General features: G+C 63.5%; 54 protein-coding genes (2 of these 54 only partly in view). 32 read left to right on the top strand and 22 right to left on the bottom strand.

Annotation, left to right across the window (positions count from 1 at the left end; translation table 11 throughout):
- Together prlC and AC1RCO_RS16420 are read left to right on the top strand one after the other, a co-directional pair.
- On the top strand, positions 1–675 hold the end of the coding sequence (gene prlC / locus AC1RCO_RS16415; protein ID WP_019095604.1) for an oligopeptidase A. Its footprint begins 1,404 nt before the window's first position; the window shows 675 of its 2,079 coding nt (coding positions 1,405–2,079); its start codon lies beyond the left edge, outside the window; the stop codon is at positions 673–675.
- Positions 672–950, top strand: a complete 279-nt coding sequence (locus tag AC1RCO_RS16420) for a YheV family putative zinc ribbon protein (protein WP_011058440.1) — start codon at positions 672–674, stop codon at positions 948–950. The genes prlC and AC1RCO_RS16420 overlap by 4 nt, the downstream gene beginning before the upstream one ends.
- A gap of 119 nt (positions 951–1,069) precedes the next feature.
- On the opposite strand, the gene AC1RCO_RS16425 is transcribed toward AC1RCO_RS16420, so the two are convergent.
- Positions 1,070–1,729, bottom strand: a complete 660-nt coding sequence (locus AC1RCO_RS16425; protein ID WP_019095605.1) for a phosphatase domain-containing protein — start codon at positions 1,727–1,729, stop codon at positions 1,070–1,072.
- Between the two features lie 292 nt (positions 1,730–2,021).
- Between AC1RCO_RS16425 and AC1RCO_RS16430 the strand changes: the two genes are divergently transcribed.
- From AC1RCO_RS16430 to AC1RCO_RS16440, 3 genes are read left to right on the top strand one after another with little or no spacing between them, the layout of a single operon-like run.
- Entirely contained in the window at positions 2,022–2,777 is a 756-nt protein-coding gene (locus AC1RCO_RS16430) for a gluconate 2-dehydrogenase subunit 3 family protein (protein WP_041114967.1), read from the top strand.
- A gap of 2 nt (positions 2,778–2,779) precedes the next feature.
- Positions 2,780–4,564: a GMC family oxidoreductase gene (locus AC1RCO_RS16435; protein WP_015633637.1), complete on the top strand. Its 1,785-nt coding sequence runs from the start codon at positions 2,780–2,782 to the stop codon at positions 4,562–4,564.
- A 12-nt stretch (positions 4,565–4,576) separates the two neighbouring features.
- Positions 4,577–5,881, top strand: a complete 1,305-nt coding sequence (locus AC1RCO_RS16440; protein WP_015633638.1) for a cytochrome c — start codon at positions 4,577–4,579, stop codon at positions 5,879–5,881.
- A 45-nt stretch (positions 5,882–5,926) separates the two neighbouring features.
- Here the strand turns inward: AC1RCO_RS16440 and AC1RCO_RS16445 are convergent, their stop codons facing one another.
- Entirely contained in the window at positions 5,927–6,283 is a 357-nt protein-coding gene (locus tag AC1RCO_RS16445; protein ID WP_492617873.1) for a hypothetical protein, read from the bottom strand.
- A gap of 199 nt (positions 6,284–6,482) precedes the next feature.
- Here AC1RCO_RS16445 and AC1RCO_RS16450 point away from each other — a divergent pair, with 199 nt between their 5' ends.
- The 3 genes from AC1RCO_RS16450 (at position 6,483) to AC1RCO_RS16460 (ending at position 10,146) form a co-directional block, all read left to right on the top strand.
- Positions 6,483–7,541 carry a PA0069 family radical SAM protein gene (locus tag AC1RCO_RS16450; RefSeq protein ID WP_011058445.1) on the top strand — a complete coding sequence of 353 codons (1,059 nt, stop codon included), beginning with the start codon at positions 6,483–6,485 and terminating at the stop codon, positions 7,539–7,541.
- 243 nt (positions 7,542–7,784) lie between these two features.
- Entirely contained in the window at positions 7,785–8,519 is a 735-nt protein-coding gene (locus tag AC1RCO_RS16455; RefSeq protein ID WP_011058446.1) for a carbonic anhydrase, read from the top strand.
- Between the two features lie 91 nt (positions 8,520–8,610).
- Positions 8,611–10,146 (top strand): SulP family inorganic anion transporter, encoded by a 1,536-nt coding sequence (locus AC1RCO_RS16460; protein WP_492617874.1) that lies wholly within the window; start codon positions 8,611–8,613, stop codon positions 10,144–10,146.
- Between the two features lie 83 nt (positions 10,147–10,229).
- Here the strand turns inward: AC1RCO_RS16460 and AC1RCO_RS16465 are convergent, their stop codons facing one another.
- Positions 10,230–10,880 (bottom strand): hypothetical protein, encoded by a 651-nt coding sequence (locus tag AC1RCO_RS16465; protein WP_015633641.1) that lies wholly within the window; start codon positions 10,878–10,880, stop codon positions 10,230–10,232.
- A 373-nt stretch (positions 10,881–11,253) separates the two neighbouring features.
- On the opposite strand from AC1RCO_RS16465, the gene coxB reads away from it, so the two are divergent.
- The 4 genes from coxB (at position 11,254) to AC1RCO_RS16485 (ending at position 15,637) form a co-directional block, all read left to right on the top strand.
- The gene (coxB, locus tag AC1RCO_RS16470) at positions 11,254–12,381 is read left to right on the top strand and encodes a cytochrome c oxidase subunit II (RefSeq protein ID WP_011058449.1); all 1,128 of its coding nucleotides are present in this window, start codon (positions 11,254–11,256) and stop codon (positions 12,379–12,381) included.
- 82 nt (positions 12,382–12,463) lie between these two features.
- Positions 12,464–14,059 (top strand): cytochrome c oxidase subunit I, encoded by a 1,596-nt coding sequence (gene ctaD / locus AC1RCO_RS16475; protein WP_011058450.1) that lies wholly within the window; start codon positions 12,464–12,466, stop codon positions 14,057–14,059.
- A 99-nt stretch (positions 14,060–14,158) separates the two neighbouring features.
- A complete protein-coding gene (locus AC1RCO_RS16480) occupies positions 14,159–14,716 on the top strand; it encodes a cytochrome c oxidase assembly protein (protein ID WP_011058451.1) in 558 nt (185 codons plus the stop codon).
- 33 nt (positions 14,717–14,749) lie between these two features.
- Positions 14,750–15,637, top strand: a complete 888-nt coding sequence (locus AC1RCO_RS16485; RefSeq protein WP_019095612.1) for a cytochrome c oxidase subunit 3 — start codon at positions 14,750–14,752, stop codon at positions 15,635–15,637.
- 6 nt (positions 15,638–15,643) lie between these two features.
- On the opposite strand, the gene AC1RCO_RS16490 is transcribed toward AC1RCO_RS16485, so the two are convergent.
- Positions 15,644–15,847, bottom strand: coding sequence for a twin transmembrane helix small protein (locus AC1RCO_RS16490; RefSeq protein WP_011058453.1), 204 nt, complete (start codon positions 15,845–15,847; stop codon positions 15,644–15,646).
- Between the two features lie 70 nt (positions 15,848–15,917).
- On the opposite strand from AC1RCO_RS16490, the gene AC1RCO_RS16495 reads away from it, so the two are divergent.
- The 5 genes from AC1RCO_RS16495 to AC1RCO_RS16515 are packed head-to-tail and all read left to right on the top strand — an operon-like array spanning position 15,918 to position 19,826.
- Entirely contained in the window at positions 15,918–16,658 is a 741-nt protein-coding gene (locus tag AC1RCO_RS16495; RefSeq protein ID WP_492617875.1) for an SURF1 family protein, read from the top strand.
- Positions 16,624–17,214, top strand: coding sequence for a PA_0111/PP_0108 family redox-active disulfide protein (locus AC1RCO_RS16500; protein ID WP_015633644.1), 591 nt, complete (start codon positions 16,624–16,626; stop codon positions 17,212–17,214). Before AC1RCO_RS16495 ends, AC1RCO_RS16500 begins: the two co-directional genes overlap by 35 nt.
- Positions 17,215–17,224: 10 nt before the next feature.
- Positions 17,225–18,304, top strand: a complete 1,080-nt coding sequence (locus AC1RCO_RS16505; protein WP_053154819.1) for a COX15/CtaA family protein — start codon at positions 17,225–17,227, stop codon at positions 18,302–18,304.
- Positions 18,292–19,194, top strand: a complete 903-nt coding sequence (cyoE, locus tag AC1RCO_RS16510) for a heme o synthase (RefSeq protein ID WP_011058457.1) — start codon at positions 18,292–18,294, stop codon at positions 19,192–19,194. The genes AC1RCO_RS16505 and cyoE overlap by 13 nt, the downstream gene beginning before the upstream one ends.
- Positions 19,191–19,826, top strand: a complete 636-nt coding sequence (locus tag AC1RCO_RS16515) for an SCO family protein (RefSeq protein ID WP_015633647.1) — start codon at positions 19,191–19,193, stop codon at positions 19,824–19,826. The genes cyoE and AC1RCO_RS16515 overlap by 4 nt, the downstream gene beginning before the upstream one ends.
- Positions 19,827–19,993: 167 nt before the next feature.
- Here the strand turns inward: AC1RCO_RS16515 and AC1RCO_RS16520 are convergent, their stop codons facing one another.
- Genes AC1RCO_RS16520 through AC1RCO_RS16530 form a run of 3 tightly spaced genes read right to left on the bottom strand, consistent with a single transcriptional unit; the run spans position 19,994 to position 22,499 of the window.
- Positions 19,994–20,767, bottom strand: coding sequence for a MetQ/NlpA family ABC transporter substrate-binding protein (locus tag AC1RCO_RS16520; RefSeq protein WP_015633648.1), 774 nt, complete (start codon positions 20,765–20,767; stop codon positions 19,994–19,996).
- Positions 20,768–20,826: 59 nt separating this feature from the next.
- Complete coding sequence (locus AC1RCO_RS16525) at positions 20,827–21,492, bottom strand: methionine ABC transporter permease (protein WP_011058460.1); 666 nt, start codon at positions 21,490–21,492, stop codon at positions 20,827–20,829.
- Positions 21,492–22,499, bottom strand: coding sequence for a methionine ABC transporter ATP-binding protein (locus AC1RCO_RS16530; RefSeq protein WP_019095617.1), 1,008 nt, complete (start codon positions 22,497–22,499; stop codon positions 21,492–21,494). The genes AC1RCO_RS16525 and AC1RCO_RS16530 overlap by 1 nt, the downstream gene beginning before the upstream one ends.
- Before the next feature lie 215 nt (positions 22,500–22,714).
- Between AC1RCO_RS16530 and katE the strand changes: the two genes are divergently transcribed.
- Positions 22,715–24,907, top strand: a complete 2,193-nt coding sequence (gene katE / locus AC1RCO_RS16535; protein WP_492617876.1) for a catalase HPII — start codon at positions 22,715–22,717, stop codon at positions 24,905–24,907.
- Positions 24,908–24,963: 56 nt separating this feature from the next.
- Here katE and AC1RCO_RS16540 read toward each other — a convergent pair whose 3' ends face one another.
- The 4 genes from AC1RCO_RS16540 to zur are packed head-to-tail and all read right to left on the bottom strand — an operon-like array spanning position 24,964 to position 27,769.
- Positions 24,964–25,683, bottom strand: coding sequence for a PA5502 family lipoprotein (locus tag AC1RCO_RS16540; RefSeq protein ID WP_019095618.1), 720 nt, complete (start codon positions 25,681–25,683; stop codon positions 24,964–24,966).
- A gap of 37 nt (positions 25,684–25,720) precedes the next feature.
- Positions 25,721–26,509 carry a zinc ABC transporter permease subunit ZnuB gene (znuB, locus tag AC1RCO_RS16545; RefSeq protein WP_011058464.1) on the bottom strand — a complete coding sequence of 263 codons (789 nt, stop codon included), beginning with the start codon at positions 26,507–26,509 and terminating at the stop codon, positions 25,721–25,723.
- Entirely contained in the window at positions 26,502–27,287 is a 786-nt protein-coding gene (gene znuC / locus AC1RCO_RS16550) for a zinc ABC transporter ATP-binding protein ZnuC (RefSeq protein WP_492617877.1), read from the bottom strand. The genes znuB and znuC overlap by 8 nt, the downstream gene beginning before the upstream one ends.
- Positions 27,287–27,769 (bottom strand): zinc uptake transcriptional repressor Zur, encoded by a 483-nt coding sequence (zur, locus tag AC1RCO_RS16555; RefSeq protein ID WP_011058466.1) that lies wholly within the window; start codon positions 27,767–27,769, stop codon positions 27,287–27,289. Before zur ends, znuC begins: the two co-directional genes overlap by 1 nt.
- A 66-nt stretch (positions 27,770–27,835) precedes the next feature.
- Here zur and AC1RCO_RS16560 point away from each other — a divergent pair, with 66 nt between their 5' ends.
- A complete protein-coding gene (locus tag AC1RCO_RS16560) occupies positions 27,836–28,756 on the top strand; it encodes a zinc ABC transporter substrate-binding protein (RefSeq protein WP_492617878.1) in 921 nt (306 codons plus the stop codon).
- A 90-nt stretch (positions 28,757–28,846) separates the two neighbouring features.
- Here the strand turns inward: AC1RCO_RS16560 and AC1RCO_RS16565 are convergent, their stop codons facing one another.
- On the bottom strand, positions 28,847–29,797 hold the full coding sequence (locus tag AC1RCO_RS16565) for a homoserine kinase (RefSeq protein WP_011058468.1): 951 nt from the start codon (positions 29,795–29,797) through the stop codon (positions 28,847–28,849).
- A gap of 65 nt (positions 29,798–29,862) precedes the next feature.
- Entirely contained in the window at positions 29,863–30,150 is a 288-nt protein-coding gene (locus AC1RCO_RS16570) for a DUF2782 domain-containing protein (RefSeq protein WP_011058469.1), read from the bottom strand.
- Positions 30,151–30,224: 74 nt separating this feature from the next.
- Here AC1RCO_RS16570 and polA point away from each other — a divergent pair, with 74 nt between their 5' ends.
- Complete coding sequence (gene polA, locus AC1RCO_RS16575) at positions 30,225–33,017, top strand: DNA polymerase I (RefSeq protein ID WP_492617879.1); 2,793 nt, start codon at positions 30,225–30,227, stop codon at positions 33,015–33,017.
- Positions 33,018–33,432: 415 nt separating this feature from the next.
- Here polA and yihA read toward each other — a convergent pair whose 3' ends face one another.
- A complete protein-coding gene (gene yihA / locus AC1RCO_RS16580; protein ID WP_011058471.1) occupies positions 33,433–34,074 on the bottom strand; it encodes a ribosome biogenesis GTP-binding protein YihA/YsxC in 642 nt (213 codons plus the stop codon).
- A gap of 191 nt (positions 34,075–34,265) precedes the next feature.
- On the opposite strand from yihA, the gene AC1RCO_RS16585 reads away from it, so the two are divergent.
- The 7 genes from AC1RCO_RS16585 to AC1RCO_RS16615 all read left to right on the top strand — a co-directional run bounded on the left by AC1RCO_RS16585 (position 34,266) and on the right by AC1RCO_RS16615 (position 41,682).
- A complete protein-coding gene (locus tag AC1RCO_RS16585; protein WP_015633654.1) occupies positions 34,266–34,556 on the top strand; it encodes a c-type cytochrome in 291 nt (96 codons plus the stop codon).
- 45 nt (positions 34,557–34,601) lie between these two features.
- Entirely contained in the window at positions 34,602–35,207 is a 606-nt protein-coding gene (locus tag AC1RCO_RS16590) for a c-type cytochrome (protein WP_011058472.1), read from the top strand.
- 197 nt (positions 35,208–35,404) lie between these two features.
- Entirely contained in the window at positions 35,405–36,034 is a 630-nt protein-coding gene (locus AC1RCO_RS16595) for a thiol:disulfide interchange protein DsbA/DsbL (protein WP_011058473.1), read from the top strand.
- 12 nt (positions 36,035–36,046) lie between these two features.
- Complete coding sequence (locus AC1RCO_RS16600; protein WP_011058474.1) at positions 36,047–36,925, top strand: endonuclease/exonuclease/phosphatase family protein; 879 nt, start codon at positions 36,047–36,049, stop codon at positions 36,923–36,925.
- The gene (locus AC1RCO_RS16605; protein ID WP_492617880.1) at positions 36,922–39,105 is read left to right on the top strand and encodes a GGDEF domain-containing protein; all 2,184 of its coding nucleotides are present in this window, start codon (positions 36,922–36,924) and stop codon (positions 39,103–39,105) included. The genes AC1RCO_RS16600 and AC1RCO_RS16605 overlap by 4 nt, the downstream gene beginning before the upstream one ends.
- 101 nt (positions 39,106–39,206) lie before the next feature.
- Entirely contained in the window at positions 39,207–39,986 is a 780-nt protein-coding gene (locus AC1RCO_RS16610) for an N-acetylmuramoyl-L-alanine amidase (protein ID WP_011058476.1), read from the top strand.
- A gap of 76 nt (positions 39,987–40,062) precedes the next feature.
- The gene (locus AC1RCO_RS16615) at positions 40,063–41,682 is read left to right on the top strand and encodes an EAL domain-containing protein (RefSeq protein WP_404673574.1); all 1,620 of its coding nucleotides are present in this window, start codon (positions 40,063–40,065) and stop codon (positions 41,680–41,682) included.
- Positions 41,683–41,686: 4 nt separating this feature from the next.
- On the opposite strand, the gene AC1RCO_RS16620 is transcribed toward AC1RCO_RS16615, so the two are convergent.
- Both AC1RCO_RS16620 and algB read right to left on the bottom strand, forming a co-directional pair.
- Positions 41,687–43,471 carry a KinB sensor domain-containing domain gene (locus tag AC1RCO_RS16620; protein ID WP_011058478.1) on the bottom strand — a complete coding sequence of 595 codons (1,785 nt, stop codon included), beginning with the start codon at positions 43,469–43,471 and terminating at the stop codon, positions 41,687–41,689.
- A 10-nt stretch (positions 43,472–43,481) separates the two neighbouring features.
- Positions 43,482–44,828, bottom strand: coding sequence for a sigma-54-dependent response regulator transcription factor AlgB (gene algB / locus AC1RCO_RS16625; protein WP_011058479.1), 1,347 nt, complete (start codon positions 44,826–44,828; stop codon positions 43,482–43,484).
- Between the two features lie 441 nt (positions 44,829–45,269).
- Between algB and AC1RCO_RS16630 the strand changes: the two genes are divergently transcribed.
- The 5 genes from AC1RCO_RS16630 to AC1RCO_RS16650 all read left to right on the top strand — a co-directional run bounded on the left by AC1RCO_RS16630 (position 45,270) and on the right by AC1RCO_RS16650 (position 49,732).
- Positions 45,270–45,554, top strand: coding sequence for a hypothetical protein (locus AC1RCO_RS16630; RefSeq protein ID WP_015633659.1), 285 nt, complete (start codon positions 45,270–45,272; stop codon positions 45,552–45,554).
- A gap of 81 nt (positions 45,555–45,635) precedes the next feature.
- Positions 45,636–45,800 (top strand): DUF1328 domain-containing protein, encoded by a 165-nt coding sequence (locus AC1RCO_RS16635; protein ID WP_003170804.1) that lies wholly within the window; start codon positions 45,636–45,638, stop codon positions 45,798–45,800.
- A gap of 2 nt (positions 45,801–45,802) precedes the next feature.
- Positions 45,803–46,270: an inhibitor of vertebrate lysozyme family protein gene (locus AC1RCO_RS16640; RefSeq protein ID WP_015633660.1), complete on the top strand. Its 468-nt coding sequence runs from the start codon at positions 45,803–45,805 to the stop codon at positions 46,268–46,270.
- A gap of 745 nt (positions 46,271–47,015) precedes the next feature.
- Positions 47,016–48,347: a glutamate/aspartate:proton symporter GltP gene (gene gltP / locus AC1RCO_RS16645; RefSeq protein WP_011058482.1), complete on the top strand. Its 1,332-nt coding sequence runs from the start codon at positions 47,016–47,018 to the stop codon at positions 48,345–48,347.
- A 155-nt stretch (positions 48,348–48,502) separates the two neighbouring features.
- On the top strand, positions 48,503–49,732 hold the full coding sequence (locus AC1RCO_RS16650; protein ID WP_019095624.1) for a nucleoside recognition domain-containing protein: 1,230 nt from the start codon (positions 48,503–48,505) through the stop codon (positions 49,730–49,732).
- Positions 49,733–49,804: 72 nt separating this feature from the next.
- On the opposite strand, the gene AC1RCO_RS16655 is transcribed toward AC1RCO_RS16650, so the two are convergent.
- The 6 genes from AC1RCO_RS16655 to AC1RCO_RS16680 all read right to left on the bottom strand — a co-directional run.
- Positions 49,805–50,434 (bottom strand): ABC-type transport auxiliary lipoprotein family protein, encoded by a 630-nt coding sequence (locus AC1RCO_RS16655; protein ID WP_011058484.1) that lies wholly within the window; start codon positions 50,432–50,434, stop codon positions 49,805–49,807.
- Positions 50,431–51,369, bottom strand: coding sequence for an MlaD family protein (locus tag AC1RCO_RS16660; protein ID WP_011058485.1), 939 nt, complete (start codon positions 51,367–51,369; stop codon positions 50,431–50,433). Before AC1RCO_RS16660 ends, AC1RCO_RS16655 begins: the two co-directional genes overlap by 4 nt.
- Position 51,370: 1 nt before the next feature.
- On the bottom strand, positions 51,371–52,174 hold the full coding sequence (locus AC1RCO_RS16665) for an ABC transporter ATP-binding protein (protein ID WP_011058486.1): 804 nt from the start codon (positions 52,172–52,174) through the stop codon (positions 51,371–51,373).
- Positions 52,171–53,319, bottom strand: coding sequence for an ABC transporter permease (locus AC1RCO_RS16670; protein WP_011058487.1), 1,149 nt, complete (start codon positions 53,317–53,319; stop codon positions 52,171–52,173). Before AC1RCO_RS16670 ends, AC1RCO_RS16665 begins: the two co-directional genes overlap by 4 nt.
- A 54-nt stretch (positions 53,320–53,373) precedes the next feature.
- Complete coding sequence (locus AC1RCO_RS16675) at positions 53,374–54,417, bottom strand: DUF5924 family protein (RefSeq protein ID WP_492617881.1); 1,044 nt, start codon at positions 54,415–54,417, stop codon at positions 53,374–53,376.
- 179 nt (positions 54,418–54,596) lie between these two features.
- Positions 54,597–55,253: the 3' end of a M16 family metallopeptidase gene (locus AC1RCO_RS16680; protein WP_015633663.1), read on the bottom strand. It continues 726 nt past the right edge of the window; only the last 657 of its 1,383 coding nucleotides appear in the window; the start codon falls outside the window, past its right edge; the stop codon is at positions 54,597–54,599.

Genomic DNA, 55,253 nt, shown 5'->3' on the forward strand with positions numbered 1-55,253 from the left:
CTGACCCACGATGAAGTCACCACCCTGTTCCACGAATTCGGCCACGGCCTGCACCACCTGCTGACCCGGGTCGAGCACGCCGGAGTGTCCGGGATCAACGGCGTGGCCTGGGACGCCGTCGAGCTGCCGAGCCAGTTCATGGAAAACTGGTGCTGGGAGCCGGAAGGCCTGGCACTGATCTCCGGCCACTATGAAAGCGGCGAACCGCTGCCCCAGGACCTGCTGCAGAAGATGCTGGCGGCGAAGAACTTCCAGTCCGGGCTGATGATGGTGCGCCAGCTGGAATTTTCCCTGTTCGACTTCGAACTGCACGCCACCCACGGCGACGGCCGCAGCGTGCTGCAAGTGCTGGAAACCGTGCGCGACGAAGTCTCGGTGATGCGCCCGCCGGCCTACAACCGCTTCCCCAACAGCTTCGCGCATATCTTCGCCGGCGGTTATGCCGCGGGGTACTACAGCTACAAGTGGGCGGAAGTGCTGTCGGCCGACGCCTTCTCCAGGTTCGAGGAAGAGGGTGTGCTCAATTCGGCCACCGGGCGTGCGTTCCGCGAGGCGATCCTGGCCCGTGGCGGCTCCCAGGAACCTATGGTGCTGTTCGTCGATTTCCGCGGACGCGCGCCGTCGATTGACGCACTCTTGCGCCACAGCGGCCTCAGCGAGGACGCGGCAGCATGAGTGACGCACCCGTGAAGACCAAGAAACGCTTTATCGCCGGGGCGGTATGCCCGGCGTGCAGTGAGCAGGACAAGCTGATGATGTGGAGTGAGGACGATGTGCCTCATCGCGAGTGTGTGGCCTGTGGCTACTCCGACACCCTCAACGAACAGGGGCTGTCGGTGCCCAAGGAACTCGGGACCCGGGTCAACAGCGCGACGCCCAAGGTGGCGGACATCAAGGTGCAATCGGTGCAGTTTTTCCCCAACCCCAAGTTGAAGAAAAAGACTGACTGACCCCGCAGTAAAAAGCCGGCTCCCCTCCAGGAGCCGGCTTGCCGGCGAAGCGATTCGCCCCCCTTCTTTCGATCCCTGGGTTTTCGCAAGCAGGCTCGCTCCTACACAGGGTGTGGCGCTCAGTTGCTCAGCGGCTTGGTCGCGCTCACCGTCTCGAACCAGCTCTTCACCGAACAGGTGGCGAATACGCTGGTGCTGCAATCGCCATTGGCCAGGGCGGTGCGCAGTTTGTCGACATCGGCCTGCATCATGTAGCGAATGCCATCCTTGAAGTGGGAACTGTCGCCGTACCCACCCTGGGTCATTTCATTCAGCGCTTCTTCTTTGCTCCAACCCTGGATCACCACCCGGTACATGGCCGACATCAGGCCGGTGCGGTCCGAACCATGCTTGCAGTGCATCAGCACCGGGCCTTGGGCTTCGGCGCTCTGGATCGCGCGCAGGGCCTTGAGCACATCGGCGTCGTCCACATGGTTGGTGCGATAAGGCAACTGCACCTGGTTGATGCCCGGTGCCGACAGCCAGCTGGCGTCGGATTCCGGCAGGAAGTTGATCACCGTTGCCACCTTGAGCTGCTGCAGCAGCGGCACCGCGCCTTTGTCCGGCAGGGCGCTGCGATACAGGGTCGGGGACATCTGGTACAGGTTGTACTGCTTTTCCACTGGCTGCGCCCATTGGTCCGGGCGGCTGGAGGGGGCCTCTGCGGCTTGTACCTGGGGCCCGGCCAGCAGCGCCAGCAACGACAGGCAAAGGGCCGGGATGAAACGAATGCTCGACATGCGCGGGATCACCGATGAGGGGATTCAATGCCGCGCAGTATCGATTTGCCGGGGTCAAAGCCCCGTGAGCCCCCTGTCAAAGAATCGTGAAGCTGATCCGCTTTTTCCGACGGTTTCTGATCTTTTTTCCGCCTGAAACGATTCATCTGGATGCTTAGCCTGCTACCATTTGTAACTAAAGTTTGCTGATGTGTTCATAAAACCGGGTCTTCCCGGCCTTTTGCGTTGCCAAAACACAAAGTCGCGCCATGACGCGGCTGACCAATCCATCAATGCCTGATGAGGTGCACCCATGTCTGATCAAGATCGAGACAACCCGCGGCGTGAGTTCTTGCGTAAATCCCTGACCTTGATCCCTGTGGTCACCGTCGCCAGCACCGGCCTGGGCGGCTCCCTGCTGGCGGCTGCACCTGAAACGGCCGCCGCTGCCACACCAGCCACGCCGGGCAAGCAGCCCGCCGGCAGCGGCCAGGGCTATGAGCCGGGCTATTTCACCGCCGAGGAGTGGGCCTTCATCAAGGCCGCGGTGGAACGCCTGATCCCTGCCGATGAAATGGGCCCGGGCGCCCTGGAAGCCGGCGTGCCGGAATACATCGACCGGCAGATGAATACCCCCTACGCCGCTGGCGCCCTGTGGTACATGCAAGGCCCGTTCAAGGCCGATGCCGCACCGGAGATGGGCTGGCAGAGCAAACTGGTGCCCAAGGACATCTATCGCCTGGGCATTGCCGCCACGGATGCGTGGTGCAAAGAGCTCAAGGGGCAAACATTTGCTGCGCAAGACAGCGCTACCCGAGACGACTTGCTCAAGCAACTGGAGGCCGGAACCCCGCAGTTCGACGCGGTCCCGGCCAAGCTTTTCTTCAATCTGCTGTTGCAGAACACCAAGGAAGGCTTCTTCAGCGATCCGATCCACGGTGGCAATAAAGGCCTGGTGGGCTGGACCCTGATCGGCTTTCCCGGCGCTCGCGCCGATTTCATGGATTGGGTGGAACGCAACGAGCAATACCCCTTCCCGGCTGTATCGATTCGCGGCGAGAGGGCTTGAGCATGGCAACAGTGATGAAGAAGGTCGACGCAGTGATCGTCGGTTTCGGCTGGACCGGCGCGATCATGGCCAAGGAACTGACCGAGGCCGGGCTCAATGTGCTGGCGCTGGAACGCGGGCCGATGCAGGACACCTACCCGGATGGCAACTATCCCCAGGTGATCGACGAACTCACCTACAGCGTGCGCAAGAAACTCTTCCAGGACATTTCCAAAGAGACGGTGACCATCCGCCACAGCGTCAACGACGTGGCCCTGCCCAACCGGCAACTGGGGGCCTTCCTGCCGGGCAATGGCGTGGGCGGCGCCGGCCTGCACTGGTCCGGGGTGCACTTTCGGGTCGACCCCATCGAGCTGCGCATGCGCAGCCACTACGAAGAACGCTACGGTAAGAACTTCATCCCCAAGGACATGACCATCCAGGACTTCGGCGTCAGCTATGAAGAGCTGGAGCCGTTCTTCGACTACGCGGAAAAGGTCTTCGGCACCTCGGGCCAGGCCTGGACCGTGAAGGGCCAACTGGTGGGCGACGGCAAGGGCGGCAACCCTTATGCGCCGGATCGCTCGGACCACTTCCCGCTGGAATCGCAGAAGAACACCTATTCCGCACAGCTGTTTCAGAAAGCGGCCAATGAGGTGGGCTACAAGCCCTACAACCTGCCGTCGGCCAATACCTCGGGGCCTTACACCAACCCCTATGGCGCACAGATGGGGCCGTGCAACTTTTGCGGCTTCTGCAGCGGCTACGTCTGCTACATGTACTCCAAGGCCTCGCCCAACGTGAACATCCTGCCGGCCCTCAAGCCGCTGCCGAACTTCGAGCTGCGGCCCAATTCCCACGTGCTCAGGGTCAACCTCGACAGCAGCAAGACCCGCGCCACCGGCGTCACCTACGTCGATGGCCAGGGCCGCGAGATCGAGCAGCCGGCGGACCTGGTGATCCTCGGCGCCTTCCAGTTCCACAACGTGCGCCTGATGTTGCTGTCGGGCATCGGCAAGCCCTACGACCCGATCACCGGCGAAGGCGTGGTGGGCAAGAATTTCGCCTACCAGAACATGGCCACCATCAAGGCCTACTTCGACAAGGACGTGCACACCAACAACTTCATCGGCGCCGGCGGCAACGGCGTGGCGGTGGACGACTTCAACGCCGACAACTTCGACCACGGCCCCCACGGCTTTGTCGGCGGCTCGCCGATGTGGGTCAACCAGGCCGGCAGCCGGCCCATCGCCGGCACCTCCAACCCGCCGGGTACCCCGGCCTGGGGCAGTGCCTGGAAGAAAGCCACCGCCGACTACTACACCCATCAGGTCTCCATGGACGCCCACGGAGCGCATCAGTCCTACCGTGGCAACTACCTGGATCTGGACCCGGTGTACCGCGATGCCTACGGCTTGCCTCTGCTGCGGATGACCTTCGACTGGCAGGAAAACGACATCAAGATGAACCGCTTCATGGTGGAGAAAATGGGCAAGATCGCCGAGGCGATGAACCCCAAGGCCATTGCCTTGCTGGGCAAGAAGGTCGGTGAGCACTTCAACACTGCGTCCTACCAGACCACCCACTTGAACGGCGGCGCGATCATGGGCACCGACCCCAAGACCAGCGCCCTGAACCGCTACCTGCAAAGCTGGGACGTGCACAACGTCTTCGTGCCCGGGGCTTCGGCCTTCCCTCAAGGCCTGGGCTACAACCCTACCGGCCTGGTGGCAGCGTTGACCTACTGGTCGGCCCGGGCGATCCGCGAGCAGTACCTGAAAAACCCCGGCCCGCTGGTTCAGGCATAAGGAGCGATGACCATGAAAGCACTCGTTATCGCCACCCTGGCGCTGCTGGGCAGCGCAGCCGCCAATGCTGCCGAAGCGGATCAGCAAGCCCTGGTGCAACAGGGCGAATACCTGGCCCGCGCCGGTGACTGCGTGGCCTGCCATACCGCCAAGGACGGCAAGCCGTTCGCCGGCGGGCTGCCGATGGAGACCCCCATCGGCGTGATCTATTCCACCAACATCACCCCGGACAAGACCGGCATCGGCGACTACAGCTTCGAGGACTTCGACAAAGCCGTGCGCCATGGCGTGGCCAAGGGCGGCAGCACCCTGTACCCGGCCATGCCATTTCCCTCCTACGCCCGAGTCAGCGACGCCGACATGCAGGCGCTGTATGCCTACTTCATGAAGGGCGTGGCACCGGTGGCCCGGGACAACCAGGACAGTGACATTCCCTGGCCCCTGAGCATGCGCTGGCCGTTGTCCATCTGGCGCTGGATGTTCGCCCCGAGCGTGGAGACCCCGGCACCTGCGGCTGGCAGCGATCCGGTGATCAGCCGCGGTGCCTACCTGGTGGAAGGCCTGGGCCACTGCGGCGCCTGCCACACGCCACGGGCCCTGACCATGCAGGAGAAGGCCCTGAGCGCCAGCGATGGCAGCGACTTCCTGTCTGGCAGCGCGCCGCTGGAGGGCTGGATCGCCAAGAGCCTGCGTGGCGATCACAAGGATGGCCTGGGCAGCTGGAGCGAAGAGCAACTGGTGCAGTTCCTCAAGACCGGTCGCAGTGATCGCAGCGCGGTGTTCGGCGGCATGAGCGATGTGGTGGTCCACAGCATGCAGTACATGACCGACGCCGACCTGACGGCGATTGCCCGCTATCTCAAGTCCCTGCCGGCCAATGACCCCAAGGACCAGCCGCACCAGTACGACAAGCAAGTGGCCCAGGCCCTGTGGAACGGTGACGACAGCAAGCCGGGCGCGGCGGTGTACATCGACAACTGCGCGGCCTGCCACCGCACCGACGGCCACGGCTACACCCGGGTGTTCCCGGCGCTGGCGGGCAATCCTGTGCTGCAATCGGCGGATGCCACCTCGCTGATCCATATCGTGCTCAAGGGCGGCACCTTGCCAGCGACCCACAGCGCGCCTTCGACCTTCACCATGCCGGCCTTCGCCTGGCGTCTGTCGGACCAGGAGGTGGCCGATGTGGTCAACTTCATCCGCAGCAGCTGGGGCAACCAGGCCTCGGCGGTGAAGCCCGGGGATGTGGCGGCGCTGCGCAACGGCGACTTGCAGAGCACCTCCAACGACGACCTGGGGCAGGTCACCAGCCACTAGCCCCAAGGCCGGCGCTCGCTGCGGGCGCCGGCCCGGGATGGTCGTTCAGCCCTGGGTGAAGCGCTGGATGCCCAGGCGGCTTTCCAGTTGATAGCCGGCGATGCAGTCCGCCAGCCCGGCGGTCATCAGGTCTTGCCAGCTTGCGGGGAGCAGGCCGATGCCTTCGTGGCAGGGGCTCCAGCGCACCTCGGCGAACTTCGGGTCCGCTTCATCGAAGGGTTGCTGGCCGCTCAGGGTGGCCTTTTCGATGTCCTGGGTGCACAGCTCGAACTCGCAGGCCACTCCCCACAACTGCCCGTCGGGCGCCCTGACGATGATCAGGTCGGCACCTTGTTCGTAGCTGGGGAGGTAGGCCTCTGCGGCGTAGAAAATCTTTTCCAGCGTGCCGGGTGTCCTGGGCATGCTTGTGCTCCTGTTCTTTGAGCCTGCCTTATACCCTAACGCCACACGCCCGCAGTAGCCGGCTTGTCGGCCAAGGATGCGGGACGCCTTGTGTCGCACTGGGGAACGTCCGCTGGCAGGGGTGGGTTTCGGTCCGAAGGTGCTGGTCAGGTAAATCCGGCTCCATTACTGTATGTGCATACAGTTATGGAGTGCTTCCATGTTCAACCCCCTGCCTCCCCGTGGTCGCGGTACCGCGAGCAATCCGCACAACCGTTTTGCGCCCAATCGTTCGGTGGCCGAGGATGATGGCTGGTACCAGGAAGTGCCGTTGACCCAGGGCACCGAGGTGCGCTTTGAAACGGCCAAGTCGATCATCACCCGCAACAGTTCGCCGGACCTGCCCTTCGACCGCTCCATCAACCCCTATCGCGGTTGCGAGCACGGTTGCATCTATTGCTACGCGCGGCCCAGCCACGCCTATTGGGACCTGTCCCCGGGGCTGGATTTCGAAACCAAGCTGATCGCCAAGAGCAACACCGCGGCCTTGCTGGAGCAGCAACTGTCCAAGCCCGGCTATCGCTGCGCACCGATCAACCTGGGGTCCAATACCGATCCCTACCAGCCCATCGAGCGCGAACAGCAGCTGACCCGGCGCACCCTGGAGGTGCTGCTGCGTTATCGACACCCGGTGACCATCGTCACCAAGGGCTCGTTGATCCTCCGGGACCTGGACCTGCTGAGCGAGCTGGCGCGCCAGCGCCTGGTGGCGGTGATGATCAGCCTGACCACTTTGGACGATGAGTTGAAGCGCATTCTCGAGCCCCGGGCGGCGGCGCCCAAGGCGCGCTTGCGGGCCATCCGGGTGATGCGCGGGGCGGGCATCCCGGTGGGCGTGCTGTGTTCGCCGATGATTCCGATGATCAACGACAGCGAGCTGGAAAGCCTGCTCAGCGAGGCCCATGCCGCGGGGGCGCAGAGCGCGGCCTACATGATGCTGCGCCTGCCCCTGGAAGTGGCGCCGCTGTTCGAGGAGTGGCTGGCGGCGCATTACCCGCAAAGGGCGGCCCATGTGCTCAGCCTGATCCGCCAGAGCCGTGGCGGTGAGCTCTACGACAGCCGTTTTGGCGCCCGCATGCGCGGTGAAGGGCCCTTCGCCGATCTGCTGGCCCAGCGTTTTGCCAAGGCGCTCAAGCGTCTGGGGCTCAACCGTCGCGAGGGTTTCGATCTCGACTGTTCAGCCTTCTGTCCGCCGGGCGGGCAGATGTCGTTGTTGTGAGCGGCATTGGCCTATCGTTGAGTAGTGGGCGCAGCGTTCCCGAGGTACTCTGGTCGCCTTTTGCCATCGCTCATAGTGGCGTTCTAGAGCCTTCCGTTCAGTTTGAGTTAAGTATTCATGGCTACCTTGTTCATCGAGTGACCTACGGGTCGCCGCCAGCGGGTCGGTGGTTTTTTTATCGATGGCTGGCGTCGTGCCGGATATTTCTGGAAAATTCACCAAATCCGACAGAGAGGATGAATCATGAGTGACAAGGATAAACAGCCGTTGGCTGCGTCGGCTCCGGCACCCACAGAAGTCGCCGAGACCGCCGATGCAGCGCTGCAGCACATCGTTGACGGCTTTTTGCATTTTCATCATGAAGTCTTCCCGCAGCAGGAAGAGCTGTTCAAGAAACTCGCCACCGCTCAGCGGCCGCGGGCGATGTTCATTGCCTGCGCCGACTCGCGCATCGTTCCCGAGCTGATCACCCAAAGCTCCCCGGGCGATCTGTTCGTGACCCGCAACGTGGGCAACGTGGTGCCGCCCTACGGGCAGATGAACGGTGGTGTTTCCACGGCGATCGAGTACGCGGTGCTGGCCCTGGGGGTGCATCACATCATCGTCTGCGGGCACTCGGATTGCGGCGCCATGCGCGCGGTACTCAACCCGCAGAGCCTGGAGAAAATGCCCACGGTCAAGGCCTGGCTGCGCCACGCCGAAGTGGCGCGGACCATGGTCCACGAGAACTGCGATTGCGCCGACGAATCCTCCAGCATGCATGTGCTGACCGAAGAGAACGTCATTGCTCAACTGCAGCACCTGCGCACCCATCCTTCCGTGGCCTCGCGCATGGCCAACGGCCAGTTGTTCATCCATGGCTGGGTCTATGACATCGAGACCAGCTCGATCAAGGCCTACGACGCCGACAAGGGTTGTTTCCTGCCTCTGGATGGCAGCCACCCGATCCCGGTAGCGACGCCCAAAGCGCGTTTCTGATCCCACCTCAATCCCCCTGAGTGGTTGTAGCCAGGGCTGCCATCTGGCGGCCCGGCTTTGCCACGCCTGAAGAAAAGTCGGGAGAACTGTCATGCGTGCAGCACAGTTGAAAAGTGTCCTGCCACGGGAGCTGCTGGCTTCGGTGGTGGTGTTTCTGGTGGCCCTGCCCCTGTGCATGGGGATCGCCATTGCCTCGGGCCTGCCGCCGGCCAAGGGCCTGATCACCGGGATCATCGGTGGCCTGGTGGTGGGCTGGCTGGCGGGCTCGCCCTTGCAGGTCAGCGGGCCGGCGGCCGGGCTGGCGGTGCTGGTGTTCGAGCTGGTGCGCCAGCATGGGCTGGCCATGCTCGGGCCGATCCTGCTGCTGGCCGGGCTGCTGCAATTGCTGGCCGGGCGCCTGCGCCTGGGTTGCTGGTTCCGGGTCACGGCGCCAGCGGTGGTCTACGGCATGCTGGCGGGCATCGGCGTGCTGATCGTGCTGTCCCAGGTGCATGTGATGCTCGATGCCGCGCCCCAGGCCTCGGGCCTGGATAACCTTGTGGGCTTTCCCCAGGCTCTGGCGCAGGCCTTGCCGAGCCTGGGGTGGCAGGCTGGCTTGCTGGGGTTGGCGACCATCGCGGTGATGTGGGGCTGGGACAAGTGGCGGCCCCAGGCGCTGCGGTTCATCCCCGGTGCCCTGCTCGGTGTCGGGCTGGCGACCCTGGCCAGCCTGCTGCTGGCGCTGCCGGTGAAGCGCGTCGAGGTGCCGGCCAACCTGGCCGAGGCCATCGACTGGCTGCGCCCCGCCGACCTGCTCAACCTGGCGGACCCCAACCTGCTGATCGCCGCCTTCGCCGTGGCCTTTATCGCCAGTGCCGAAACCCTGCTGTCCGCAGCCGCGGTGGATCGCATGCACAGCGGCCAGCGCTCGGACTTCGATCGTGAACTGTCGGCCCAGGGCGTGGGCAACATGCTCTGCGGTCTGCTGGGTGCCCTGCCCATGACCGGGGTCATCGTGCGCAGCTCGGCCAATGTCCAGGCCGGGGCCCAGACCCGTTATTCGACGATTTTCCATGGCCTGTGGCTGCTGGGTTTCGTGCTGGTGCTGTCCAGCGTGCTGCAGAGCATTCCGGTGGCGAGCCTGGCGGGGGTGCTGGTCTACACCGGCTTCAAGCTGGTGGACCTCAAGGTCTTTCGCGGCCTGGGGCGCTACGGGCGCATGCCGATGCTGACTTACGCGGTGACGGCCCTGGCGATTGTCTTCAGCGATCTGCTGACCGGGGTACTGATCGGCTTTGCCCTGACCCTGGCCAAGCTGGCGTTCAAGGCATCGCGCTTGAAGATCAGCCTGATCGACCTGGCAGAGGAAGGCGAGATGGAGTTGCGTCTGGTCGGCGCTGCGACCTTTCTCAAGGTGCCGGCCCTGACTCGGGTACTGGCGACGATTCCCCCGGCCACCACTGTGCATGTGCCCCTCAGCAACCTCAGTTATATCGACCATGCGTGCCTGGAGTTGCTGGAAGACTGGAATCGGGCCAACAGTGCCAAGGGCTCGCGGCTGGTGATCGAAACGCGGGGCTTGAAGCGGCGCCTGGAGGGCCGGTTGACCACCACCAGCGGCGTGGGGGCGGCTGCGGCGAGAGGTTGAATCGCCGGGTGGGCGAGAGGGGCTTGGGCGAGCCAGGCCCTTCGCCACAAGGCTCGCTGCGAGCCTTGCTGGCGAGGAGTGGGTCAGGCGGCGGGCTGGTCGAGTTCCAGTTCCACGCCCAGTTGGCGTGACAGGCAAGGCCAGCGTTTCCAGGCGGCCTCGGTGTCCGGGCTGCTGAGTTTCTCGCGGTAGGCTTCCACCGACTCCAGGGCGAAGCTTTCTTCGTCGAGCATGGCGTCGACGGCGTGGTGCACCGCTTCGTCCAGCTGGTTGGCGAAGGTTTCGCCGATCAGTTGGTGGGCGATGAGGTTGGCGACAGTCATGTCCAGGGGGATCAGCGGACGGCCGAAATGCTTGATGTACAGGTCGTTGACCTCTTCCACCAGACGGTGGGCCAGATAGGCTTCATCCAGCAGGCCGTCGAGGCCGACGTGGCCGTCCATGATGGCCGGCGGCTGGAGGAAGAATTGCTCGGCGATCTTCAGCACCGGCTTGATCTGCGACTCGATGCCGGCTTCCCGGGCTACAGAGTTGGCGGCGTCCAGAAGGTCTGGAACCTGGTCGATATAGGCGCTGACAAAACGGGTCATGACGCCCTTGGCGTCGACTTCGGGCAGCTGGATGGCGGGGTGCAGGTGAGGCAATTGGCTCTCCAACTGACGGGTCAGGAGGCCGGTACTGGCTTCGTGCTGCTGGGCCAGTTTGATCTGCTCGCGCAATGCGGCGGTGTTCATGAAAACTCCAGGGAACAAGGGCAATTGAATAGGGAGAACATAAGTTAGCCTGCTTACAAAAGCGCTTAAGACGCATTTGTCATAATTATTTCATGCTTAGTCACCACGGTTATATCGTTTCGCCATCCAGGGCACTCGATCCCTTTCCCGCCGTGGCCTGCAAACCTCCTTATTAGTGTTTCAGCTGATTTACGCCCTCGCGTTGCGAGGTGGGAGTCGCTGTCTATACTCGCCCTTGTATGAAGTTAGCTGATGACGCCCGACTGCAAATGCAGCGAAGGCTCGGCCGGTTTAAGTTCGTAGTCTAGGCAGCCGCTCCCTTGCCGCAGGTGTTAAGCCGGCGGGATAACAAGAACGATAAGGGGAACCCGCAATGATGCGACATCCACATGTCTGGATGGGCCTCCTGTTGTGGTCGGTATTCAGCCAGGCGCAAGCCGCCTGGACCGTGAATATGACGCCTGGGGCGACCGAGATAAGCCACGCGGTATTCGACCTGCACATGACCATCTTCTGGATCTGTGTGGTGATCGGCGTCATCGTCTTCGGTGCGATGTTCTGGTCGATGATCGTTCACCGCCGTTCCGTCGGCCAGGTCCCGGCCAAATTCCACGAAAGCACCACGGTGGAAATCCTCTGGACCATCATTCCCTTCCTGATCCTGGTGGCCATGGCCGTGCCTGCCACGGCGACGCTGATCAAGATGTACGACACCAGCGAGCCGGACGTGGATATCCAGATCACCGGCTACCAGTGGAAGTGGCACTACAAATACCTTGGCCAGGACGTGGAGTTCTTCAGCAACCTGGCCACCCCCGCCGACCAGATCCACAACCAGAGCACCAAGGGCGAGCACTACCTGCTGGAGGTCGACCAGCCGCTGGTACTTCCGGTGGGCGCCAAGGTGCGCTTTCTGGTGACCGCCGCCGACGTCATCCACTCCTGGTGGGTGCCGGCCTTTGCGGTCAAGCGTGATGCTATCCCGGGTTTCGTCAATGAGGCCTGGACCCGGGTCGACAAGCCCGGCATCTACCGTGGCCAGTGCGCCGAGCTGTGCGGCAAGGACCACGGCTTCATGCCGATCGTGGTGGAGGTCAAGAGCCAGGCCGACTACGACACCTGGATGGGCGAGCGCAAGGCCGAGGCGGCCAAGCTCAAGGAGCTGACCAGCAAGGAATGGACCCTCGACGAGCTGGTGGCCCGCGGTGACAAGATCTACCACACCACCTGCGTTGCCTGTCACCAGGCGGAAGGCCAGGGCCTGCCGCCGATGTTCCCGGCCCTCAAGGGCTCGAAGATCGCTACCGGTCCCAAGGAGGCTCACCTGAGCCTGGTGTTCCACGGCAAGCCGGGCACCGCCATGGCGGCCTTCGGCAAGCAGCTGTCGGAAGTCGACATCGCCGCCGTCGTCACCTACGAACGCAACGCCTGGGGCAACAACAAGGGCGACATGGTGACGCCCAAGGAAGTCCTGGCGCTGAAGCAGGCGGAAAGCAAATGAGCCGGCTCATGGGGTATGTGCGCAACCGGTCGCGGCGTCTCGCCGCCGATCATCCAGTCCATTCGCTCGCAGGAGACAGGACATGAGTGCTGTGATCGATGACCACGGCCACGCCGGCCATGATGACCACGCCCATGGCCCGGCCAAGGGCCTGATGCGCTGGGTACTGACCACCAACCACAAGGACATCGGCACCCTGTACCTGTGGTTCAGCTTCTGCATGTTCCTGCTGGGCGGCTCGTTCGCCATGGTGATCCGTGCCGAACTGTTCCAGCCCGGGCTGCAGATCGTCGAGCCGGCGTTCTTCAACCAGATGACCACCATGCATGGCCTGGTGATGGTCTTCGGTGCGGTGATGCCGGCCTTCGTCGGCCTGGCCAACTGGATGATCCCGTTGATGATCGGCGCGCCGGACATGGCCCTGCCGCGGATGAACAACTTCAGCTTCTGGCTGCTGCCGGCGGCCTTCCTGTTGCTGATCTCGACCCTGTTCATGCCCGGCGGCGGGCCGAACTTCGGCTGGACCTTCTATGCCCCCCTGTCCACCACCTACGCCCCGGAAAGCGTGACCTTCTTCATCTTCGCCATCCACCTGATGGGCGTCAGCTCGATCATGGGCGCGATCAACGTGATCGCCACCATCCTCAACCTGCGAGCCCCGGGCATGACCCTGATGAAGATGCCCCTGTTCGTCTGGACCTGGCTGATCACCGCCTTCCTGCTGATTGCGGTGATGCCGGTACTGGCCGGGGTGGTGACCATGATGCTGATGGACATCCATTTCGGCACCAGCTTCTTCAGTGCAGCCGGCGGCGGTGACCCGGTGTTGTTCCAGCACGTGTTCTGGTTCTTCGGCCACCCCGAGGTGTACATCATGATCCTGCCGGCCTTCGGCGCGGTCAGCTCGATCATTCCCACCTTCAGCCGCAAGCCACTGTTCGGCTACACCTCGATGGTCTATGCCACCGGGGCGATCGCCTTCCTGTCGTTCATCGTCTGGGCGCACCACATGTTCGTGGTGGGCATCCCGCTGGTGGGCGAGCTGTTCTTCATGTACGCCACCCTGCTGATCGCCGTGCCCACTGGAGTCAAGGTGTTCAACTGGGTGAGTACCATGTGGCAGGGCTCGCTGACCTTCGAGACACCGATGCTGTTCGCGGTGGCCTTCGTCATCCTGTTCACCATCGGCGGTTTCTCCGGGCTGATGCTGGCCATTGCCCCGGCGGACTTCCAGTACCAGGACACCTACTTCGTGGTGGCGCACTTCCACTACGTACTGGTGCCGGGGGCGATCTTCGGGATCTTCGCCTCGGCCTACTACTGGCTGCCCAAGTGGACCGGGCACATGTACGACGAGACCCTGGGCAAGCTGCACTTCTGGCTGTCCTTCGTCGGCATGAACATGGCGTTCTTCCCCATGCACTTCGTGGGGCTGGCGGGCATGCCGCGGCGGATCCCGGACTACAACCTGCAGTTCGCCGACTTCAACATGGTGTCCTCCATCGGTGCGTTCACCTTCGGCGCGACGCAGATCTTCTTCCTGTTCATCGTCATCAAGTGCATCCGCGGCGGCAAAGCGGCTCCGGCCAAACCCTGGGAAGGTGCCGAAGGCCTGGAGTGGAGTATTCCCTCGCCGGCGCCGTACCACACCTTTGTCACCCCGCCGGAAGTGAAATGAACATCTGTGCTGTAGGAGCGAGCTCGCTCGCGAAGGCGCCAGAGGGTGGTGCCCGCTTCGCCGGCAAGCCGGCTCCTACAGGCTTGGGAGGACGTTGAGATGGCCGAGGTAACGCTGAAGAAACTGGTGACCCGCCTGTTGCTGGTGGTGGTGGCGATGTTCGTCTTCGGTTTTGCCCTGGTGCCGATCTACGACGTGATGTGCAAGGCCCTGGGGATCAACGGCAAGACCGGTGGGCAGTATGCGGACCAGGGGCAGCAGGTGGATGTATCGCGCCAGGTGCGGGTGCAGTTCCTGTCCACCAATGCCATCGACATGGTCTGGGATTTCTATCCCAAGTCCGATGACATCGTGGTCCATCCGGGGGCGGTGAACGAGATGATCTTCATCGCCCGCAACCCCAGCGACCACCCGATGAGCGCCCAGGCGATCCCGAGCATCTCCCCCAGCAGCGCGGCCATGTATTTCCACAAGACCGAGTGCTTCTGCTTTACCCAGCAGGTGTTGCAGCCGGGCGAGAAGATCGAGATGCCGGTGCGTTTCATCGTTGACCGTGACATGCCCAAGGATGTGAAGCACCTGACGCTGGCTTACACGCTGTTCGATATCACCGCGCGTCATCCACCGGTGGCGGTTGCCGCCAAGAACGGTGGCTAGACGATCTAGCGTGCCCGATAAGGAGAACAACCCATGGCGACTCATGAGCACTATTACGTTCCCGCCCAGAGCAAGTGGCCGATCATCGCAACGGTGGGCATGTTCGTCACCGTGGTGGGCCTGGGCACCTGGTTCAACGACCTCAAGGCTGCGCGACCGGAATCCCACGGCCCGCTGATCTTTTTCGTCGGCGGCCTGCTGCTGGCCTACATGCTGTTCGGATGGTTTGGTGCGGTGGTCAAGGAAAGCCGCGCCGGGCTCTACAGCGCCCAGCTCGATCGTTCGTTCCGCTGGGGCATGAGCTGGTTCATCTTTTCCGAAGTGATGTTCTTCATGGCCTTCTTCGGCGCGCTGTTCTATGTGCGGCACATGTCCGGGCCCTGGCTCGGCGGTGAGGGGCACAAGGGCATCGCCCACATGCTGTGGCCGAACTTCGAGTTCGTCTGGCCGCTGCTCAACAACCCCGACCCGAAACTCTTTCCGCCGCCCAAGGGCACCATCAGCCCCTGGGGCCTGCCGCTGCTCAATACCATCCTGCTGGTGAGTTCCAGCGTCACCGTGACCATCGCCCACCACGCCTTGAAGAAAGGCCATCGCGGCGCGCTGAAGATCTGGCTGGCGCTGACGGTGCTGCTGGGTTGCGCCTTCCTGGGCTTTCAGGCCGAGGAATACATCCATGCCTACCACGAGCTGGGGCTGACCCTGGGTTCGGGGATCTACGGCGCCACCTTCTTCATGCTCACCGGTTTCCACGGTGCCCACGTGACCATTGGCACCCTGATCCTGTTTGTGATGCTGATGCGCATCATGCGCGGGCATTTCGACGCTGAGCACCAGTTCGGCTTCGAGGCCGCCAGCTGGTACTGGCACTTCGTCGACGTGGTCTGGATCGGCCTGTTCGTTTTCGTCTACGTGCTCTGAGGCGCCCTACCAGGGCGCGTGGGAGACCAGCTGGCCGCTGAAGAAACCCCAGGCGATCAAGCCGACGGTGACCACGGCCAGCGCGACCCGAATGCTCAGTGAGGTCACCAGGCGCTTGGATGAACTGTCGTCCTTGACCAGAAAGAACAGGCCGCTGAACAGGCTGACAACCGTGGCAATCAGCATCAGGACGATGGCTGCTTTGAGCATGGTGGGACTCCGGGGGAAACGCGATGTACAGCAGTATAGCGAGTGGATTTCTCAGCCTTGCAGGCCAGCCATGAAGGGCTTCCGGCCGGGCATCGGGCCGACCCTGGTGGTGCTTTTGCTGCTGCCGGTGCTGGTTGCCCTGGGCTTCTGGCAACTGGGCCGGGGCGAGCAGAAGCGCCAGTTGCTGGCCAGCTACGCCGAGCGCCGTGCGGCGGAGCCGGTGGCTGTGTTCGAGCTGTTGGCCAGCGAGGATCCGGCTTTTCGCCGGGTACGCCTGCACGGTCATTTCGATGCCGACCACAGCCTGTTGCTGGATAACCGCCTGCATGACGGCAAGGTCGGGGTCGAGCTGCTGCAACCCTTCCTCGACCAGGCCAGCGGTCGCTGGCTGCTGGTCAACCGCGGCTGGCTGCCCTGGCCCGACCGGCGCACGCCTCCCGTATTCAGCACCCCGCAGCAGAGCCTGAGCCTGGATGCCTGGGTCTACGTTTCGCCGGGCGCGGCATTCCAGCTGCACGCCGACCCCAGCGGTGCGATCTGGCCGCGGCTGATTACCGCCGTGGCTCCGCAGGCGCTCTGGGCCGAGCTGGGCCGCAGCGGTTTCGACCATGAAGTGCGCCTGGAGTCGGGCCCGGGGGCCTACCTGACCGAATGGCCGGTGGTCGCCATGGGCCCGGAAAAACACCAGGCCTATGCGGTGCAGTGGTTCGCCATGGCCCTGGCGCTGTTCGCTCTCTATCTCTATTTCGGCTGGCACAACACTCGGGAGAAACGCCATGGGAACGGCCATGAATCCACCCAACATCTCTGACGCCCAAGCGCCCAACCGGCGGCGCGGCCGCTGGCAACTGGTGCTGATCCTGCTGATGGTGATCGGCCCGATGATCCTTGCCACCGGCATGTACAAGCTGCAGTTCTGGGTACCGGAAAGCCGCAGCTATCACGGCGAGCTGATCGGCAATGGCCAGACCCGCGCCCAGATCGGCGTGCAGGCCGAGGAGGATCGCTGGCAGGTTCTGGTCACCGCGCCCGGGGAGTGCGCAGTGGATTGCCAGCAACTGGTGTACCTGGCGCGGCAGATCCAGATCGCCCTGGGCCGTGATGCCTCGCGGGCCAGCCATGCCCTGGCCAGCGCCCGGCCCCTGAGCGCCGAATACGAAGCCAAGCTGCAGCGTGAATACCCGCAACTGCAACGCTACCCCCTGGACCTGGCGACCTTCACCAAGGGCGCCAACGACAAGGAGGCGCCGCAGCTGTGGATCGTCGACCCCCACAGCAACCTGGTGCTGCGCTACGACGCCCGGGTCAAGGGCAAGGACCTGCTCAACGACCTGCGCCACCTGCTGAAACTGTCGAACATCGGATAAGGGCATCGTCATGGCCAAACCTGGATTTCGCCTCGCGTTGTTTGCCACCTTGCTGGCACTGATCGTGGTGCTGCTGGGCGCCTACACCCGGCTGACCCATGCCGGCCTCGGCTGCCCGGACTGGCCCGGCTGCTACGGCTTTATCAGCGTGCCGAAAGGCGAAGCCCAGTTGGCCCATGCCGAGCTGCATTTTCCCGATACCCCGGTGGAGGCCCACAAGGGCTGGAACGAGATGATCCACCGATACTTCGCCGGTACCCTGGGGCTGCTGATCGTGCTCCTGGCGGCCCGGGCCTGGACCCATCGCCGGCATCCGGGGCAGCCCCTGAAGCTGCCGCTGTTCCTCCTGGCAGTGGTGTTCGCCCAGGCGGCCTTCGGCATGTGGACGGTGACCCTCAAGCTCTGGCCGCAAGTGGTCACCGCGCACCTGCTGGGCGGTTTCGCCACCCTGAGCCTGTTGTTCCTGCTGACCTTGCGCCTGTCCGGGGTATTGCCGGCGCTGATCGTGCCGCGGCGCTTGCAGTACTGGGCCACCGCCGGGCTGGTGCTGGTGATCGGGCAGATCGCCCTGGGCGGATGGGTCAGTTCCAACTACGCGGCGGTGGCCTGTATCGACCTGCCCACCTGCCATGGCCAGTGGTGGCCGAACATGGATTTCGCCAACGGCTTCCACCTGACCCAGCACATCGGCCCCAACTACCTGGGCGGGCAACTGGACAGCGATGCCCGCACCGCCATCCACATGACCCACCGGATCGGCGCGGTGCTGGTGACCCTGGTGTTGCTGGGCCTGGCCTGGCAGCTGCGGCAGACCGGCATGACCCGCCTGGCCGGGCTGGTGCTGGTGGCGCTGGGGGCGCAGGTCAGCCTGGGCCTGAGCAACGTGTTCTTTCATTTGCCACTGCCGGTGGCCGTGGCCCACAACGCCGGGGGGGCGGCGCTGCTGCTGACCCTGGTGCTGGTCAACTACCACGCCCGTACCAGCTTGGTACGGGCCCGGGATCGCCTGCCCCTGGGCTGGCGGCTCAGCCCGCGTAAACAGATGGCGGGTCCCATCACCATCAAAGGAGAGATGCCATGGCGACTCTGATCAGCGAACGTCAGCATCCCCAGGCGATCTGGCGCGATTACCTGGAGCTGACCAAACCCAAGGTGGTGGTGCTGATGCTGATCACCTCGCTGGTGGGCATGTTCCTCGCCACCCGCGCTGGGGTTCCGTGGACCGTGCTGGTGTTCGGCAACCTGGGCATTGCCCTGTGCGCGGGCGGGGCGGCGGCGGTCAACCATGTGGTGGACCGGCGCATCGACGCGCTGATGGCCCGGACCCACAAGCGGCCCCTGGCCGAAGGCCGGGTATCGCCACGAGCGGCGCTGGCCTTTGCCCTGCTCCTGGCGCTAGCCGGGCAGGCGCTGCTGCTGACCTTCACCAACCCACTCACGGCCTGGCTGACCCTGGCCTCGCTGCTGGGCTATGCGGTGGTCTACACCGGGTTTCTGAAGCGCGCGACGCCGCAGAACATCGTGATCGGCGGGCTGGCCGGCGCGGCTCCACCGTTGCTGGGCTGGGTCGCCGCCACCGGGCACATGAGCGCAGAACCGCTGCTGCTGGTGCTGATCATCTTCGCCTGGACCCCGCCGCACTTCTGGGCCCTGGCCATCCACCGCAAAGAGGAGTACGCCAAGGCCGATATCCCGATGCTGCCGGTCACCCATGGCGAGCACTACACCAAGGTGCACATCCTGCTCTATACCTTTGCCCTGCTGGCGGTGAGCCTGTTGCCCTATGTCATCCATATGAGTGGCGTGTTGTACCTGGTGTGTGCCCTGGCCCTGGGCGGGCGCTTCCTGCAATGGGCCTGGGTGCTGTACCGTGGCACTCGGCCGCACGCGGCGATCAACACCTTCAAGTACTCTATTTATTACTTGTTCCTGCTGTTCATCGCCCTGCTCGTAGACCACTACCTATTGTTGAACCTATGACTCGAACTCAGAAAACCGTCTTTATTCTCGTTGCCCTGGTGGCCCTGGTGCTGGGGCTTACCGTCAACAAAGTACTGTCCGGCAAGGGTCAGGGCGACCCCACTGCACTGATCGATGCGGGCATCATCCTGCTGCCGCAAAGCCGTACCCTGCCTGCGGTGAAGATGGTCGACCAGGACGGCCAGCCAGTGGTGATCGACGAGCTGAAGGGCAAATGGTCGCTGCTGTTCTTCGGCTACACCTTCTGCCCGGACATCTGCCCCACCACCCTGGCGCAGTTGCGGCAGATCAAGAGCGAGCTGCCCAAGGAAGCGGTGGACAAGCTGCAGGTGGTCCTGGTCAGCGTCGACCCCAACCGTGATACCCCGCAGCAGCTCAAGCAGTACTTGGGCTACTTCGACAAGGACTTCAAGGGCCTGACCGCCTCCTCGGTGGAAGACCTGCAGAAGCTCGCCAACGCCGTGAGCATTCCCTTCATCCCGGCCGATACCAGCAAGCCCAACTACACCGTGGACCACAGCGGCAACCTGGCGGTGATCGGCCCGGACGGCACCCAGCGCGGTTTCATCCGTGCTCCGCTGAACAACCAGAAGCTGGTGGCCCAACTGCCGGTGATGCTGCAGCGCAAATAACGCTACATGCTCGAACCGCTGAACCGCTGCCGCAGGCTGCGATCGGCCTCGAAGAGGACGTGCTCCTGAGGCCCTCGGAAGACGCTGGGCGCCTTATCCCGGCCTTCGGCAGCGGCTACAACGAAACGGGGCGCCCCAAGGCGCCCCGTTTGTGTTTCTGCAACCGATCAGAACGCCGGCACGATGGCGCCTTTGTACTTCTCGAGAATGAACTGCTTCACTTCAGGGCTGTGCAGGGCCGCGACCAGCTTCTTCATGGCGTCCGAATCCTTGTCGTCAGGACGGGCCACCAGGATGTTCACGTAAGGCGAATCCTTGCCTTCGATCACCAGGGCGTCCTTGGAAGGATCCAGCTTGGCTTCCAGGGCATAGTTGGTGTTGATCAGCGCCAGGTCGACCTGGGTCAGCACGCGCGGGATGGTGGCGGCTTCCAGTTCACGGAACTTCAGGTCCTTGGGGTTCTCGGTGATGTCCTTGATGGTGGCCAGGATGTTGTTGGAATCCTTGAGCTTGATCAGGCCGGCCTTGTCCAGCAGCAACAGCGCGCGGCCGCCGTTGGTGGCGTCGTTGGGGATCACCACGGTGGCGCCGCCCGGCAGTTCGGAGAGCTGCTTGTACTTGCTGGAATAGGCACCCAGGGGCTCGACGTGAACACCGGCAACGTTCACCAGCTTGGTGCCCTTGGCCTTGTTGAACTCATCCAGGTAGGGCTGGTGCTGGAAGAAGTTGGCGTCCAGGCGCTTTTCGGCGACTTGCACGTTGGGCTGCACGTAGTCGGTGAAGACCTTGACCTTCAGGTCCACGCCTTCCTTGGCCAGGGCCGGTTTGACGAACTCCAGGATCTCGGCGTGGGGCACTGGTGTGGCGGCCACGGTCAGGGTTTCGGCGGCGTGCGCGGAGAACGCGGCAACGGCTGCGAAAGCGACGAGTAGTTTTTTCATCCAACAAGCTCCTTGTAAGTCGCCCGACCCCGGGCGCCTGCCGGCCTGGGCCGGCAATTTTATTTGCGGGAAAAGTGCACCACCAGCTTGTCGCCGACGGTTTGCAGAACCTGGACCAGCACCAGCAGCAACACCACGGTCACCACCATCACATCGGTCTGGAAGCGCTGGTAGCCGAAGCGGATCGCCAGGTCGCCCAGGCCACCGGCCCCCACCACGCCGGCCATGGCGGTGTAGGACACCAGGGTAATGGCAGTCACGGTGATAGCGGCAAAGATGCCCGGGCGGGCTTCCGGGAGCAAGGCATTGGTAATGATCTGCCGGGTGCTGGCACCCATGGACTGGGTGGCCTCGATGATGCCGCGATCCACTTCGCGCAGGGCGGTTTCCACCAGCCGGGCAAAGAACGGCGTGGCGCCGACCACCAGCGGTGGAATGGCCCCGGCAACCCCCAGCGATGTGCCGGTGATCAGTACGGTGAAGGGAATCATCACGATCAGCAGAATGATGAACGGCAGCGAACGCAGGATGTTGACCACCAGCGACAGCAGCGCATACAGCGACTTCTGCTCCAGCAGTTGGCGCGGGCTGCAGAGGAACAGCAGCACGCCCAGTGGCAGGCCCAGCAGTACGGTGAACAGCAGCGAGCCGCCGAGCATCATCAGGGTGTCGCCGGTGGCCAGCCAGATTTCCAGCCAGTCGATGTTGGCGAAGAAGGTATCCATCAGCGCAGCACCTCCATGTGGACATCGGCCGCGGTGAAGCGGGCGAAGGCCGCTTCCATGTCACCGCCGGTGATGGCCAGGGTCAATTGCCCGTAAGGGGTGTCCTTGATGCGGTCGATGCGTCCGGCGAGGATGCTGTAGTCGACCCCGGTCTCCCGGGCCACGGTGCCCAGCAGCGGCGCGTAGGTGGCATCGCCCTGGAAGGTCAGGCGCACGATGCGCCCCGGTACGTGGGCGAAGTCGTCGCGCTGCTCGTTCTCGTCGATCTGCTCGTCTTCCTGGACGAAGCGCCGGGTGGTCGGGTGCTTGGGGTGCAGGAACACGTCGGCCACCGGGCCCTGTTCGACGATCACGCCGGCGTCCATCACCGCCACCTGGTCACAGACGCGACGGATCACGTCCATCTCGTGGGTGATCAGGACGATGGTCAGGTTCAGCTCGCGGTTGATCTCGGCCAGCAGTTGCAGGACCGAGGCAGTGGTCTGCGGGTCCAGGGCACTGGTGGCCTCGTCGCACAGCAGGATCTTCGGCTTGGTGGCCAGGGCGCGGGCGATGCCGACGCGCTGCTTCTGGCCGCCGGACAGCTGCGCCGGGTATTTCTTCGCGTGGTCGGCCAGGCCGACCCGGTCCAGCAGCTCGGCCACCCGGCGGTCGATGTCGCTGCGCGACAGCTCGCCGGCCAGGGTCAGGGGCAGGGCGACGTTGTCGGCCACGGTCTTGGACGACAGCAGGTTGAAGTGCTGGAAGATCATGCCGACCTGCTGGCGGAAGCGGCGCAGGCCACTGGCGTCCAGGGCGGTGACGTCTTCGTCGTCGACGACGATGGTGCCGCCACTGGGGTTTTCCAGGCGGTTGATCAGGCGCAGCAGAGTACTTTTACCCGCACCGGAGTGGCCGATCAGGCCGAACACCTGGCCATTCTCGACCCGAAGGCTGGTCGGGTGCAGGGCGGGAATATCCTTACCGGCGACCCGGTAGGTTTTATGGACGTTTTGAAACTCGATCACGTAGCGAACCTTGTGGGGCGCGTTAGAAAAGGATCAGCGGTTAGCCGGGCGCGCATTTTAGCCTGTCCGTATAGAGGTTCTTAGCATTTATTTCGCAATCATCCTGCCATTTGGCAATAACGCGATCAAAGGTCATAAAAAAGGAACGCTCGCACCTTCTCGTCAGTCACTAGTTAAGTCACTCGAAAGCCGCCAGGTGCCGTGCCTGGAGGCCTTTGCCCACGAAGCCCCGGCACGCCAGGGATTTCGCCAACGAGGAGTTTTGCCTGATGAGCACGAAGAAGCCCGATACCCCAAAAAGCCAGATGGCCGGGACCGACACCCTGGACCGCGGCAACAGCAACAGCAAGCTCAAGAGCCTGGAGACGTTCCGCTCCGACGCCACCGGGCAGGCCCTGCGGACCAACCAGGGGGTGAAGATCGCCGACAACCAGAACACCCTCAAAGCCGGTGCTCGTGGGCCTTCGCTGCTGGAAGACTTCATCATGCGGGAGAAGATCACCCACTTCGACCATGAGCGGATTCCCGAGCGCATCGTGCATGCCCGAGGGGTGGGTGCCCATGGTTACTTCCAGAGCTATGACAACCATTCGGCATTGACCAAGGCCGGTTTCCTGCGTGATCCGGGGAAGAAAACACCAGTGTTCGTACGCTTTTCTACGGTCCAGGGGCCAAGAGGCTCTGGCGACACCGTGCGTGACGTGCGCGGCTTTGCGGTGAAGTTCTTCACTGACGAAGGCAACTTCGACCTGGTGGGCAACAACATGCCGGTGTTCTTCATTCAGGACGCGATCAAGTTCCCCGATTTCGTACACGCCGTGAAACCCGAACCCCACAACGAAATACCCACCGGCGGCTCGGCCCATGACACCTTCTGGGACTTTGTCTCGCTGCAGCCGGAATCGGCGCACATGGTGATCTGGGCCATGTCAGACCGGGCCATTCCGAAAAGCCTGCGGGCCATGCAGGGCTTTGGCGTGCATACCTTTCGCCTGATCAACGCCCAGGGCCGGTCGAGCTTCGTCAAGTTCCACTGGCGGCCGACGGTGGGTACCTGTTCGCTGGTCTGGGATGAGGCGCAGAAGCTGGCGGGCAAGGACACCGACTTCCATCGCCGCGACCTGTGGGAATCGATCGAAGCCGGGGATTACCCGGAGTGGGAGTTCGGCGTACAGATCATCGCCGAGGAAGACGAGCACAACTTTGATTTCGACATCCTCGACCCGACCAAGCTGATCCCCGAGGAGCTGGTGCCGATCACGCCCCTGGGCAAGATGGTGCTGAACCGCAACCCGGACAACTATTTTGCCGAGACCGAGCAGGTCGCCTTCTGCCCGGGGCACATAGTGCCCGGGATCGACTTCTCCAACGACCCGCTGTTGCAAGGACGGCTGTTTTCCTACACCGATACCCAGATCAGCCGCCTGGGTGGGCCGAACTTCCACGAATTGCCGATCAATCGGCCGCTGGCGCCCTTCCACAACAGCCAGCGCGACGCCATGCACCGCATCACCCTGGACAAGGGCCGGGCCTCCTATGAGCCCAATTCCATCGACGGCGGCTGGCCCCGGGAAACCCCACCGGCGGCCGAGGATGGCGGCTTCGAGAGTTACAACGAGCGTATCGATGCGCACAAGATCCGCCAGCGCAGCGAATCGTTCAGCGACCATTTCTCCCAGGCGCGGCTCTTCTACAAGAGCATGAGCAAGCACGAGCAGGAGCACATCATCGCCGCCTACAGCTTTGAGCTGGGCAAGGTGGAACGTGAATGGATCCGCGAACGCCAGGTCAACGAGATTCTGGCCAACATCGACCTGCAACTGGCCGCGCGAGTGGCCGAGAACCTCGGGCTGGCGGCGCCGAAGAAAGCCACGGTGGCGGAGCGCAAGACTTCGCTCTCGCGCTCGCCGGCCCTGAGCCAGGCGAACCTGTTGCCGGGCAATATCAAAACCCGGAAGGTGGCGATTCTGGCGGCCAACGGCGTCGATGGTGCGGCGATCGATGCGCTGAAGAAGGCTCTCAAGGCCGAAGGGGCACACGCCAAGCTACTGGGGCCGACCTCGGCGCCGGTCACCACGGCGGACGGCAAGCGCCTGCCGGTGGATGCGTCCATGGAGGGCTTGCCATCGGTGGCCTTCGATGCGGTGTTCGTGCCCGGAGGTGCGCAGTCGATCAACGCCTTGAGCGGCAATGGCGTGGCCCTGCATTACTTGCTGGAGGCGTACAAGCACCTCAAGGCGATTGCCCTGCACGGCGATGCCCGGGAGCTGTTGCACAGCCTGCGGCTGGAGGCGGATGAAGGCTTGATCGTGGGGGTCGATGCCAAGGCGCTGAAGGCATTCATTGCCGCCATCGCGCAACATCGGGTCTGGAGCCGAGAGGAAAAGGCCAAGGCAATCCCGGCCTGAACACACTTTCCCCGACAAGCCTGCTCCGTCTAGGAGCCGGCTTGCCGGCGAAGGCTTTACTGCGCCTTGCGCGGAGTCAGCACCATCTGCGCCGGTACATGGCGCACGATTTGCCGATTGATCTTCTGTTCAAAGTCCGGGTCGAGCTTCTTCACCCGCTTGCCGAGCAGGGTCGACAGCCAGGGGTAATCCTCGGTGCGTGGTACCTGGATGCTCACGTCGCACTGGTAATTCACCACATCGGCGGCCAGGGCATCGAGTTGATGCCGCAGCTTGCGGATATCAGTGACGTTCAAGGCGACGGTGGTGCTCTCGGCGGTCGGATCGATCAGCTTGGCCGCAGGGCGCGCTTCGGCGGCCTTCAGGGCGGCTTCGGCCTTGTCCAGCTCAGCCTTGCGGGCGTGGGCAATGGCATTGTTGACCCCACCGGTCAGCGCCGGAGCCTTGGGCATCAGTGCCCGGGCACGGCTCAGGGCCGTGGCTGCGGCGTTCACATCGCCCTTCTGCAGGACGATCTGGCTGCGCTGCAGATAGGCTTCGGCCAACTGCCGCTGGTACTGCACCAGTTGCGGGTCGTCGGGCGTCTGCGCCTGCAAGGCACTGAGTTGATCTTCCGCGGTGGCCAGTTCGCTGCTGGCGATGTTTTGTTCCAGCTGCGCGATGGCCGTGGCCCGTGCATCAGGGACCTCGGTGGCCGCTGGTGGCGTGCTTTGGCAGGCTCCCAGTAGCAGGGAAAATGCGACAAGGAGCAGATAACGGGAGGCGAACGGCTTCATTCCTGCGACTCTCTAATTGCGCAAAAAGCGAGCAAGTCTACACCCCTCGACGGGGCAGAACAAAACTCAGCAGAAACAGTGTGGCGGCGGTGACCACGATCGACGGCCCGGCCGGTGTGTCCTTGAACCAGGACAGCGCCAGCCCGCCGCACACCGCGAGCATGCCCAGCAGGCTGGCGCCCAGGGCCATCTGCTCCGGCGAGCGGGCGTGACGCTGTGCCGCAGCGGCCGGGATGATCAGCAGCGAGGTGATCAGCAACACCCCGACAATCTTCATGGCCACGGCAATCACCACGGCGATCAGCAGCATCAGCGCCAGGCGCAGCGAGGCCACAGGCAGGCCTTCGACCCTGGCCAGTTCCTCGTGCACGGTGATCGCCAGCAAGGGGCGCCACAACGCCACCAGCAGCAACAGCACCGCCGCGCTACCGCCGAGAATCCACGCCAGGTCGCCCGGGCTGATCGCCAGCAGGTCACCGAACAGGTAGGCCATCAGGTCGATTCGCACTTCATGCATGAAGCTTAGTACCACCAGGCCCAGAGACAGGGTGCTGGGTGCAAGAATCCCCAGCAGCGTGTCGGAAGCCAGGGGTTGGCGCTGTTGCAGGGTCACCAGCAGCACCGCCAGCAGCAGGCAGCCGACCGTGACCGCTACCGCCGGGCTGACATCCAGCAGAAAGCCCAGGGCCACGCCGAGCAGCGCGGCGTGGGACAGGGTGTCGCCGAAATAGGCCATGCGACGCCAGACCACGAAGGACCCCAAGGGGCCGGCAACCACCGCCAGGGCCAGGCCTGCGAGCAGGGCGTAGAGCAGAAAATCAGCCATGCTTGCAGTTTTCTCCATGGACATGGGCGTGGCCCGAAGCGGGCTGGGTGACGACCGAACCATGCAGGTCGTGGGCATGGTCGTGATGGTGGTGGTAGATCGCCAGGCTCGGTGCGTTCTTGCCGAACAGCTCGACGAAGGCCGGGTCGCCGCTGACCTGCTCGGGGTGGCCAGAGCAGCAGACGTGGCGATTGAGGCAGACCACCTGATCGGTGGTGCTTATCACCAGGTGCAGGTCGTGGGAGACCATCAGCACGCCGCAGCCGTGACGGTCGCGCAGGCGGGTAATCAGGCTGTAGAGCTCGGCCTGGCCGGCCACGTCGACGCCTTGCACTGGTTCATCGAGCACCAGCAGCTCCGGCTCGCGCAGCAGCGCCCGGGCCAGCAGCACACGCTGCATCTCGCCACCGGAGATGCTCTGCACCGGGCTGTCGATCACCTGCTCGGCACCTACTTCCTTGAGCGCTGCCAGCGCCCGGGTACGGTCCACTCCCGGCACCAGGCGCAGAAAACGCAGCACCGACAGCGGCAAGGTCGGGTCCACATGAAGCTTCTGCGGCATGTAGCCCACCCGCAGTTTGGGCTTGCGCCAGACACTGCCGGTGTCGGGCTTGAGCAGGCCGAGCACGGCGCGCACCAGCGTGGTCTTGCCGGCGCCATTGGGGCCGATCAGGGTGACGATCTGGCCGGGTTCGACGCTGAGCTGGATGTTCTCCAGCACGTTCTGCCCGGCAAAGGTCACCCCGACCTGCTCGAGGCGGATCAACGCATTGCTCATCAAGCCCCCTGGCAGCCCGAGCAGAGCCCGACCACTTCGACGGTCTGGCCCTCGACCACGAAGCCGACGTCGCGGGCGCTGCTGATGATGGCGTCGCTGATGGATTTCTGTTCCAGCTCGATGGCGGCGTGGCATTCGCGGCAGATCAGGAACTGGCCCTGGTGCGCGTGCTCGGGGTGGTTGCAGCCGACAAAGGCATTGAGCGAGGCGATGCGGTGCACCAGGCCGTTTTCCAGGAGGAAATCCAGCGCCCGATAAACCGTTGGCGGGGCGGCGCGACGGCCGTCCTGCTCGCTGAGCACGGCCAGGATGTCGTAGGCCCCCAGGGGCTTATGGCTTTGCCACACCAGCTCCAGCACCCGCCGGCGCAGGGCGGTCAGGCGCAGGCCTTGCCGTGCGCACAGGGCGTCGGCCTCAGACAGTGCGCTGTGTACGCAGTGAGAGTGGTCGTGTGGACGGCTGGCAAGGGGTGTTTTAGGCATGAGCGGCGACGAGGTTTGTGAGAGACGTTATTATGTTACCCGTTCTCGCCTCCTCGAGTGTCCATCGTGCCCAGACTTTTTCGCCTTTTTGTCGCTTTTACCTTCAGCCTGTTCGCGATCGGCTCGGCCCAGGCCGAAGTGCGGGTGCTGACCAGCATCAAGCCGCTGCAACTGATTGCCGCCGCCGTGCAGGATGGCGTGGCGGTTCCCGAGGTGCTGCTGCCGCCCGGAGCTTCCCCGCACAACTACGCGCTGCGCCCTTCGGACGTGCGCAAGGTGCAGAGCGTAGACCTGCTGTACTGGATCGGCCCGGACATGGAAGGCTTCCTGCCGCGGGTGCTGAAGGGCCGTGGCCTGCCCTCGGTGGCGGTACAGGACCTGCCGGGCATGAAACTCCGGCACTTTGCCGAAGATAGCCACTCCCACGCTGAAGATGCCGACGAACATGACCATGATCATCGCCCCGGCACCCTGGACGCGCACCTCTGGCTGTCGCCGGTCAATGCCCGGGTGATCGCCACCCGCATGGCCGCGGACCTGAGCGCCGCCGACCCGGCCAATGCCGCCCGCTACCAGAACAACCTGAAGGCGTTCAGCGAGCGTCTGGATGCCCTGGATGCTCGCTTGAAAGCCCGCCTGGCGGGGATCGCCGGCAAGCCTTACTTCGTGTTCCACGAAGCTTTCGACTACTTCGAGGACGCCTACGGCCTCAAGCACGCCGGGGTGTTCAGCGTGGCAGCGGAAGTCCAGCCGGGGGCCCAGCACGTCGCCGCCATGCGCGCGCGCTTGCAGCAGGTGGGCAAGACCTGTGTGTTCAGCGAGCCGCCCCTGCGCCCGCGCCTGGCGGAAACCCTGGTGGCCGGCCTGCCGGTGAAACTGGCGGAGCTGGATGCGTTGGGCGGTTACACGCCGGCGACCGCTCAAGGCTATGAGCAGGTGCTGGAGAAGTTGGGGAATGATCTGGCGGGCTGCCTGGAGCAGCTTTAAGCGGGGATTGTTGCGCGAGGGCTTTCGCGGGCAAGCCCGCTCCTACAGGTTGGGCGCATCTCTGTAGGAGCGGGCTTGCCCGCGAAGCGTTTACAGGGCGAACGGCAGCGCGATGCTGACCTGTTGCCGCTGCGCCAGGCGCTGCTGGAACTCCATCGGATCGTGAATCAGCACGTCCTGCCCGGCGAAGCTCTCGGCGGCGATCAGCCGCGATAGCCAGAAGCGCACGCAGGCCACCCGCAGCAGGGTCGGCCAGAGTTCGGCCTCTGCCGCAGTGAACGGGCGCAGCGCCGCGTAGGCGCCCAGCAGGGCTCGGGCCCGTTGGCCGTCGAGTACGCCTTCATCGTCGGAGCACCAGTCATTCAGGGCGATCGCCACGTCGTAGAGCATCGGTCCCGAACAGGCGTTGTAGAAGTCGATCAGGCCGGTCAGGTGGGTGCCTTCGAACATGGCGTTGTCGCGAAACAGATCGGCGTGGATGTTGGCCCGGGGCAGGGCGAGGATCTTCACCTTCTGAGCGGCGATTTCATCCAGGGCCCGCTGCAGCAGGTCCTGGGCCGTGGGGGCCAGGTGCGACAGCAGTTGCCTGCCCTCTTCCTGCATCCAGTCCAGGCCGCGATCGGTCTTGCGCTTGATCATGTGGTCCTTGGTGGCTACGTGCAGGTGGCCGAGCAGCTCACCGACCTGGGCACAGTGCTGGGCGTTGGCCTGCTTGATGTGCTTGCCCGCCAGCCGCGGTTGCAACAGTGCCGGCTTGCCCGCCAGTTCGCGCAGGGCGACGCCGTCGGTGGTGCGCAGGGCATAGGGCACTGGCAGGTTGGCCTGGTGCAGCACGTCCAGCAGTTCAATGAAGAACGGCATTTCCTGGACCGGGCCACGTTCCACCAGGGTCAGGACGAACTCGCCCTGTTCCAGGCTGATGAAGAAGTTGGTGTTTTCGCTACCAGCGGCGATCCCCTGGAAATCAAGCAGGCGGCCGAGCCCATACGGGGCGAGAAAGGTTTCCAGCTCGGGCCGAGCCAGGGGGGTGAACACAGACATGGTTAAAAACTGCCAGTACGGGCGCTGCTATCCAGCCAGCGCCATTGAGTTGAAGTCGGAGTGGTTTACCACTCAAAGATTTTCCACGAAGGGATCAGCATATCCGGCTGATCCGAACGGATGAAGTTGCCGTCCGAGCCATCGGCACGCACCAGGAAGTAGGGTTTGCCGCCCTTTGGCGTGATCTTGATGGCATACAGGAAGCCATTTTGCCGGTATTCCTGGATGGTCTTGTCGCCTTCCGTGCGAATGGTTACTTCCGGGTCCGCTGATGGCGCATCTTCTGCGGCGATCGCGGCCAATGGAGCGATTGCAATCAAGCCGGTCAGCAGCAAGCGATTTAGTGTGCGCATGATAACCTTGTCCCTTTGTCGTCAACGGTCCCGCTATTCTAGCGCCGGACCCGCCGAAAAGGTTGATCCCGCTCATGAGCCAAGCCCCCCTCGTCCTGGTGGACGGTTCTTCATATCTGTACCGCGCGTTCCACGCGCTGCCACCGCTGACCACCTCCAAAGGCCTGCCTACCGGCGCGGTCAAGGGCGTGTTGAACATGCTCAAGAGCCTGCGCAAGCAGTACCCGGACAGCCCGTTCGCCGTGGTCTTCGATGCCAAGGGCGGGACCTTCCGCGATGACATGTATGCCGAATACAAGGCCAACCGTCCGAGCATGCCCGACGACATGCGGGTGCAGATCGAGCCGTTGCACGCCAGCGTGATCGCCCTGGGTTTCCCCCTGTTGTGCGTGGAAGGGGTCGAGGCCGATGACGTGATCGGCACCCTGGCCCGCAGCAGCGCGGCGGCGGACCGCCCGGTGGTGATTTCCACTGGCGACAAGGACATGGCACAGCTGGTGGACGGGCACATTACCCTGGTCAACACCATGTCCGGTAGCAGCATGGACGTGGAAGGCGTGAAGGAGAAATTCGGCGTCGCTCCCGAGCAGATCATCGATTACCTGGCGCTGATGGGCGACTCTTCCGACAACATTCCCGGGGTGCCGGGCATTGGTCCGAAGACCGCTTCCGGCCTGCTGGTCGGGGTCAATGGCGGGTTGAAGGAGCTGTACGAACAGCTCGATATCGTACCGACCCTGCCAATCCGCGGGGCCAAGACCTTGCCGGCCAAGCTCGAAGAACACAAGGAAATGGCCTTCCTCTCCTATCAGTTGGCGACCATCAAGGTCGACGTGCCGCTGGATGTCGGGCTCGACGACCTGCACCTGGGCGAGCCGGACCGCGAGAAGCTGGTGGAGCTCTACAGCCTGCTGGAGTTCAAGAGCTGGCTCGACGAGTTGCAGCGCGATGCCAAGCGTGTCGAGCTCAGCGGCGCTGAGGCGACACCCGCCGCCGTGCCGCCGCCGCAGGCTGTGGAGCAAGCTCCGCTGGAGCTGCAGTACGAAACCATCCTCGACCAGGAGCGTTTCGATGCCTGGCTGGAGAAGCTCAAGGGCGCCAAGCTGATTGCCTTCGATACCGAAACCACCGGGATCGATGCGCAGCAGGCGCAACTGGTGGGCCTGTCCTTCTCGGTCAAGGCCGGCGAAGCGGCCTATGTTCCCCTGACCCACTCCTACATGGGCGCGCCGGCACAGCTGGATCGCGACAGCGTACTGCTGGCCCTCAAGCCCTTGCTGGAAGATCCCAAGCTGCTCAAGGTCGGCCAGCACGCCAAGTTCGACATGAACATCCTGGCCAACTGCGCCATCGGCGGCGACCAGGCCAATGGCATCACTGTGCGCGGCGTGGCCTTCGACACCATGCTCGAATCCTACGTGCTCAACTCCACCGCCACCCGCCATGACATGGACAGCCTGGCGCAGAAGTACCTGGACCACAGCACTGTGAGTTTCCAGGACATCGCTGGCAAGGGCGCCAAACAGCTGACTTTCGATCAGATCCCCCTTGAGCAGGCGGGGCCATATGCTGCCGAAGATGCCGATGTGACCTTGCGTCTGCATCAGGTGCTATTCGAGAAGCTGACTGCCATTCCAAGTCTGGCCAGCGTATTGACCGATATCGAGATGCCGCTGGTGCCGGTCCTGGCGCGGATCGAGCGTCAGGGCGCTCTGGTGGACGACAAGCTGCTGGGCGTCCAGAGCATCGAACTGGGGGACAAGATGGTTGCCCTTGAGCGCGAGGCTTTCGAGATCGCAGGTGAGGAGTTCAACCTGGGTTCGCCCAAGCAATTGGGGACGATCCTCTACGACAAACTCGGCCTGCCGGTGTTGAAGAAGACTGCCAAGGGGCAACCGTCCACCGCTGAAGAGGTGCTGGCCAAGCTGGCGGAAGACGACTATCCGCTGCCTCGGGTGTTGATGCAGTACCGCTCCATGAGCAAGCTGAAAAGTACCTACACCGATCGCCTGCCGGAGCAGATCAACCCGCGCACGGGGCGTATTCACACCTCCTATCATCAGGCTGTGGCGTCCACCGGGCGCCTGTCCTCCAGCGATCCGAACCTGCAGAACATTCCGGTGCGCACCGCGGAAGGTCGGCGTATTCGCCAGGCCTTTATCGCCCCGGCCGGCTATAAGCTGCTGGCGGCTGACTATTCGCAGATCGAGTTGCGGATCATGGCGCACCTGTCCCGCGACGAAGGTTTGCTCAACGCCTTCCGCAACAACCTGGACGTGCACACCGCCACGGCGGCCGAGGTGTTCAAGGTCGAGCTCAAGGACGTCACTTCCGATCAGCGCCGCAGCGCCAAGGCCATCAACTTCGGCCTGATCTACGGTATGGGCGCGCAGAAGCTGGGCAAGGACATCGGTGTCGATACCAAGCAGGCCAAGGCCTATATCGACACCTACTTCGCGCGTTACCCGGGGGTTCGCGAGTACATGGACCGCACCCGCGCTCAGGCCGCGGACCAGGGTTATGTCGAGACCATCTTCGGTCGCCGTCTGTACCTGCCGGAGATCAACTCCAACAAGCCACAGGAGCGCGCCGGCGCCGAACGCACCGCGATCAATGCGCCGATGCAGGGCACCGCGGCAGACATCATCAAGAAAGCCATGGTGGCCGTGGACAACTGGCTGGAGTCCTCGGGGCTGGATGCCCGAGTGATTCTCCAGGTGCACGACGAACTGGTGCTGGAAGTGCGCGAGGACCTGGTGGACCAGGTTCGTGAGGAAATTCGCGGGCACATGAGCGGTGCCGCAACCCTGGATGTGCCGTTATTGGTGGAAGTGGGGGTGGGAAATAACTGGGATGAGGCCCATTAAGGGCACTTTTCAGGTGTTTTTGCCGCGGCATAGTGTCGCGGCAAAAACTAGCGAAGAGCTATTAGCACCGAAAATTTCATCGATTATTGCCAATAGTTTTTGCAACCGGCCGGAACTAAATAGGTGAACGCCCACTCAGAGTTACTGAATGGCTGGTGAAGCCCTTCGATGCTCCTATGTTGTGTTAAGTGTTGGCAGATATCTGGACCCCGCCCTAGCGGTCTAGAACTTGAACCCCGAACTTCCCCCTCCCCATACGAAGTCCGGGGTTTTTTTTGCCTGAAAACCGCCTGGGAAATGATCATGCTGCGTTAAAAGCGCGGCGCGAAATGCTCATTTACAGCCACTAAACTCCGCTTTCGCACCGCGCTTTTGCCTTGCCTGATCATCCCCTAGGCAATTTTCCCTACGTCTCTCAGGCCTCGGCTTCGGCGCCTTTGTCGGCCAGTTCCATCCAGCCCGCCAGCACGGTGTAGGCCTCTTCCAGGCCCATGCGCTTGGGGGCCGAGAACAGTTGGATGGTGACGGCTTCGCCCCAGCCCTTGCGGATCTGCGACTGCACCTTGAGCAGGGTGTTCTTGGCCGCGCCGTAGGTCAGTTTGTCGGCCTTGGTCAACAGGATGTGCATCGGCATGCCGCTGGCGACCGCCCAGTCCAGCATCAGCAGGTCGAAGTCGGTCATGGGATGACGGATATCCATCATCAGGATCAGGCCCTTAAGGCTTTCGCGGCTGCCCAGGTAGGCTTCCAGGTGACGCTGCCAGTGTTGCTTGAGCGGGATTGGCACTTTGGCGTAACCGTAGCCCGGCAGGTCGACCAGACGGCGATCGTCGTCTAGCTTGAAGAAGTTCAACAACTGCGTGCGACCCGGAGTTTTCGAGGTGCGTGCCAGGCTGGCGTGGGTCAGGGTGTTCAGGGCGCTGGATTTGCCGGCGTTGGAACGCCCGGCAAAGGCCACTTCGAAGCCTTCATCGTCAGGGCATTGATCGACTTTGGCGGCGCTGAGCATGAACGTAGCCTGTTGGCACAGACCGAGGATGGGGTTCTTGAGTTGCATGGGATTTCCGATTGGGGCGATGCCGAGAGTGGACGCGGCGAGCGGTGTCGTTTCCGTTTCAGTAACGCCAGTATATAATGCCGCAGATTTTGTGTGCGCTTTGTCCCAGCGTAGGATGAAGTTCACGAGAGCGATAAACCTTGAATGCGCATTAGAACGCAGCACGCTCTCAACCCTGAAAAGGTCGTTTTATGACGAAATGGCTGCTAGCTGCCGGTGTCTTGATGCCGTTTTACGGCGCTCAGGCTACACAGGATCCGGAAGCTGTGTACAACCGTGTTTGTGGGGCTTGTCATTCCGGCCAACTACCCACGGCGCCCCGCAAGGGCGACCAGGAAGCTTGGGCGCCGAGGTTGGCGCAAGGTATGGAGACGCTGGTGCAACACGTGACCCAGGGTTTCAAGGCGATGCCGCCGCGTGGTTTGTGCATGGACTGCAGTGCCGAGGATTACCGAGTCATCATCCATTGGATGAGCGAGTGATCCCGGTCCATAACTCTTAACCCTTAGCCGTAGTTGGATTAGCTGATGAACAAATTACTCGTGAGTCTGCTGTTGACCTTGGGCATCACAGGTGTCGCCCATGCCGCAGGCGACGCTGCTGCCGGTCAGGCGAAAGCCGCAGTCTGTGGTGCTTGCCACGGCCCTGATGGGAACAGCATGGCGCCAAACTTTCCCAAGCTGGCGGGTCAGGGGGAAAAGTACCTGAACAAGCAGTTGCACGATATCAAGTCCGGCAAGCGCCAGGTGCTGGAGATGACAGGCCTGTTGACCAACCTGAGCGATCAGGACCTGGCTGACATCGCCGCCTACTTCGCCAGCCAGAAAGGCAGCGTCGGCGCAGCAGATCCTAAAGTCGTGGCCCGTGGTGAAGAACTGTTCCGTGGCGGCAAGCTGGACCAGGGCATGCCTGCCTGCACCGGTTGCCACTCGCCAAACGGTGCGGGTAACGCAGCAGCCGGCTTCCCCCATCTGGGCGGCCAGCACGCACAGTACGTGGCCAAGCAACTGACCGACTTCCGCGAAGGCAACCGTACCAACGACGGCGATACCCTGGTGATGCGCAGCATCGCTGGCAAGCTGAGCAACAAAGACATCGAAGCGGTGTCCAGCTATATTCAGGGCCTGCACTGAGGCCGGCTCGATCAGCGTTGCCCAAGGTGCTAAGCCACGGCAACGTTAATGATCGATTAATCTGACGGTGCAAGCATAAAGGGTGGCTCAGGCCGCCCTTTTTTATGGCGTCTGCCGCTACACTAGCGAACTCAAGCCCGCCAAGACCTGGCCGAATTCAGGTCGAGCGAGGCGCCAAAATTGTCCAGGAGTAAAGCATGCGTAATCTGATTCTCAGCGCCGCACTCGTCACCGCCAGCCTGTTTGGCGTGACCGCTCAAGCGGCCGAACCGCTTGAAGCCGGTAAACAATATGTCGAGTTGAGCAGCGCCGTTCCGGTTGCCGTGCCAGGCAAGATCGAAGTGGTTGAGCTGTTCTGGTATGGCTGCCCGCACTGCTACGCTTTCGAACCGACCATCAATCCCTGGGCTGAAAAACTCCCGGCCGACGTCAACTTCGTCCGTATCCCGGCCATGTTCGGCGGTATCTGGAACATCCATGGCCAACTGTTCATCACCCTTGAAGCCATGGGTGTCGAGCACAAGGTGCACAAGGCCGTATTCGAGGCCATCCATGGCGGCAAGAAACTCGCTACTCCTGAAGAGATGGCCGAGTTCCTGGCGGGCGAAGGCGTCGACAAGGACAAGTTCCTGAGCACCTACAATTCCTTCGCCGTCAAAGGCAAGGTCGAAGACGCCAAGAAAAAGGCCCAGGCCTACCAGATCACCGGCGTACCGACCATGGTGGTCAACGGCAAGTATCGTTTCGACCTGGGCACCGCCGGTGGTCCTGAAGGCGCGCTGAGCGTGGCTGACCAGTTGATCGCCAAAGAGCGCGCAGCCAAGTAAGCGCCCGCCGCCATGCCGCGCTGGAGCTCGGAACGCATCGTTGGCCTGCATGATCCGCAGGTCAACGAGCACCATTTGGCGTCGTCCGGCCTGCCGGCAGACAGTCGTCTGCGCTTGCTCAGTTTCAATATCCAGGTCGGTATCAGCACCGAACGTTATCGCCACTACCTGACTCGTGGTTGGCAGCACCTGCTGCCCCATCATGGGCGTGCCGACAATCTGCAGAAAATCGGCAACCTGCTTGGCGATTTCGACCTGGTTGCCCTGCAGGAGGCCGATGGCGGCAGCCTGCGCTCCGGCTACGTCAATCAGGTGGAACACCTGGCCCAACTGGGCGCCTTCCCCTACTGGTACCAACAGCTCAATCGCAACCTGGGACGCCTGGCTCAGCACAGCAATGGCGTGCTCAGCCGCCTGCGCCCCTGGGCCATCGAAGACCACCCGCTGCCTGGCCCCAAGGGGCGCGGCGCGATCCTCGTGCGTTTTGGCGAGGGTCCCGAGGCACTGGTGGTGGTGATGATGCATCTGGCGCTCGGTGCCCGCACCCGAACCCGGCAACTGGCGTACATCCGCGAGTTGATCGGCGGCTACAAGCATCAGGTGCTGATGGGGGACATGAACACCCACGCCAGCGACCTGCTGGAGCATTCCCCTCTAAGGGACCTCAGCCTCTTGGCGCCGCAACTGCAGGCGACCTTCCCCAGCTGGCGTCCGCAACGTTGCCTGGACCATATTCTGCTCAGCCCCAGCCTGACCCTGGAGCGCGTGGAGGTCCTGGCCCAACCCATATCCGATCACCTGCCGGTCGCGGTAGAGATTCGTCTGCCGGGTTCGCTCACGGCTGATGCATTGCCCGCGTTGAGTCCTGCCCCTCGCGGAACCGATGAATGAGCGACGACGCCAATCGCTGGAAAGAGAAATACCTCAAAAGTATCGAACAGCAGGAAAAGCTCGAACGCCGATGGGCGGCCCGTCTCGACTTGCTGCGTCGTGGCCTGGTACGCAGCACCCTGGCGGCGGAGGGCACCGATCGCGCGGTCGACCAGTGCATGAAGGAAATGCGCGAGGTGGTACGCACCGACGATATGGACGCCGGGCTTGCAGCCTTGCTGCCGCGCCTGGAAAAAGCCGTGCTGGACTCCGAGCAGCGGCGGGAAACCCGGGTCGAGCAGATGAGCAGCGCGCTGACGGCGCTGGTCAGCCAGTTGCAGTCCCTGCCCCTGCCCCGGGAGGTCAGCCGTCCGCTGAAAGCCTTTGCCAAGCAACTGGATGGCCGGGTTGGCCAGGCGCGGGAAATTCCCTTGCTGCTCGGCGAACTGAGCAGCCTGCAGGGCAAGGCCCTGAGCCGGCTGGAAACCCCGGCCGAACCCGACCGCCCAAGCCTGTTGCAGCGCCTGTTCGGCAGCCGCGAGGCGAGCGAGACGCCGGCCCCGGCGGAGGAAGCCGTTGCGACGAATCCGCCGCTCCCGGCCGCCGCGGCGGAAGCTCATCCGCAAGCCGAGGAAGCCCCGGCCCCGGAGGATGGCGCGCGCGAGCACTATCAGACGCCGACCCAGGCCTTGCCTGAGGCGGTTTCGGCGCCTGCCGCGCCCGCCCCGGCACAGCCCGAAGTGCAGCTCGAACCTGAGCCGGGTGCCCAGCCGGTTGCCAGCGACGAGCCGGAGGTTGCTGCAGTGCCCGCTCCAGCCCCGGTGGTAGCGTTCGTGCCTCCGGTACTGGTGCAGGAGGCGCCCGCCGAGCCTGTACCCGCTATCGAGGTCGAACCTCAAGCAACCATTTCGCCTGTCGCGGAGCCACAAGCGTCCGTCGATCCCGGGGTGGTCGCCGCTTCCGATTCGCCGCCCGCGCCTGTCGCCGAAGCCGCGCTCAATCCCGACGAGTTGTTGCCCCTGCCGACGGTTTCCCCGGCAGTGCTGCTGGACAGCCTGCCCCTGCCGGCAGTCATGGCCGAGGCCCTGGCCGCCATCGATCCGGAGCAGTCGGAGCACGATGTGCTCTACGCTCTGCCGGATTCGCCCGAGCCCTCCTACAGTTCGGTGGCCAAGCACATCGAGCACACCTTGCTGGGGCTGCTCGACGACCTGAGCCTGCCGGAGCGCCACCGGCCACAGGCCGAGGCCATGCGCGATCGTCTGCAGCATGGGTTGAACTGGTACGAATTGCTGCCGATCCTCGACGATCTGGCGGTGTTGATGCTGGCCATCACCGACTCCGGCCAGCATGAGTTCGAGACCTACCTCAAGCAGCTCAACGAGCGCCTGGAGGCCTTCCAGAGCAACCTGCAGGCGGCCAGCGACGGCCATGCCGACAGCAGTTCGGCGGCACGGGCCATGGACAGCCAGATCCGTGAACAGGTCGACGGCCTGCAAAGCAGCGTGCAGGAGGCCGCCGACCTGGATGACCTCAAGCAAGTGCTGGAAAGCCACCTGGAAGGCCTGCTGGGCACCATGGACCACCACCAGAAGCAGCGCGATGAGCGTGAACGGGAAGTGGCCGCCCGTCTGCAAAGCCTGGCGGAGCGGGTTTCGAGCATGGAGCAGGAAGCCCAGGGCTACCGTGAGCACCTGGAAGAGCAGCGGCAGAAGGCGCTGATCGATCCGCTCACCGGCCTGCCCAACCGTGCAGCCTGGAGCGAACGCCTGGAACATGAAGTCGGCCAATGGCAACAACATGGCAACAGCCTGCTGCTGGCCATGCTCGATCTCGATCATTTCAAGCGGATCAACGACAACTACGGTCACCTGGCTGGTGACAAGGTGTTGAAGATCATCGCCAACGTACTGCGCAAACGCCTGCGAGGCAGCGATTTCATCGCACGTTTCGGTGGCGAGGAGTTTGTTCTGCTGCTGCCCAACACCCCCTGGCCGGTGGGTGTGCGCATTGTGGAAGCCCTGCGCGCGGCAATCGAGGCGTGCCCGTTCCATTTCAAGGGCGAGCCGGTGACCATAACCGTGTCCGTCGGGCTGAGTGCGTTCAAGGCCGGTGATCGCAGCGATCTGGTGATCAAAAGAGCCGATCAGGCGCTGTACCGGGCCAAGGATGCCGGCCGTAACCGGGTGGAAGCTGGTTGAGGAGCCAGCACTTTGCTGAATGAGAGCGCTGTTTTGCCCATGATCGCCAGGGCAGTACGTTACACTGTTGCATTATTGTCTTCAGCGTACTGCCTTTTGCCATGAAACTTCTTGCTCTTGCCCTCTCCCTGCTGATCCTCGCCGGCTGCGCCAGCGGCCCGCGCATCGACACCAGCCACCCGTCGGTCAATTACGATCAGCGCGCCCAGTTCATCATCGTCCACTACACCTCGGCATCGCTGGAGCGCTCCCTGGCCCTATTGACCCATGGCCAGGTCAGCAGCCACTACCTGATCGGCGATGACAAGTCCGCCACCATCTACAAGCTGGTGGACGAGCAATACCGTGCCTGGCATGCCGGCGACAGCCAGTGGCAGGGCCGGACCTGGCTCAACTCCAGTTCCATTGGCATCGAGATCGTCAACCCGGGGTTCCGCGATGGCCCCAGCGGGCGGCTCTGGTACCCCTACAGCGAAGCGCAGATCCAGAACCTGATCGTGCTGCTCAAGGACATCAGCAAGCGCAACAACATCTCGCCGCGCCACATCATTGGCCACAGCGATATCGCCCCCATGCGCAAGCTGGATCCGGGCCCGCTGTTTCCCTGGAAACGCCTGGCCGAGGCCGGCCTGGGCCTGTGGCCCGATGCCCAGGCAGTGGCACGCCAGCAGGCGTTCTTTACCGTGAGCCCGCCGAGCATCGGTTGGTACCAGCAGCAACTGGCCCAGCTGGGTTACGCCACGCCGCAGACCGGCGAGCTGGACAAGGCGACCCGTAACGTCCTGGCCGCGTTCCAGATGCACTACCGGCCGGGGCGTTTCGATGGCACGCCGGACGCAGAAAGTGCGGCCATCCTGATGGTGCTCAACCAGACAAAATAATGACGCCGCCGGACGGTTGGGGCCGATTGTCCAATCAGTTGCTATAACTCATTGGTAATCCTTCGGATCTCCCACGATGCCGGCCGCTCGCGAGCCCTTGCGTACCTGGTTCCATCGCCCCTGGACGCTGGCGATGCTGGCGGCTGTGCTGAGTGCGGTGATTTTGCTGCTGGGCAGCGCCGGGCTGGCCATGCACCAGGTCCAGCAACGGGAAAGCGAGCAGATGAACGCCCAGGGCCAGCGTTTCCTGGAGCGGCTGGAGCAGTTGTTCGGGCAACTGCGCGAAGGTCTCGACGTGCTGGAGGCGCAGCCGCTGCGCGAGTGCAACGCCGATCTCATCGCAGCTCTGCAGCAGGTCAGCTACAGCTATCGCTTCATTTATGAAGCGGCCTACAGGGACGCCACCCATACCTGTTCCAACTGGCCACGGCAGAACCTCCTGCCGGCGGCCAGGCCGCCGGATATCCGCGGGCCGACCTACAGCTACTGGCTCAACACCTCGACCCAGCCCAATGAGAACCTTGCTGCGCTGATGCTGGGTCGCGGCAACTTTCGCGTGGCCACTTCCCGCGGGCACCTGACCGATGTGGTCGATCTGCCTCCCGGTGGCAGCCTGATGGTGGTGGTGGATCATGGTGCCCGGGCGATACCGGTGCTCGGCCCGGCCCGTGCCTGGCCTCCCGCACAGCCTTGGCGGGGGGGCCGCGACGGGCCCTTGCAGGTCACCCCGGACCTGCTGATCTATCGCATGCCCACTCGCAACCCCGAGTACCAACTGGTGCTGATCACCCCCCGCGCCAGCCTGCAGGGCGAAGTGCTCGACGGTTGGTGGTGGTTGCTGCCCTCCAGCCTGGTGCTGGCGCTGTTCATCGGTGGGTTGGTGTATCAGTTGGTCCGCCAGCGCCAGTCCCTGGGGGCGGAGCTGCAAGGGGCCCTGCGCCGCGGCGAACTGCAGGTGCTGTACCAGCCGATCTTTGATCTCAGTAGCCGGCTCTGCGTGGGGGCCGAGGCCCTGCTGCGCTGGCGCCGCCCGGACGGTACCCTGACCAGCCCCGACCTGTTCATCCCGCTGGCAGAGAACACCGGGCAGATCCGCCAGATCACCGACTTCGTCCTGCAGCGCCTGCTGGAGCAACTGGGGCATGTGCTACGGTCCAATCCCCAGTTGTACATCTCAGTCAACCTGGCGGCCTGCGACGTGATGGTCCCGCGGATCGGCATGGTCATGGCGCGGCTGCTGGCGACGCATCGGGTAGCGGCCCGGCAGATCGCCTTCGAGGTCACCGAGCGTGGGCTGATCGATGTGGTGGTGGCGCGCAACAACCTGCAGGCCCTGCGCGATGTCGGGCATCAGGTGCTGATCGACGATTTCGGCACCGGCTATTGCAGCCTGGCCTACCTGCAGAGCCTGCCGGTGGATTGCCTGAAGATCGACAAGGCGTTCATCGATGCCCTGGGGCACGATGCCGCCAGCAGCGGCGTGGCGCCGCACATCATTCGCATGGCCCACGCATTGAAACTCAAGGTGATTGCCGAGGGCATCGAGTTCGAGGACCAGGCGCTGCTGCTCAGCAGCGAGGGCGTGAGCTTCGGCCAGGGCTGGCTGTTCGCCCATGCCCTGAGTGCCTTGCAGTTCACTGAGCTGATTACCCGTGGCCGACGGCTGGTGGCCAGGCGCCTGGATGATGAAGCATGAAGCCCTAGAGCGGCAGGGCCAGATAGAACTGGGTGCCCTGCCCGGGCCTTGAGTAGACGCCCATGCGCCCGCCATGCAGCTGGACGATCTCCTTGCACAGCGCCAGCCCGAGGCCGGCACCGCCCTTCTTGCGGCCCACCTGGACGAAAGGCTCGAAGATCCGCCCTTGCTGGCCATAGGCGATACCCTCGCCATTGTCTTCGACGCTGACGATCACCCGCTCGCCATGGCGCCGCGCCTGCAGGCGGATCTGGCCCTCGCTGGCGGTGTGGCGCAAGGCGTTGTCGATCAGGTTGTCCAGCACCCGCTCCAGTTGTGCGCGGTCGGCATGCAGCCGTGGCAACGGCGCCTGGATCTCCAGCAGCAGGTCGATGCCCTGCTGTTGGGCCTGCTCGCTGAAGCGGCCCTGGGCCTGCACCAGCAGCTCTTCCAGGGGGCAGGGAGCGAGGGTGAGTTTCTGCAGGCCGTTCTGATAGCGGGAAAAATTCAGCAGGTCGTTGATCAACTGCATCAGGCGCTGCATTTCCTCGTTGACCGTATTGAGCAGGTCGGTTTCCCGGGACTCCTCGGGAAAGTGCAGGCGTTCCTGAAGCAGCCCGAAGGCCATGTGCATGCCGGTGACCGGGGTACGCAGTTCGTGGGAGGCGCGCAGCACGAACTCACTGCGTACTCGTTCGAACGCCCGTTGCTCGGTGACATCGTGCAGCACCATCACGGCGCCGAGAATATGGCCCTGGGTATGGCTGACGGGGGTCAGGCTGTAGGTCAGCAGGCGCGACTCGCCGTCGACCTCGATATCCAGGTCGTCCGGCGCCCGTTCCAGGTTGCCGCCGCGCAATACCAGCTGTAGCTGCTCATCCAGCTCCGGGCGTTGCAGGGCGCTGCCCAGGCCCTGGCCGAGGCGCTCCTGGTCCCAGCCCAGCTGGCGCTGGGCCACGGGGTTGAGGTGTTCCAGGCGGCCCTGGCGGTCGATCATCAGCAAGCCGTCGTCAATACTGTCGAGCACGGCCTGCAGGCGCTGCTGGCCGGCCAGCAGCTCATCGACATTGGTTGCCTGATGCTGGCGCAGGGCCTCGGCCATGATGCCGAAGCGCCGGGTCAGCAGGTTCATCTCCGCCGCCGCCGAAATGGGCAGGGTGACGTCGAAATTGCCTTCGCCAATCTTGTCCGCAGCCTTGGCCAGGGCTTCGATTGGCCCGCCAAAGCGCCGGGCGATGGCATGGGCCGTGACGAAGCCGATGATCAGCACCGCCAGGGCCACCAGGCCCAGCAGGCCGGCCACCAGCCATGCACGGTTGCGGGCCTGCTGCTCCACCTGGCTGATGTTGTCCAGGGCGCGCTTGTGTTCGTTGATCAGCCCGCCGCGCAAGGCGTTGAAGCGCTCGGTCAGCTCGTTGTTGTCATGCAGTCCGCTTGCGGTGCTGTTGCGCTCGAAGGCCTGGTAGAAGCTCAGGTAGTCGCTACGGGCCTGCTGGAAGCCACTTTGTACCTGGGTCTGCCGATCATGGGCGATGCCTTCGTCGAGCAGCTCCAGATAATGCTGCCGGGAGGTTTCCAGGGCGGCGCGGTCCGGCTGCTTGCCGAGCATGATGATCAGCTGGTCGCCCAGGGTCTGGCGCAGCTTGAGGCCCAGGTCCAGGGTGATGAAGTTGTTGCGGATCAGCGATTCCTGGGTGCTGGCCATCTGCATCACGCTGACCAGCCCGAGCACCAGGCCCAAGAGGGCCACGGTGATCAGGGCCGAGATGCTCAGAAACAGCCGGGTGCGCAGTTTCATCGCTAACTTCATAGGGTGTTGCTCACAGGTTGTACTGTTTGCGTTTGCGGTACAGCGTCGACGCGTCGATACCCAGGGTCTTGGCGGCTTGATCCAGGGTGTCGCTGGTGGCCAGGACCGCACCGATGTGGGCCTTTTCCAGCTCGTCCAGGCTCAGGGCGGCGCCGATCCGCGGGGCGTTGTTGGTGGGTTGCTCGGCCATGCCCAAGTGGCTGATTTCCACCCGCTCCTGCGGGCAGATGATGCTCGCCCGTTCCACCACGTTGCGCAGTTCGCGGATGTTGCCCGGCCAGCGGTAGTTGAGCAGCGCTTCCCGGGCTTCATCACTGAAGACCCGGGCCGGGCGCGAATACTCTTTGACGAAGCGGGCGAGGAAGCGGTCGGCCAGGGTCAGGATATCTTCGCTGCGCTCGCGCAGGGGCGGCAGGTGCAGGGTGATGACGTTCAGCCGGTACAGCAGGTCTTCGCGGAAACGCCCGTCGCGCACCATGTCTTCAAGGTTGAGGTTGGTGGCGGCGAGGATGCGCACATCGGCGCGGCGGGTTACCGGGTCGCCGACGCGCTCGTATTCCTTGTCCTGGATGAAGCGCAGCAGCTTGGGTTGAAGGGTCAACGGGAAGTCGCCGATCTCGTCGAGGAACAGGGTTCCGCCATCGGCCTGGTTGACCCGGCCCAGGGTGCTCTCGCTGGCCCCGGTAAAGGCGCCGCGGCTGTGGCCGAAGAGTTCGCTTTCCATCAGTTCGGCAGTCAACGAGGGGCAGTTGATGGTCACGCAGGATTTCTTGGCGCGTTTGCTCCAGCCGTGAATGGCCCGCGCCAACTCGCCCTTGCCGGTGCCGGACTCGCCGAGGATAAGGATGTTGGCGTCGGTGCTGGCCACCTGACGCGCGGTTTCCAGCACCACTTTCATTGCCGGGCTGTGGGAGTCCAGGCCGTCCTTGGGCTTGCGTACCTCACCTTCGAGGGCTTCCAGGCGCGCCGAGAGCTGGCGCACTTCCAGCTGCTTGGCGGTGGCCAGGCGCAACTGGTCGGGGCTGCAGGGCTTGACCAGGTAGTCTGCGGCGCCGGCCTGGATCGCATCTACTGCGGTGTCCACGGCGGAGTGAGCGGTGACGATCACTACCCGCATCCAGGGTGCCTGGGTACGCATTTGTGCCAGTACGTCGAGGCCGTTGTCTTCGCCCAGGCGCAGGTCGAGGAAGCACAGGTCGAATACCTGGCGTTGCAGCAGAGCATCGGCCTGCGCCGCGCTGTTGGCGGTGGCCACGGTGTAGCCCTCGTCTTCCAGGCAGTAGCGGAAGGTGCGAAGGATTGCGGATTCGTCATCCACCAGAAGGATGCGGCCTTGATTCTCCGGCGCTGACTCCATTTCCCGAGGCTCCTTAATGAATGATCTTTATTTAGTCCCGGAAAAATCGGGCAAGTTGCAAGGTTGATTCTGATCCATTCCAGCGCCAGCAGGTTAGATATCTCCGGCTGAAACGGCTAACAGGCTGAAATTACGCATGTTTTACCCAGAGTAGCTGCTGGGTGGGTCTGTATCAGGCTATTGGCCATTCATCAAAGTTCCCCCTGTGATCAAAAAACGCTCACTGTTTTCCCGGGACATCGTGCATTTCGCACGGCCGGCATGGGGGCATCGTGCAGTATGCGTGTGGAATGCTTTTGGTAATTTGATTTAAGTATTTGATTTTATTGAATTTAATTTCAAAGAAAAAGCTGGCATGCAGCCTGCAATATCCCTCTCATCGAGAAGCGCCGGCCGTGGCTTCCATAACAACATCACCACCAGTGTGGGAGGAGTTTCAGGATGAATCGCCAACGTCTTGCCCAATTGCGTATTGCGCCACTGCATCTCCAGCAAGGCCTCTTCGCCGTTCTGGCGTTGCTGGTCACCCTGATCGCCGGGCAACAGTTCCAGCGCTGGCAGGACAGCCAGGCACCCGCGCCGCGAGTGCCGGTTCATCACTTCACCCAGACCCATTTCAGTTCGGTGAGCAGCCAGCTCAACGACCAGGCCCCCATGCAACTGATGGCCGTCGACCAGGCACAGCCGGTCGCGGACGCGCCACGTCAGGAACGCTGGGTGTTCTAGCACCAAGGCCGGGCCCGCAATCGGCGGCGCCGGGCTGGCTCCATAGGCAGCACCACTAATAGAAGAGTAAGGAGAATCATCATGCTGAGCTGGGCAATCACATTCCTGATCATTGCCATTGTCGCTGCGGTCCTGGGCTTCGGTGGTATCGCGGGCACCGCCACGGGTATCGCCAAGATTCTCTTTGTGGTGTTCCTGGTGATGTTCATCGCTTCGTTCTTCTTTGGCCGTCGAGGCCGAGGCTGACCATGAGTCTCTCGTTGAAGACATTGACTGCCGCGCTGCTGCTGGGCGCCAGCGCCCTGGCGTCGGCGGCCAATGATGGCCAGGCACGAGCCAATCAGCTGCTGGGGTCGGACCCGCAGTTTCGTGAAACCTGGCAGGGGGTCGTGCACAAGGAGGAGCGCCTGCCCGAGTGGGTGATGAACCTCTCGGGTGATGCGCCGCAACAGATGAATGCCATGACCGAAGACGGCGATCAGTATCTGGTGGGCCCTCTGTGCGAAACCGCCCAGAGTTGTCAGAACCAGCGTTTGATCGTGGCCTTCAGTTTCGACAAGAAGCATGCCTACGCGATGCTGGTGGACGTGCCGGCGGGTTTGCCCGCGGACAAGTCACCGACCCGCCACGCCAATTATCGGTTCCTCGGCAAGCCCGATGACGGCATGCAAGCGCTGCTCCAGGAGCAGTTGCGCAAGGACCCGAACTGGTACTGATGTGCAAATTGCCGATATTGCATAACAGATAGACGAAAGGGCCGCCCTGGCGCTTTCGGCTGTTGCACCACCCGAGGAGGGCGAGTGCATGACCAAGGGGCCGGGATGTTCTGATCCACGGGTGATCGGAGTGACCTAGGGGTACAGGGAGTGCCTCCGCAAGGGCCGGGTCAGGAAAGAGCGGCGGCGCAAGCTCCCAGGTCGGCCACCGACCTGATGAGCTTGCGGCGTGCTTGAATGGCAAAGTCCTGTGCTAGAGCCGTCCGTCTGACAATTTCCGTGCTCGCGCGGGAAAAAATCTTCCTTTGACTCCGATCAAACGTTTCCTGGTGTTTCTCTGCGACCGTATATCGAGAAACTTTGTGCGAATTGCGCAGCGTTTCCGGGCGCCCGAATCAGAGCAATCCTAAACTTTTTTAGCCTTTTTCCTGACCCCTCCGACAAGCCTGCACGCCGCCTGAAATGGCCGTTTCACGGCATTTTTGCCTGCCGAAATGTCGTATTCGAACCGGTTGGGACGCTCGTTTTGTTTGGAAAAACTCATGCCGATTCGGCATAGGGTAGGCGTTTACGGCATTAGACGTGCCTCCCTAGCATCGGAATAGTTGCGCCTTTTTTCGCCCGCAGAGAGCCGTAAATGCTCGTTCGGGATGACCTTATACGGGGGCCGATGCACAAACTTTTCCGCCATTGAGCGTTCCAGTTCGCGCATCAGCCCGAGTCCAACTGAAGTAAGGGTAATGATATGAAGAAGGCAAAATTAAGCCTCGCCTGGCAGATCCTCATTGGTCTGGTCCTGGGGATTGCGATTGGCGCGCTGCTCAATCATTTCAGTGCTGAAAAGGCCTGGTGGATCAGCAACGTCCTGCAGCCTGCGGGCGATATCTTTATCCGCTTGATCAAGATGATCGTGATCCCGATCGTCATTTCCTCGCTGATCGTCGGCATCGCCGGTGTCGGTGACGCGAAGAAACTGGGGCGCATCGGCCTCAAGACCATCATCTACTTCGAAATCGTGACCACCATCGCCATCGTCGTCGGCCTGCTGCTGGCCAACCTGTTCCATCCGGGCGCAGGCATCGACATGAGCACCCTGGGCACCGTGGACATCTCCAAGTACCAGGCCACTGCGGCCGAGGTGCAGCATGAACACGCGTTCATCGAGACCATCCTCAACCTGATTCCATCGAACATCTTCGCGGCCATGGCCCGCGGCGAAATGCTGCCGATCATCTTCTTCTCGGTGCTGTTCGGCCTGGGCCTGTCGAGCCTGCAGTCCGACCTGCGCGAACCGCTGGTGAAGATGTTCCAGGGCGTTTCGGAAAGCATGTTCAAAGTCACCCACATGATCATGAACTACGCCCCTATCGGTGTATTTGCACTGATCGCGGTGACCGTCGCCAACTTCGGTTTCGCCTCCCTGCTGCCGCTGGCCAAGCTGGTGATCCTGGTGTACGTGGCCATCGCCTTCTTCGCTTTCGTGATCCTCGGCCTGATCGCCCGCCTGTTCGGCTTCTCGGTGATCAAGCTGATGCGCATCTTCAAGGATGAGCTGGTCCTGGCCTACTCCACCGCCAGCTCGGAAACCGTGCTGCCGCGGGTGATCGAGAAGATGGAAGCCTACGGCGCGCCGAAAGCCATCTGCAGCTTCGTGGTGCCGACCGGCTACTCGTTCAACCTCGACGGTTCGACCCTGTACCAGAGCATCGCGGCGATCTTTATCGCCCAGCTGTACGGCATCGACCTGTCCATCAGCCAGCAACTGCTGCTGGTGCTGACCCTGATGGTCACCTCCAAAGGTATCGCCGGGGTTCCGGGCGTGTCCTTCGTGGTCCTGCTGGCCACCCTGGGCAGCGTCGGCATTCCTCTGGAAGGTCTGGCCTTCATCGCTGGTGTCGACCGTGTGATGGACATGGCGCGTACCGCCTTGAACGTGATCGGCAACGCCCTGGCGGTACTGGTCATCTCCCGTTGGGAAGGCATGTACGACGACGCCAAGGGCCAGCGCTACTGGAACTCCCTGCCGCACTGGCGCAGCAAGGAAAAACTGCCAGCAGGCGAAGCGTCCAAAGGCTAAGCGCCTATTGTGTAGGAGCTGGCTTGCCAGCGAAGAGGCCCCAAGCCCTTCAGCGGCAATCCAGCCCCAACAGATGACAGACCCCGGTTAATCCGGGGTTTGTCGTTTCTGCCCGCCCCGCTATCATTCGCCGCATCTTTCGAGGGGTATGACCGATGCTCAATGGCCTGTGGCTTGGCTTCTTTATCGTGGCAACCGTGTCGGCCCTGGCGCAGTGGCTGGTGGGTGGCAACGCGGGGATCTTCGCTGCCATGGTGGAAAGCATCTTCGCCATGGCCAAGCTGTCGGTGGAGGTCATGGTCCTGCTGTTCGGCACCCTGACCCTGTGGCTGGGTTTTCTGCGCATCGCCGAGAAGGCTGGAATCGTCGAGTGGCTGGCCAAGGTCCTGGGGCCCCTGTTCAAGCGCCTGATGCCGGAAGTGCCGCCGGGGCACCCGGCCCTGGGCCTGATCACCCTGAACTTCGCCGCCAACGGCCTGGGCCTGGACAACGCCGCCACGCCCATCGGCCTCAAGGCCATGCGCGCCCTGCAGGAACTCAACCCCAGCGCCACCACTGCCAGCAATGCGCAGATCCTGTTCCTGGTGCTCAACGCCTCGTCCCTGACCCTGCTGCCGGTGACCATCTTCATGTACCGCGCCCAGCAAGGCGCGGCGGACCCGACCCTGGTGTTCCTGCCGATTCTCCTGGCCACCAGCGCCTCGACCCTGGTGGGCCTGCTGTCGGTCGCGGTGATGCAGCGCCTTCGCCTGTGGGACCCGGTGGTACTGGCCTACCTGGTTCCCGGGGCCCTGGCCCTGGGCGCCTTCATGGCCTTGCTGGCCACCCTGTCGGCCACGGCCCTGGCGTCCCTGTCGTCGATTCTCGGCAACCTCACGCTGTTTGGGCTGATCATGCTGTTCCTGGTGGTCGGCGCGCTGCGCAAGGTCAAGGTCTACGAGGCCTTTGTCGAGGGCGCCAAGGAGGGTTTCGACGTCGCCAAGAGCCTCTTGCCATACCTGGTCGCGATGCTCTGCGCCATCGGCGTGCTGCGGGCGTCCGGGGCCCTGGATTTCGGCCTCGACGGCATTCGTCATCTGGTGGAGTGGGCCGGTTGGGACACACGTTTCGTCGACGCCTTGCCCACTGCCCTGGTCAAGCCGTTCTCGGGCAGTGCGGCACGGGCCATGCTCATCGAGACCATGCAGACCCAGGGCGTGGACAGCTTCCCGGCCCTGGTGGCGGCCACCATCCAGGGCAGTACCGAAACCACCTTCTATGTGCTGGCGGTGTACTTCGGCGCGGTAGGCATCCAGCGGGTGCGGCACGCCGTGGGCTGTGCCTTGCTGGCGGAATTCGCCGGTGTGGTGGCGGCGATTGCGGTTTGCTACTGGTTCTTTGGATGAGTTGAGCGAGCCTTCGCCGGCAAGCTGGCTCCTACAACCTCCGCAGGAGCCGGCTTGCCGGCGAAAGGGCTCTCAATGTTTCAGCGCCCGATTGCCCTGCCCCACTGCCCAATCCACCACTTGCCGGGTCAGCGCATCGCCGGCCTGGCCAAATCCTGTGACCACCGCCGGCACCCCGGTTTCAGCCAGCGCTTGGCGCACTTCGAAGCGCCGGCTGGCGAGGATCTTCTGGTCGTAGCCACGAATCAGCCGCGCATCCAGGCGGATCACCACCTGGGCGGCGTTGCCCTGGTATTCGGTCTGGAAGGCTTGCAGGTCGCCGCCCAGTGCCAGGTCGGTCTGCAGGTTGCTGTCATCGGTGCTCAACAGCTGGACCCGGCCATCGCGCTGGAAGCCGTCCAGCAGGCGGTTGCGCAGCAGGATCGGTGCCGGGTCGCTCCAGCGCGAAGCCTTGTAGCTGCTGATCAGGTTGCCCTGGGGAATCACCGCGATCCGTGCGCTGTTCAGCGCATCCCCGGCCTGGGGCTTGAGCAACTGCAAGGACCACGGCAGGGCCTGGTTCGGCGCCGTGGCGCCGGCCTGGCTCACCGGCAGCCGATAGATGTCCAGCGGTTCGCCCTTGGGCAGTATCGAGCAGGCCCCGGTCAGGGCCAGGGCGGCGCTCAGGCCCAGGGGGGCAAGCAGGCGATAGGCACGCTTCATGGCGTGAACTCCTTGTTCTTCTCGTTACCCAGCAGGTAACCGCCGGGGTTGGCTTCCAGGCGCCGGGTGATGGCCCGCAGCGAGCTCAGGGTCTCGCGCAGCTCGCGGACGGCTGGCGCCAGGCCGTTGAGGCCCTGCATGCCGTTGTTCAGCGAGTCCTGGTTGTCGCTCAGCAGTTTGTTCAGGGTGGCGCTGCTTTGCTCCAGGGAGCGCATGGCGTGCTCGGCGCTGCCGAACATCTGCTTGCCCTGGTCGTTGAGCAGGCCGTTGGCGTTGCGCATCAGCGCGGTGGTCTGTTCCAGCATGGCGCCGGTCTGCTTGCTGATGGAGCCCAATTGCTGCATCAGCTGGCGCAGGTCGTCGCGCTGCTCGGCGATGCTGGCGGAGGTCTTCTGCAGGTTGTCCAGGGTGCTGCTGACCCGGGCCACGTTGTCCGGGGAGAACATGCGGTTGGCGTTGTGCAGCAGCAGGTTGACCCCGGTCATCAGGTCGTTGCTGTTGTTCAGCAGGCGGGCGATGGGCGACGGTGAGGCGATGATGGTGGGCAGTTCGCCGTCCTTGCCCTTGAGGGTCGGGCTTTGCGGCGTGCCGCCGCTGAGCTGGATGATCGAGGTGCCGGTGATGCCGGTCAGGGCCAGCTTGGCCTGGGTGTCCTCCTTGATCGGCGTCTCGCTGCCCAGGCGGATCTGTGCCAGCACCCGGCGCGGGTCCTTGGGGTCCAGGCGCAGGTTGACCACATCACCGACCTTGATCCCGCTGTATTGCACGGAGCTGCCCTTGGACAGGCCACTGACCGCCTCGTTGAAGACGATCTGGTAGTCCTGGAAGGCGCTGTCGACGCTGGACTTGGCCAGCCACAGGCCGAACAGCAAGGCGCCGGCCACCACGATCACGGTGAACAGGCCGATCAGTACATGATGGGCTCGGGTTTCCATGTCATCCCTCGTTGGTCTGTGTAGCGGCCTGGTAGGCCGCGCGGCCGCGAGGGCCATGGAAGTATTGGTGAATCCATTCGTCGTCGGTCTCGGCGACGATATCGATGGCATCCGCCACCAGTACCTTTTTCTGCGCCAGCACCGCCACCCGGTCGGTGATGGTGTAGAGGGTGTCCAGGTCGTGGGTGACCAGGAACACGCTGAGCCCCAGGGCATCGCGCAGGGTCAGGATCAACTGGTCAAAGGCGGCGGCGCCCACCGGGTCGAGGCCGGCGGTGGGTTCGTCGAGAAACAGGATGTCCGGGTCCAGGGCCAGCGCCCGGGCCAGGGCAGCGCGCTTGATCATCCCGCCAGAGAGCGAGGCCGGGTACTTGTCGGCCGCCGATAGCGGCAGGCCGGCCAGGGCCAGCTTGACCGCCGCCAGGTGTTCGGCATCGGCACGGGACAGGCCGGCATGCTCGATCAATGGCAGGGCGACGTTCTCGGTCACGGTCAGCGAGGTGAACAGCGCGCCCTTCTGGAACAGTACGCCGAAGCGTCGTTCGATCAGCGAGCGTTGCTGTTCCGGCAGGCTTGGCAGGTCCTGGCCGAATACCCGCACCGAGCCTTCGCTGGGCTGGCGCAGGCCGACGATGCTGCGCAGCAGTACCGACTTGCCGCTGCCCGAGCCGCCGACGACGCCGAGGATCTCGCCCTGGTACACATCCAGGTCGAGGTTCTCGTGCACGCTCTGCTTGCCGAAGCGGTTGCACAGGCCACGGACCTCGATCACCGCCTTCGCCGGCGCGCGTGGCGGCCGGCTCACCAGCCCATCTCCATGAAGAACAGCGCGGCCACGGCATCGATGACGATCACCACGAAGATCGACTGGACCACGCTGGAGGTGGTGTGGGCGCCCACCGACTCGGCGCTGCCGCTGACCTTGAAGCCTTCCAGGCAGCCGATGGCGGCGATCAGGAAGGCGAAGATCGGCGCTTTCACCAGGCCCAGCAGGAAGTGCTTCACGCCGATATCCGAATGCAGCAGCGAGAGGAACATCGCCGGGGAGATATCCAGGGACAGGGCGCAGACCACCGCGCCACCGACTATCCCCGAAAGCATCGCCAGGAACGTCAGCATCGGCAGCGACACCAGCAGGGCCAGGACCCGAGGCAGCACCAGCAGCTCTACCGGGTCCAGGCCCAGGGTGCGGATGGCGTCGATCTCTTCATTGGCCTTCATCGAGCCGATCTGCGCGGTGAAGGCGCTGGCGGTGCGCCCGGCCATGAGAATCGCGGTGAGCAGTACGCCGAATTCCCGCAGGAAGGAAAATGCCACCAGGTCCACGGTGAAGATGCTGGCGCCGAAGTTGGCCAGCACGGTGGCGCCGAGAAAGGCCACCACCGCGCCCACCAGAAAGGTCAGCAGGGCGACGATGGGCGCCGCGTCGAGGCCGGTCTGTTCGATGTGTGCCACCACCGGGGTGATGCGCCAGCGCTTGGGGCGCAGCAGGCCGCGGGCCAGGGTTTCCAGGATCAGGCCGATGAAGCCCAGGACCTTCAGGGTGTCCTGCCAGACGGTATAGACCGCGCTGCCAATGCGCGAAAGCAATTGCACGCTGACCGAGATCTCCGGTTCCTTGACCGGTACGCAGAAGTCGTTCAACGAGGTGTAGACCGTGTGCAGCAGCGCGCGGTCGGCGGCGGACAAGGTGCAGTCGGGGTGTTCGGCGGACTGCCCCAGGCGTTCTGCCCCCAGCAGTTCCACCAGCAGCGACGCGCCGGCGGTGTCCAGGGCGCCCAGGCCGTTGAGGTCGATATGGGTGCTGCTGTCGTAGCGGCCGTCCAGGGATTGGCTGAGGCGCTTGAGGTCGCTGTAGTGCGCCAGCGTCCAGTCGCCGCCGATGCGCAATTGCGCCGGGGAGTGGGCAAGGTCCAGTTGAGCGGTGCCGGGCGTCACGCTGCTAGTCATAAGCTCCGAGCTTGTGTGGCCATTTCGCAGTGCTACGTAATAGCACGATCCCGGTTACTTTGCCTCGCCGGTCTTGGCCGCGTCTTGATCTGGAGCGGTGATCTCGAAGCGCAGCACGCCGATCACCTGGCCGTCCTCGGTGATCACCCGCACCTGCCAGTCGCCCGCCGGGTTGGCGGGGAAATTCTGCTTGTGGGACCAGGCACGGTAGCCTTCCTTGCGCCCGCCATGGATGTCCAGCGCGACGCGATCCACCTCGCTGCCGTTGAATTGCCAGACGTGGTAAATGCGCTCGTCCAGGCCCCGGGGGGCGTTGATCGCGGTGTAGGCGTACAGGCCGGTGCTGCTTACCTGGGAGGTGCTGATCTGCTCCAGGCTGTCGCCCGGGGTGCGATCCTGGAGCTGGGTGCTGATGGCATCCTCGGTCAGCCACAGGGTGGCCGGCGGCACCCAGGAGCGCAGCAGCCAGCCGGTGCTGCCGATGGCCAGGGTAATGGCCAGCACGGTCAGGGCGCTGCGCAGGCTGCGGATCGGCAGGATCGAGGCCAGGCTCGGAAAGGACAGGAGCATGGCGATGCCCAGGGCCAGCTTGAAGCTCTGGGCGGTGGTCAGGTGCAGGATCAGCGGCAGGGCCGTGAGCAAGGCGGCGAACAGGGTCAGGGTGTGCAGCGCCAGGAACAGCCAGCGGCGCGGGGCCAGCCATTTGTAGTACAGCGGGTCAGTGATGGAAATCAGCGCCGCGGCGCCGAGCAGGCCGGTGAACACCAGTTGGCCACTGTTCCAGCTGGTGGTGATGAAGAAGAACGGCAGGACGAAGAACAGGCTTTCCTGGTGGATCATCTGCGTCGCATAGCGCAGCAGCGGCTGCGGGATCTCGCGCTTGAAGACCTTGGTGAACAGCTGGGTCAGGCTGTTCTCCAGCATCAGCCAGACCCAGCTCACCAGCAGGATCACGGCGATCCACGAGGCCAGGCTCTGTTGCCGGTCCACCAGGATGAAGCTGCCGACTCCGGAGATGAAACCGCCGAGCGCAATGATCCCCGGATAGCGCTTCATCAGTTCGAGAATGCGCTGGATAAGGAGGGTCAGGTTCGGCATCGGGGGGATCACAGTCAGGGCAGGAAAAACCGCGACAGGATAACGTCGGCGGCGGTCCGTGGCGAGGGAGCTTGCTCAGGTGCGCAGGCGCTGGCGAGGTAATCCGGCCACGGTGATCGCATTGCCCTGCCCCTGGGGCTGCTGCGCGGCCCGGCGGGAGCAAGCTCCCTGGCCATGGGTCAGCGGGCCCGGCGGCGCAGCAGGTAGACGCCGAAGCTGCCGAGCAGGACCAGGGACAGCAGGCCGCCGATCAGCCAGAGCAGTTGTTCGTCACTGAGCAGCGGTTGTTCGATGCGCAGGTAGCCCGGCTGCTGCAGCAGCTGGCGCAGGGCCAGGTTGGCCTGTTCCAGGCTCACTGCTTTCAGGCGCTTGGCCGGGTCGCTGAAGCGGCCGTTGTCGAAGTCCCCGAGGGCGCTCCAGTAATAGTCCGCCAGGGCGCTGTTGCCCTGCACGGCCCAGGCCTGGCGATCGATGGCAGCCTGTTTCAGGCGGGCGAAGGTGGCCGGGTCGAGGCCGTCCTTGAGCAGCCGTGCCTTGAGCTGCTCTACCACTTGCCGGGCTTGGGGCAGGTCGTCGCGCTCAAGGTCGGCATTGAGGCTGAGAAAGCCCACGCCACCGAAGACTTCCCGATCACTCCAGGGGCCGTAGGACAATTCGTGCTCAAGACGCAGTTGGCGATACAGCGCCCAGTCCAGGTAGTCCTTGAGCAGGTCGAAGGTCTCGTCGTGCTGCTGGTCCAGCACGGGCTCGGGAAACAGCCAGTGCAGTTGCGCACTCTGCCCTACCCAGCCATGGACCAGGGTGCGCTCAGGGGCGGCGGTGCCCTGGATCTGCGG

This window comes from Pseudomonas sp. GW823-FHT03E05 (genome assembly GCF_058796855.1).

Coding starts and splice junctions, on each gene's coding strand:
- AC1RCO_RS16605 (WP_492617880.1), top strand. CDS start 36,922: ATGAGCGACGACGCCAATCGCTGGAAAGAGAAATACCTCAAAAGTATC.
- AC1RCO_RS16485 (WP_019095612.1), top strand. CDS start 14,750: ATGGCGACTCATGAGCACTATTACGTTCCCGCCCAGAGCAAGTGGCCG.
- AC1RCO_RS16590 (WP_011058472.1), top strand. CDS start 34,602: ATGAACAAATTACTCGTGAGTCTGCTGTTGACCTTGGGCATCACAGGT.
- AC1RCO_RS16445 (WP_492617873.1), bottom strand. CDS start 6,283: ATGCCCAGGACACCCGGCACGCTGGAAAAGATTTTCTACGCCGCAGAG.
- AC1RCO_RS16440 (WP_015633638.1), top strand. CDS start 4,577: ATGAAAGCACTCGTTATCGCCACCCTGGCGCTGCTGGGCAGCGCAGCC.
- AC1RCO_RS16480 (WP_011058451.1), top strand. CDS start 14,159: ATGGCCGAGGTAACGCTGAAGAAACTGGTGACCCGCCTGTTGCTGGTG.
- AC1RCO_RS16430 (WP_041114967.1), top strand. CDS start 2,022: ATGTCTGATCAAGATCGAGACAACCCGCGGCGTGAGTTCTTGCGTAAA.
- AC1RCO_RS16495 (WP_492617875.1), top strand. CDS start 15,918: ATGAAGGGCTTCCGGCCGGGCATCGGGCCGACCCTGGTGGTGCTTTTG.
- yihA (WP_011058471.1), bottom strand. CDS start 34,074: ATGCAACTCAAGAACCCCATCCTCGGTCTGTGCCAACAGGCTACGTTC.
- AC1RCO_RS16465 (WP_015633641.1), bottom strand. CDS start 10,880: ATGAACACCGCCGCATTGCGCGAGCAGATCAAACTGGCCCAGCAGCAC.
- AC1RCO_RS16505 (WP_053154819.1), top strand. CDS start 17,225: ATGGCCAAACCTGGATTTCGCCTCGCGTTGTTTGCCACCTTGCTGGCA.
- AC1RCO_RS16640 (WP_015633660.1), top strand. CDS start 45,803: ATGAGTCTCTCGTTGAAGACATTGACTGCCGCGCTGCTGCTGGGCGCC.
- AC1RCO_RS16420 (WP_011058440.1), top strand. CDS start 672: ATGAGTGACGCACCCGTGAAGACCAAGAAACGCTTTATCGCCGGGGCG.
- AC1RCO_RS16515 (WP_015633647.1), top strand. CDS start 19,191: ATGACTCGAACTCAGAAAACCGTCTTTATTCTCGTTGCCCTGGTGGCC.
- AC1RCO_RS16455 (WP_011058446.1), top strand. CDS start 7,785: ATGAGTGACAAGGATAAACAGCCGTTGGCTGCGTCGGCTCCGGCACCC.
- cyoE (WP_011058457.1), top strand. CDS start 18,292: ATGGCGACTCTGATCAGCGAACGTCAGCATCCCCAGGCGATCTGGCGC.
- AC1RCO_RS16615 (WP_404673574.1), top strand. CDS start 40,063: ATGCCGGCCGCTCGCGAGCCCTTGCGTACCTGGTTCCATCGCCCCTGG.
- AC1RCO_RS16520 (WP_015633648.1), bottom strand. CDS start 20,767: ATGAAAAAACTACTCGTCGCTTTCGCAGCCGTTGCCGCGTTCTCCGCG.
- AC1RCO_RS16635 (WP_003170804.1), top strand. CDS start 45,636: ATGCTGAGCTGGGCAATCACATTCCTGATCATTGCCATTGTCGCTGCG.
- AC1RCO_RS16600 (WP_011058474.1), top strand. CDS start 36,047: ATGCCGCGCTGGAGCTCGGAACGCATCGTTGGCCTGCATGATCCGCAG.
- AC1RCO_RS16585 (WP_015633654.1), top strand. CDS start 34,266: ATGACGAAATGGCTGCTAGCTGCCGGTGTCTTGATGCCGTTTTACGGC.
- zur (WP_011058466.1), bottom strand. CDS start 27,769: ATGCCTAAAACACCCCTTGCCAGCCGTCCACACGACCACTCTCACTGC.
- AC1RCO_RS16675 (WP_492617881.1), bottom strand. CDS start 54,417: ATGCCGAACCTGACCCTCCTTATCCAGCGCATTCTCGAACTGATGAAG.
- AC1RCO_RS16565 (WP_011058468.1), bottom strand. CDS start 29,797: ATGTCTGTGTTCACCCCCCTGGCTCGGCCCGAGCTGGAAACCTTTCTC.
- polA (WP_492617879.1), top strand. CDS start 30,225: ATGAGCCAAGCCCCCCTCGTCCTGGTGGACGGTTCTTCATATCTGTAC.
- AC1RCO_RS16595 (WP_011058473.1), top strand. CDS start 35,405: ATGCGTAATCTGATTCTCAGCGCCGCACTCGTCACCGCCAGCCTGTTT.
- AC1RCO_RS16655 (WP_011058484.1), bottom strand. CDS start 50,434: ATGAAGCGTGCCTATCGCCTGCTTGCCCCCCTGGGCCTGAGCGCCGCC.
- AC1RCO_RS16500 (WP_015633644.1), top strand. CDS start 16,624: ATGGGAACGGCCATGAATCCACCCAACATCTCTGACGCCCAAGCGCCC.
- AC1RCO_RS16425 (WP_019095605.1), bottom strand. CDS start 1,729: ATGTCGAGCATTCGTTTCATCCCGGCCCTTTGCCTGTCGTTGCTGGCG.
- AC1RCO_RS16570 (WP_011058469.1), bottom strand. CDS start 30,150: ATGCGCACACTAAATCGCTTGCTGCTGACCGGCTTGATTGCAATCGCT.
- AC1RCO_RS16670 (WP_011058487.1), bottom strand. CDS start 53,319: ATGACTAGCAGCGTGACGCCCGGCACCGCTCAACTGGACCTTGCCCAC.
- AC1RCO_RS16435 (WP_015633637.1), top strand. CDS start 2,780: ATGGCAACAGTGATGAAGAAGGTCGACGCAGTGATCGTCGGTTTCGGC.
- AC1RCO_RS16620 (WP_011058478.1), bottom strand. CDS start 43,471: ATGAAGTTAGCGATGAAACTGCGCACCCGGCTGTTTCTGAGCATCTCG.
- AC1RCO_RS16660 (WP_011058485.1), bottom strand. CDS start 51,369: ATGGAAACCCGAGCCCATCATGTACTGATCGGCCTGTTCACCGTGATC.
- AC1RCO_RS16540 (WP_019095618.1), bottom strand. CDS start 25,683: ATGAAGCCGTTCGCCTCCCGTTATCTGCTCCTTGTCGCATTTTCCCTG.
- AC1RCO_RS16460 (WP_492617874.1), top strand. CDS start 8,611: ATGCGTGCAGCACAGTTGAAAAGTGTCCTGCCACGGGAGCTGCTGGCT.
- gltP (WP_011058482.1), top strand. CDS start 47,016: ATGAAGAAGGCAAAATTAAGCCTCGCCTGGCAGATCCTCATTGGTCTG.
- AC1RCO_RS16450 (WP_011058445.1), top strand. CDS start 6,483: ATGTTCAACCCCCTGCCTCCCCGTGGTCGCGGTACCGCGAGCAATCCG.
- znuB (WP_011058464.1), bottom strand. CDS start 26,509: ATGGCTGATTTTCTGCTCTACGCCCTGCTCGCAGGCCTGGCCCTGGCG.
- ctaD (WP_011058450.1), top strand. CDS start 12,464: ATGAGTGCTGTGATCGATGACCACGGCCACGCCGGCCATGATGACCAC.
- AC1RCO_RS16630 (WP_015633659.1), top strand. CDS start 45,270: ATGAATCGCCAACGTCTTGCCCAATTGCGTATTGCGCCACTGCATCTC.
- AC1RCO_RS16525 (WP_011058460.1), bottom strand. CDS start 21,492: ATGGATACCTTCTTCGCCAACATCGACTGGCTGGAAATCTGGCTGGCC.
- znuC (WP_492617877.1), bottom strand. CDS start 27,287: ATGAGCAATGCGTTGATCCGCCTCGAGCAGGTCGGGGTGACCTTTGCC.
- AC1RCO_RS16610 (WP_011058476.1), top strand. CDS start 39,207: ATGAAACTTCTTGCTCTTGCCCTCTCCCTGCTGATCCTCGCCGGCTGC.
- AC1RCO_RS16650 (WP_019095624.1), top strand. CDS start 48,503: ATGCTCAATGGCCTGTGGCTTGGCTTCTTTATCGTGGCAACCGTGTCG.
- coxB (WP_011058449.1), top strand. CDS start 11,254: ATGATGCGACATCCACATGTCTGGATGGGCCTCCTGTTGTGGTCGGTA.
- algB (WP_011058479.1), bottom strand. CDS start 44,828: ATGGAGTCAGCGCCGGAGAATCAAGGCCGCATCCTTCTGGTGGATGAC.
- AC1RCO_RS16490 (WP_011058453.1), bottom strand. CDS start 15,847: ATGCTCAAAGCAGCCATCGTCCTGATGCTGATTGCCACGGTTGTCAGC.